The organism is Hominiventricola aquisgranensis, assembly GCF_040096225.1.
In the GTDB taxonomy this organism is placed as follows: domain Bacteria; phylum Bacillota; class Clostridia; order Lachnospirales; family Lachnospiraceae; genus Hominiventricola; species Hominiventricola aquisgranensis.
The window spans coordinates 1-54,388 of the sequence record NZ_JBBMFC010000006.1 but is presented as its reverse complement, the minus strand read 5'-3'; the positions used below and the strand labels follow the sequence as shown (position 1 = coordinate 54,388).

Below are 54,388 nucleotides of genomic sequence, written 5' to 3'. Positions count from 1 at the left end.
CAGCAGGAGTCTCTGTCTTCCGGACGGATGAACAAGGTACGATCACTGCCACCACTGACGGTACTACCATTACCTGGAATACAAGTCCATCGGAGACCTGGCAGACTGGTGAAGGCCGTTCTTCTGAATAAGTACCCATTAGAAATACTTATTTGTATTTTTCTGGAATCTATGTTATATTTCGCTTAGTTATCCGGCGGACACCTGATAACTACTCTGGAGAGTCTCGTAAAACGAGCGCCGAAGGTGTACAGCGGAATGACATAGTTTCCGCCTATCTCTCAGGCAAAAGGACAGGGCATACATATGCAAATGTTCTACTCTTTGGAGGGCTGATATGAATATCAGCTCTTATTTTATTGCCCAAAATGGGCATGTAAGGTAATTACAAGGAGGAAGAAAATGGAAAACTTATTAACTCTGGTCGATTCGGCCAACAGCGTACTCTGGAACGTGATACTGATCGTACTTCTTTGCGGAACCGGTATCTACTACACAATTCGTTTAAAATTCATTCAGATTCGCAAATTCCCGGAAGGATTAAAACATGTATTCGGTAATCTGAACCTCAACGGCGAAAAAGGCAATAACGGTGAGATGACTCCATTCCAGTCTGTTGCCACTGCTATCGCAGCCCAGGTCGGTACCGGTAATCTGGCTGGTGCTGCCACTGCTTTAGTAGGAGGCGGTCCTGGTGCCATCTTCTGGATGTGGCTCAGTGCTTTTTTCGGAATGGCAACTATCTATGCTGAGGCAACCCTGGCTCAGGAATACAAAACTGTAGAACATGGGGAAGTGACTGGAGGTCCGGTCTACTATATCCATGCTGCATTCAAAGGAACTTTTGGAAAAGTGCTTGGCGTACTCTTCTCTATCTTCATTATCCTCGCACTTGGATTCATGGGAAATATGGTACAGTCCAATTCCATCGGAGCTGCATTTGCAGAAGTATTTGCAGCAAGAAATATCAATATCCCGGCGATTGCCATCGGTCTTGTTCTGGCAGTGCTGACAGGCTTCATCTTCGTAGGCGGTACTACAAGACTGGCTGCTGTTGTTGAGAAGATCGTTCCGATCATGGCTGGTATCTATATTATTGGAAGCCTGGTCGTTATTTTGTTGAATATCAATTCTATTCCGACTGCATTTATGCAGATCATCGTTGGTGCATTTAAGCCAAATGCCGTACTCGGCGGTGCTGCTGGTATTACTGTAAGAGAAGCGATCCGTTACGGTGTTGCCAGAGGACTCTTCTCCAACGAAGCTGGTATGGGTTCTACCCCTCATGCACATGCAAGAGCAACAGCTGCTTCCCCACATGACCAGGGTCTGGCTGCCATGATCAGCGTATTCATTGATACTTTTATCATTCTGAACCTGACTGTATTCTCTATCCTGACCACCGGTGCCATGGCAAGCGGAAAGAGTGGAACAGCCCTGACTCAGTATGCATTTTCCTCTGTACTGGGAAGCTTTGGCGACATTTTCATCGCTGTCTGCCTGTTCTTCTTTGCCTTCTCTACTATCCTTGGCTGGCACTTCTTCGGAGCCATCAATGTGAAGCATCTGTTTGGTCAGAAGGGTACAAAGATCTACTCCATGCTGGTGGTTGTATTTATCATCATCGGTTCTACTCTGAAGGTTGACCTGGTATGGTCTTTAGCAGATTTCTTTAACGGATTGATGGTTATTCCTAATGCACTAGCACTTCTTGCATTAAGCGGAGTGGTTGTAGGAATCAGTAAAAAAGCAAAATAGCATTGATTTTACTGGCTTTTCTATCTATAATAGATGAATAGGGATTTTATATTTTATCGTTAAGGAGATTATAACCATGGAAGAAAAACTGACAATGGACGATTTCAAAGAGGAGCTGGAAGCATCCTACAAAGCTGCTGAAGAATCCGGTGCTCAGGATTCTGAGGAACTGGATCCTGTATGGGCAACCCTGCAGCAGTACATGGATGACAAAGAAGTTCTGAATGTAAAAATTGGCGGTGTTGTAAATGCCGGCGTGATCGCTTATGTAGATGGTGTTCGCGGATTCATTCCTGCATCCCGTCTGTCTCTGGATCATGTAGACGATCTGAACGAGTGGCTCAACAAAAAGATCCGTGTCCGCGTGATCACTGTTGATCCTGAGAAAAAACGTCTGGTTCTCTCTGCAAGAGAGATTCTTCGCGATGAAGCGCGTGCAGAAGCAAAGCAGAAAGAAAAGGAAGCATTCGACCAGATCAAAGTCGGCGATGTACTGGACGGAAAAGTAGAGAATCTGAAAGATTACGGTGCATTTATTCGTCTGGCAAATGGTCTGTCTGGTCTGGTACACGTATCTCAGATTTCTGATAAACGTGTCACATCACCGGAGAAAGTACTGAAAGTTGGACAGGATGTACAGGTCAAAGTCATTGCTATCAAAGATGGCAAGCTGTCTCTGAGCATGAAAGCTCTTCTTGTAAAAGAGGATGAACCGGCTGAAGACGAGCACTACACCATGCCGAAGTCCGAGAATATTTCTACGAATCTTGGATCTTTGCTGGCTAACTTAAAGCTGTAAGTATTTCAATTACTATTAAAAAGATTAAGAACCTGACAGGATTTCTGCCAGGTTCTTTTTATGTTAATTATGTAATTCTATTTTGTCTTGGACAGGTAGTCAGATCGAATGTATCCATGATATCTGGCTCCATTAATTGTAAAAGATACCTTTGTCCACTGTTTTCCATCGTCACCTGTTCTTGTTCCACGGTAATCTATTGCATCTCCCTGCAGAAGATTTGCCACAATCGTAGACTTATCAGATGCGGATTCTCTGACTCTGACTGCACTGGCACTCACATATCTGGTGTCTTCATTGACCGTACTTGCTGCTGCATCTCCGGCCTTCTGGTAGAATGCCAGATAATCTGAACGGATGTATCCATGATATCTTACATCATTAATAGTGACAGATACTTTCGTCCATTGCTTTCCATCTGAACCGATTCTTGTTTTCTTGAACTTTACTTTGTCTCCCTGTAACAGATTTGTGATAATCTTGGAACTGTCAGACGGATCTTCTCTGACTCTGACTGCTGTAGCTGTTACCGTCAGAATATCATCTGTCTGAATATTTCCTGAATTTGCCGAAGGTGTCGTATTGGTATTGGTAGTATTGGTCGTACCTGCTGGTTCTGCAGATGCATCCCCTTTCTTCACCAGTGTCAGAAGATCTGAACGAATATAACCATACGTTTTCTGTCCGCCTTTAGTAAAGGATACTCTGATCCATGTCTTTCCATCACTTCCAGTCACTGCTGTCTTCTGCTTTACCTGATCATCCTTATTCAGAGTCGTTACCATAGCTGCAGAAGTTGATGCCTGTTTCCGGACTCTTGCAGAATTTACCCGAATTGCCAGAATAGAATCATCTCCGAATCCACTGACCGATGCTGTTGATGTATTTGCAGCAGATGTACCCGTATTGGTACCTGTTGCATTCAACAGATCTGCACGGATACATCCTGTTTTATTAGATCCATTGTATTTAAAAGATACGTTATACCACTTTCTTCCATCAGAACCTGTCGTCTCAGATGTGATAGATACACTGGTTCCCTGTGTAAGCTTCGCAACGATCGAAGATGCAGTCGTTGCATTCGACCGTACATTTACTACTCTGTTCTTCACAGTTCCTGTTCCGGCCGCCTGTGCTCTTCCAGCCGGTGCAAATATGAGCAGGCTCAATACGAGCAGACTCATAAGCCCTATTCTCTTAATGCCTTTTCTATTCATGTTTAAGCCCTCTTCTCTCTTAAGATTTTATAATCATAATATAGTTTATCGTACCCTGTATTGAGAAAAAAAGCAAGAATCTGTAGGGATTCTTAAGAAAAGTTAAGGATTGCTATTGTTCCCATTTTCGTCAATGCCGATTTTTCCTTATATTATAGGAAAGTTCACTTTTAAAAATAGTGAAAAATCCCGTCAAAACATAAGATTTAGTAACAAATTAGTAACACGGTTTACGCAGATTCCAGACCAGCTTTCCAGCTCTTCGCTCCAACAATTCCATCAGCAGTCAGACCATGCGCTTTCTGCCAGGTCTTTGTATCTGCCTCAGTGCCGGATCCGAAGATTCCGTCAATCTTGCTACCGGTGTATCCGAGGATCACCTGCCAGATCTTCACTGCTTTTCCTTTGCTACCTTTTCTGATCGTATCCATCTTATATGCTCCTTTCTTTGTATCGCTGGTGGATGATGCTGTTGTAGATTGTCCTCCACCACGAGGATTGCCAGATACTACCACTACGATATGCCCCTTTGTCTTTGTCACCAAGATATCACCGTTATAGACCGGAGTCCTTGCCTGGGACAAATAGCTGATCTTGTTAATAAACAGCCCAGTAGCTCCTAGGATCGCTGCCGCATTGGCCGTAGTAAAGTTGCCCGGATCCTTTCCAGACGCTTCCTTGACAACCTGCCTAGTCAAGCTGCTGCAGTCACACTCCGTCTTTGTCTTGGTATCGATTCCATAGATGATAACTCCTAAGCGGTTGCCCTGGTCATAACCGATATTTTTGTTGTTGCAGGCGGCAGTCATCCGCTCAGCCATCTTTGCGGCCAGAGCTGCATTCTTCGGTCGCAGGATGTACCAGCCTTTACTATGTACATAAAATGGCTGCATGCTTACCTCGCCCTTTGTATCGTTGGTGTTGGATGTCTGCTTCTGATCACCAGCAACTCCTCCAGATAACTTTCCGCGCTCATCGATCCGCGCGGATCCGATCATGATTGTTGCCATTACACATTACCTCCCCTGATCTGTCCGATTGCCTGAATTACCTTGTCATAACCTACCATAGCGCTTAACCAGCTCAGCAATACCAGCGCGATTAAAATAACAACCATCTGTGCGCTGATCGCCGCCTGTACCATTACGGTATATGCCAACCACAAAAGAACTGACATTACAATTGCCACATAGCCTGCAAGCGCATTGCTGTAGTATTTCTTGTTACGTTCATCCAACCACCGCTTAATAGCTTCCGTAACCAATCCAGTCATGATACTGACCGCCATCAGAAGCATCAGAAAAACTTCAAGTGTCATCCTCATTATCCTCCTTCTTCTCTGCAGCCCGATCTTCCAGCTCATACAACCGATCCTGCTGCTTATCTTTTGTCGTTTTGATCCATCCCATGACTCCACATTCACCGCCACACACCGCAAAGACACAGTTGCAAAGCGTGTCCGGGATTCCGCCTGTCTTGTAGTACATCCATAGCATCAATACTATAAACACTAAGAGAAATACCGCAATCACAATCAGAATCACATCCATAGTCCGGATCTTTTTCTTTTCTTCCTCTTCCATGTCTCTCACCTTTTCCGTATGATTCCATACAGTTAGAATCCCGCTGTTTTAAACAGATAGCTGATTGCAAGCCCAAGAACAAACGTGATAATGTATCCCGTCACGTTTCGCCACTTCTCACCGTCTCTGCCTTCCAGCTTTTCCAGTCGCTCGCCCTGCTGTTCCTGCTCTTTGAGCATGGATTCCATGTTGTCAGCAAGTTTCTGTACTGCTGTTGTCAGATTGGTAAACTGCTCCACTGACTTCTCCAAAAGCTCGATCCGACGATTCTGGCGGTTGTCCTCAGCTTCAATACGCTTCCGGAACTCCTCATGCTCTTCTCTACTGATAGGATCACCCATGGTCTTTCCTCCTTCCTAATGGCGTATAGAAAAAGCCATTCATATGATTCCGATGGACTCGGATTCATGTGAATGACCTTTTGTAGGACAAAATAAAAATTCTCTGAGACAGATTTGGAAAAAGCTTGAAACTTCCAAACGTAGCATATCTATTCCAACAGATTTAGACTATTCTGAATTGGCGATATACATATCAACATCAGGCGTAATTGTCGGAGAAATTCATGTTGTAAAGGAGTATCTTTCTAATGTAGGAAAAATTTTTCGTTGCGGTAATGGTTTTATAACTGGAATAACAGAAAATATACTAATTCAGGCAAACGTATCATTATCTACAATAACTGGATCAATTTATGTAAAAGACTCAGTAGTCTCATCTGAAACTACAATATTTTATCGTTAATTCGTATTTCTGAGAATTTTTACTCAATAGCATATATGGTCCATCTAATTGATCCTGTTATTATGGATCCAGAATCATTGCAAATAGTCCAGCTACTCTTGCTTGTGGTGACAACTTTATCATTTTCGTTATACTTCCAAGAAGGAGAAGTTCCATAAAATGCACCGTCTAGTCTACAGTTTCCATATCCATTTGTGGAAACTTTTACCTCTGTTGGTATAGCAATAATAAAAGATTCTTTATTTTCATCAGGAATAGAAAACGAGCCATTTCCATCTATGACTCCAATAGTTTTAAGCTGATAAGGGTTCCTTGAGTTAATTGCATTATATATTTTCTCGATCATTTCTCCAATTGTCATATCACCATCTACTTTCAAATTTTTATTTTGCTCTGATCCGTCATAGCGATCAAATGTACCTACATATCAGCCTCACAGACACAACAAACACACCCGACTGAGCCGAGTGTTATACCCATCTATGAACTTGCAGATTTACGATGCTAAATACATCCTGTGCTCCGCCTTGACCTTATGCTGGTCCACTGTGCAATAAATCATTGTGGTATTCGGACTGCTGTGTCCGGCCAAGCACTGCACGTCCTGGAGTGGCATTCCCCGGTTGGCTGCATTGGTTAAGGCTGTGCGTCTGAATCTATGCGGATGTACAAGCTTAACCCCAGCCCGTTCCCCCAATGTCCGCAAGATCTCTTCTATCCCACTTCTGGTCAGCCTGTTATGCGGTGTTTTACATGATACAAACAATGCCGGATCCGTATCTGTACGCCCCAGCAAATATGTCTGCAGGTGATATGCGGCAGTAGCATTCAGATACACAGCTCTTTCTTTTCCTCCCTTCCCATGTACAATGCAGCCGTTTTCTACAAAATCAATATCAGATCTGTTCAGAGCTGTAACCTCTGATACCCTGGCCGCTGTGCTGTAAAGCACGTCTACCAGTGCCAGATCTCGTTCCCTTTTACAACTACACCGGATTTTTTCTCGTTCCTCATCTGTGTATGGCTTCTTTATAGTCACATCGTACTTAATCTGATCCAGCAGTTCTGCCGGGTTCTCGCTTATGTATTTGCGACGTCGCAACCATCCAAAGAATGTCCGGAACACAAGCCTCTTGTAATTCAGGTACCGGTTGCTAAGATTCCGACCGTACTTCTGTCTGGCCAGATGCAGCATCAGATCCTCATCTGTGATCTCCATAATTGGCTTCCGGATATCATCCAGCAATATCCTGATATGCATCCCATAAGTATCAATCGTCCCTTTCGCTTTTCCGGCCACAATGAGAGCCTGGAAAAATTTCTGAGCGTATGCCCAATTATCATGCACTTCTGTTGACAACTGGGTCTCTTCCCGAGTCACCTGATATCCTTCCAGGCTGATCACAAGCGCCGACTTTAGTTCCTGCAGTTGCTTCGGATCCAGCTTGTCCGCCATCCTGTTCAGCACTTTTTCCATCACTTCCGTCTTCAAAATACCGCCTCCTTCCTGATACTGAAATCGTACCAAGTTGGAGGCGGTTTCCTCAACAAAATAAAAATTTTGGCGGTGTATCATTTGGAATCGATGGAGATGGTAATTACGGTTACTATGGGGCTGATGGCAGCCTTGTCCCTTTTAAAAGCGGTAATCCTTATCTTCGTTATAACGAAGAAAGTAAATATATTCAATGTCTAGATACAAACGGAATATGGAAAAACATTATTAAAGTAAACGCAGTTCCTATGGATATGATTGCGGCATCTAGTATCAATTTGCTATCCCAACCATATTGGATTTGTAAAGTTGCAGGAACTTCTACAAGATCAGCTAAAAATTCAGCTGGGTCATACTGTTCATGCAGTGTAATTGCTGGAAATCACCTAGATAAGTTTACAATAAAGGCATCTAGAGATATTGCTATATATGTTGATAAAGTAAATAAGTATGTAAACCTAAAGGCAGGTGGAAGTTATTCAACCCCTGAATATGACGTTGGAGCAATAATAAACATCTATATTTTAGGTTCAAGCTATTCAGATGGTTGGGTTAAAATGTTCCAATAGATCCAGGAGCTGTTATTTACAATCAAGATTGATCAAGTACACATGTCATGCTGATAAGCCTACATGAAGTTTTATTAGTTCTGCTACGAAAGGCTATTTTGTCACCTGCTTTAATGTTTGTTAATGGTATGGAGATATCTTTGCTAACAGTCCAATATGTTCCAGAAGATAATCCGTTTCCATTGTAATTTGAGGCAATATTTTTCCAGTTGGAATTGAGTGCGTAATCAAGATAAGCTGTCCAATAACTTCCTGCGCCACATAGTTTTACGTGTAATTTTAAGGTTGCTTTGGAAATACTTTTTAAAAATACTATCGAATTACTTTCTACCTTAAACACCTTGTTTGTTAACAAACTCACTAGACCAACCATATAAGTATTTTCAGATTCATTTTGATTCCAGCAGAAACCGTGTACTGCATTTACATCACCAGTCTTAAAAGGGGTAACTGTATCTGCACCTGCCTTAATGTAGCCATAATTACCGTTTTTATCTATTCCAAAAGCGAAAGGTAAGTTCTCATCTAGTTCGGCAAAATTTTTATTTTGCGCTGCAATCTCAGCCAGAATATTCGTCTGCTCCACATGGCTTTCATCCCATGCACCGGCCGGATGGACGGTAGTAAATTTCCATGCCTTATTATCATAGATTACATAATCCCCAACCGCATAATCTTTCGTAGAATCAAACTTATCGGTAGTATCCGTCACGATCTCCCCAGCTGCAACCTTTGCATCCTCCGCTGCTGTTTTTGCTGCGTCTGCTGTAGTTTTTGCCGTAGATGCAGTATCGGCAACTGCATTGATCTGTGTCTGAAGATCTCCCTTGGTATTATAAGCCACATCACCTGTCAGAATCTTCACATTTCCCCAAACCTTGTTCCAAAATTTTCTTGCCCCGGTCTTACCTAAAACCTTTTCAAGATCAGTCATTTTTATGATTCTCCTTTCTTTGTTTCACACAGTACTATCCGGAGTGCCCGTCTCCGAATCAATATTTAATAGTTTGCTTTATTGCCAGTCGTTCTGTTATCTCTGCTTACAGTACGCAGATAGCGTCGATCTCTTCCTCAGTCAGAAACTGGATGTCAGACTTCATGACAAAGTCGCTGAAGTCGTATGTTCCTGCCATGACATCCCAGCCATCAGCGGTATAAACCACATTAGATCCTGCCTTGCACTGTTTACCAGCACCCTCAACAAATGCTGCGGTAGTGGTAAAGTCATCCGTGATGTTATAAACATCACCGGCAACCATACCCTGAGTCGGCAGTTTTGCAAATGCGATAGATCCTTTGATCTTGTATACACCTGCTACAGCTGTATCTACAGCTTTCTTGATAGCCGCATCCGCTGCTGTTTTGGTGTAAGCATCACTGATTCCATAACCCTCAAGGGTAGTTGCCGTATTGGCCTTTTTACCAAGCTCGGCATTCACCTCGATCTTGGTGTATGCATCCGTGATACCATAACCAGAAACGGTGGTTGCTTTATCGGCTTTTGCAGCGATTGCGGCATCCATACCGTTGACCTTTTTCTTGTCAGCAGCAGACATCAGACCTGCTTTCTCCTCAGTAGCCTCTTCATAGGTAGTGTTGGTCGGATCTGCCCAGGTTCCATCTGCTTTCAGGAATTTACCCTGGGAACCTGCTTCCGGTGCCGGTACATAACCTGCGGTACCTGCTGCAGATGCAGTTGCTCCTTTCATGTCAACCGGTTTGGTATCTGTAAATTCTGCATTTGCCGGTACATCACTGTTTACGGTATGTCCGTTTACAGTTTCAGCATTACCGCCATTCGCCGGAAGACTTTCCGGTTTATTTTTGATAAATGCATCTCCGGATGTAGCATTCCAGTCAGACTGTACGTTGACCTTAGCACCTGCCTCAATACCGGTTAACTTGTTTTTCTCATCAGTGGTGTAGTCGTTGGTGGACAGGCCTTTGCCTGCTTCTTTTGCTACAAACAGCTCTTTTACTTTTGCCCATAACTGGGATAATCCGGTTCCATCAAGATGTTTATTACTTAATGCCATAATTGTTTTCTCCTCTCATAGTCAAGACGGGCATTCCGGATAGTACTGTGTAATATGTTTTTATGTTGTTGCTTCTTCAATTTCTTCTTTGTTCATCGCCGTATCGCTTGAAGACGAACTTCCGTCCCATTTGGTATCAATGGATTCCTGCACTTCCATTGCTGACATCGCTGTCTTGCTGGAAGAAGATTCACCGTTCCATTCTGTGTTGATTGACTCCATGATCTCTGATCGACTCATAGATGTGTCTGCTCCACCGCTGCCACCTCCAAAGAGCTCATAGAAGCTGTCATCTAAGGTATCTTCAAACACATACGATTTGAACTCAGATCTTAATGCATCCAGATCTTCCTGAAGTGCGTAGGCTCCACTTCCGCTGACGATCGTTACTTCTGCAGCATTGCTTACCTCTGTATAGAATTCCATGAGGATCGTAGCTGCATGTAATCCGTTATATGCAGGCATATAATCCCACTGATCATTCACAGCTACAGCTATGGCATATAAGATTTCTCCCTCTTCCGGATCCTCTGCAAATACACCAACCTCTTTAACGTAATACCCATGATTCAAGCTCTGAGTCTCTGCAAAATTAGATATTACGAATTTCAGATAAACCGTACTGTCATTCACAACTGCCACTTCATTGATCGGCATCTCCTGCCTCTGACTTTTAAGATTCGTGAGACCTGTCAATACTTCTCCATCCGAATAGGAACCATCTCCCGCGGCAGCCTTGGTAAATTTAATTGCAGCCTGTCCTGCCTGTGCTTTTGCTATCAGATTTAATCCTTGTTGCGTAAGGATTGCTGCACCAAATGCGGCCATTTACTTCACCTCCCGTATAATTGTTTTTGCATATGGAACAACCGCAGCAATCGTGTGTGCGGATCCATTCACAATTATTTGTGTTTTATAACAGCTATCAATCACTGTTGCCGAGGTCGGTATCAAGGCAACTGCAGCATACTCAGATCCATGTACTTTCCTTTGGACTTCATAGCTGTTATCAATTACTGTTTTAGGAACTGACACAGCACCAGCGGTCACATACATTTTTGTATTGACATTCCGATGGACTTCTATCGTTTTCAGCCATGATCTGGTATTTTTCACCCGCCGAATCATTGAAGAAAACTTTTCTATCATTTCTGGTGTCAGCAACGCATCCGTGATAACTTTGAAATAATATGGTTTATCTCCGTATTCCCACCATTCCTGAACGGATCCGCTGCCAAATACAATAGATACCAGTTCTTCAACTGCGGCCGGTGTACCGGCACTCATATACCAGATCATGGTATATTTGACTAACTTGCGTTTTGCTTCTAACGACAGCTGTTCATCGTAATACTGCGTATTCAACTCTGCAGCCAGAAGATCCAACACCTGTTCAGATGCAAGATCAATGGCTGCATATACACTTATGTAGGAACAATGCTCCAACAATCTCTGCGTGGCTTTTTGAAGCGCATAACCCAATGCCTGTGTCTTTTCTTTCTCTGCCAAAGATGCCGGAAGGATGTTGACAATATTGCTGTCATAAAATTTAATCATCTTCTACCCCTCCATACATGACATTGATCGTACCTGCCACAGCAATTGTATCGTTCTGTAAAACTGTATGTACCGGACTTCGGATGTCCACTCGCTTAGCCCCAGCTTCCATGATCTTCTGAATTAAATAAGACGGGTTAATATCCCGTCCTATCTTCTCCATCTGCCATGTGTTATAGACTTCAATGGCAGTATTAACGGCAGCCTGAATTGTACCGGCTGCCGTCTTCTTGCTGTTCGCTATGTAATAAGTCAGATCAATATTATATTCCTGTTTTTCAGGTGCTCGGATCGTAACGTGATCCGTCAACGGTCTTATCTTTCGATCATTCAAATGATCAGATACCTTCTGCAGTAGTGCATCCTCTGGCAGCTTCCCACCATCGCAGATTACATACACTACAACTTCTCCGGGTGCTGGAGTCTGTACAACTACATCGCTGATAGAAGCGTCTGCTTCTTTCGCAAAATACTCATAAGCTCCATCTGGTCCCGCTGTGGAATAGGTATCCGGCACACTGTATACACGCTCCCGAAGGCTATCATCATCTTCAATATCGGCTCCACCGTAAGTAGTTACCATGTTTTCTACAGTCACTACATATGGCAACGTATTCACAATGATATTCAGCTCTCCTGGTGCAAAATCGTTACCCTGGATGCCTGTCTGTGTGCAAGTAGCCGCCACAGTTACCTGCTGTTCTCCAGCCTTAATCTCTGCATATTCATCCGTAGAGAAAAAAAGATCATTGCCATTCGTGACTCTACAGCCAAGTGGAATCGCAACAGCGAATGGATATACCGTTTCAATAGAAAACCGTAACACAGTAGATGCTGCCGATGCCTGAAGCCTGGTAATGCCTCTCAATGCTGCCAGGTTATCCAGATATTCCCCGGAAGCATATTTCAGGAAGCTCATCTTGCCTGCATAATCTGCATACTGCATAGCCTGATAGATCTGCATTGTACAGGCATACATGATCAATCTGTACGGATCTGCCTGCCCAAGCGAAACATCTTTTCCTGTAAGTTCCTTATATTTTTCCTGATAATCAGCGATCATCTGATTCATTGTCTCTTCGACAGTAGCATCATCTATGAAGCTGATATCCGGGAAGTTTTCTGTAACTACACTCATCAATGCCCCTCCGATTTTCTGAAATGTATGATCGGAATAAGTACCCCTTCCATGTTGCCTTCAAAATCAATTGATTCTACGGTCACTCTCGGTTCATAGGTTTCCACTTTCTCAATGATTTCCAGGGACAACATGTTCTTTGCGATCTCATATGGATAACCCACTATTTTGTCAATGTTGATTCCGATATCCCGATCAAGAGCCTGTGTCCCAGATACTATAGACAGAAGTGTTTCCAAACATAGCTTAACGTCCTGAAATTCTTCCATAGTGAATCCACTGGAATCCAAATCAATGTGATATTCCATGCCATCCTCCTAAACGTATTCTCGTAAAGTTAAACTTACTTTTGCCGACACAAGATCTCCATTTTTGATAATGTTATCCCAGGTCTCACTGACGCTGGTAATTCTCCATTTCTTTGATCCAACCTTTTTACCACCAATTACAAAGGTAAAATAATCTCCGCTCTCTGCAGCTTCCTGAATACGCTCCAAGGTTTTCCTTGGCCGAATCCCATGCATAGAAGACAAATAGATGCTCATCGACACTTCCTGCAAATCCGGTCCCAGAAACTCTGCTTCTGCTTTTCCACCTATTACCTGATGCTCAGCCCATCGTCCACTGACCTTCCGGTTCATCCCGGAAAAAGTTAGAACCTTGTTGCTGCTCACCTCAAATGTAATTAAACTTCCAAGATTTCCTACAAGTGCCATGTTCGTCTCCTAAATAGTATGCGGTAGTCCCAACTGATCCTCTATGCGTTCTATCCGTTTCATCAGATCCTCTATGGTGATTTCACCGTAGGAACATTTCAAAGTAATGTCATCCGCCTCAACAGATACACTCTGCGCTTTCAGCACACTCTCTACTCCAAGTGTCAGCTCCGCATTAGCTGACTTCAGTGTAATCAAAGAATTGGCATTCAATGTAAGCTGCTCCGTTTGCAGTTGATAATGCCCGCCTGTGCACACCAGATATGCTGCTCCATCATAGTCTTTCCGGTACCCGATATTGGCTTTTGGCTGGCTGCCGCCACCGTAATAATTTCCCATAACGAATCCTTTGCTGGATCCATTATCCATGTGCAGAGTCACCACTCTGTCTCCAATCTTCGGCATTGAATACTCCTGATTCAGTGCCATCATCGGAAGCGGCAAAGAAGAACTTCGGCTGTCCTCATAAGCAACCTTTACCCGCCCTTCTGAAGGATACACACTGGTAACTCTTCCGATTCTTATTGCCATCTCATTATCCTCCTGCAGGAATCCATAATTTTTCTCCTGGCCAGATCCAGTGACCATTGCTGGAACTGCTCTTTCCATGTTCCTTTGCAGTGGTCTCGATCGTATCCGTATTTGCATTGTAGATTACCGAATATTTGGAGCCAGATCCATAATATTTCTTGGCAAGAGCCCATAAGGTATCACCGGATACAACCGTATACCATTGACCGTCACCTGCTCCTGATGCTGCAAGTGCAGCAACTCTGATTGGCTTCTGGACTTTATGCAATGTAAGCTGCATCGTATATCCACTGGATCCAATACTGTGCTTTACTTTGTCTACATAGTATTTACCGTTTATCGCTTCAAGCCCTGTAATGTCCACACATAATGTGGCTATGATCCTGATATCTGCCCGAATCGTAAGCGTCAGTGTCTCCATCTTCCGGTTCGCTTCGTTCACCTTGGCAGCTGCCTGAAGCTCCGCGTCATACTGGCTGTTAGCCTGTACATTGATGCTGTACATCCGGCCTTCCTCACCCATGCTTACATTGATGCTGTCATCAATATCTGGATTGGTGTAATTCAGATCCACACCCGTGTAAGTTCCTTCGATGGTCTCGTTATATTCCCACTTGATCATCTCAGACTCATCAATCGTCAATACGGATCCTTTTTCTTCATACTTTACCAAATCAAAGATAACAATCTTATGGTTATAGACTTTCATACCAAGTCCATACTTTTCCGCAAGCCCGTATAGGAACGCGCTGTCAGTCTGTTTGCTCTGTTCTAGCTCTTCAACCTGAATATCATCAGCCTCATACACCAAAGTCACACAGGCGGCGTCTGCGATCCTCGCAGCGATATCTCTGACGGTCGTTTTTTCCCATGTATTTGTCCGTGGAAGCGCTTTGAAGTCATCCATAGCGGGCACACTCACTGCAGATAACACACAGCTTAAAGGTCTGCCTGAAAAGCTGATATCATCCATGATAAAGTTTCCACAGTTAAAAACCTCTTCGGATGATTTCTTTCTCCAGTTTTTCAGATTGATCTTTACCCCAAAGGCTGCTCCCCGCTGCGGCTTATATTTTCCGATCCAATGTTTGTCAATGTCATGCATGGATACGGATATGCTGTCCGATTCTCCATTTGACACATCTGTGTATGATAAGGATTCCGCCGTCTCTGCAATGATCTTTCCCAACTTTGGATTCGGTGTACCAATGATCTGCACACCTGTTTGACTTTCACTTCCTGATGCCCCTATGGAAGGAATTGCCAGCTGCTCCCCTGGCCAGATCCAGTGTCCATGATTCGATGATTTCTTTCCATGGCTTTTTGCTGTTGACTCAATGATTTCCTTGTTGGCATCATAGATAATCGTATACTTTGCTCCCGATCCATAATATTTCTTGGCAAGAGCCCATAGCGTGTCACCAGATCTGACTGTATAAGTACCGGATCCGGATGCCGCCGATCCGTTTCCGGCAGCCGTTCCACCGCCAAGCTGTCTTTTTATTGTTCCGTCATAATCAACGGTCAAGCTGACTTGTCTTGGAATTGCCATCATTGTCTCCAATCTGGAAGAAAGTCATCATCTTTATCTGGCTTATCCTTTATTTCCAAAAGCACACCTTCCGGAAACACAAAGTAACCAAGATGCTGCTGATTGTTCCCCATCAAAAAAGAGGTGTACAGTTCATCGCCGTATACCTCTTTTGCTATGATATCCCAGGTATCCCCGGATTTTGTCTTATAAACCTTTGCCATGCTGCCTCCTATCCAAAAGCCACACGACCATGATTCTTCAAATACCTATCCATCATGTCTTCAAATTCATCCTGTGAAATCCTGAGTGCATCCGTCAGATCATCCTTGTTCGGTGCCGATCCGTAGAATTGTAATACCGGACTGTACTCTATGGACGGTGACGATGCCCCATCCAGCGATGCTGAATCAAGCCTGTGCTCCATTCCCAGAAGCCTTCCAGTCTGCTCCCATAAAGAAATCGCATTCCTACTTCCATCAATTGGAATCGCCATTTCTGGATTGTTCTCCGCAAACCAGGTAAGTTCCGGTGATGTAGCAAGACCGCCATTTGCACGATGATTGATATACTCATCAAGCTGTTCACTACTACGAAATGCATTGACATTGATTTCCGATGAAGGAATACCTATGTTCTTACTTCTGATACCATTTGCAACCAGATCATAATATACCGGAATCGTGATATCCACACCTTCACCGAGTCCAGTTTTAATCGACTCCAGAATATAATCAACATTTTCTTGGATATCTTCCATCGCTCCATCATCCGTCATAGCATCCATGATCTCATAGGGGATCGTAGAACCGGCTTCCTGCGCCAAAGCAATCAGTGTGGCATATTCTTCATTATCACTCAGATCATGCCCGATCAGCTCCCACAGTGCGCCTTGATCGCCGGATACCGCTCCAATAGAGTAGATATTATTGATCGCATTAGTTATCTCATCCGGAATAGTCTCTCCAGCATCTTGGTATTCAGCTGCAACATCTTTTAACTGCTGCAGCTGAGTCTGCATGGAATCATACAGATCTCCTAATGCAAGACTGTCAGATCTGCTAATATTGAATCCGGATTGTATGTTCTGTAGGACTGTCTGGAGTCCTTGCTGCCAATCCTGTGGGCTACTATATCCCTTCTGCATCAACGATTCTATTTCAGTGCTGATGCTCTCGTTCATAGTAGCAATATTGTCTGTAAGAACGTCACTATAGGCACTCATGACCGTGTCTGCCTGGAAGGATGCACTGCGGACATTCAGATCTGCAATGTTCTTCAAATACTGTTCCTGCGCCAGTGCAATTCCTGATTGAAATTCATCATCAGACAAATCTCCAGAAGCATGCGACGCTGATAAAGCGGCATAACTCTTTTCATAGCTGTCTGTATATGCCTGCTTTGCCGTTTCAATCTCACTTGCAATTTTCTCCTGCAGATCCAAGAAAGAATCTGCTGTGAGTCCGGATCCGCTGCTATAATCCATCTGAAAAACGGATAACGCCGCATCAAACTCTCCTGTTGCAAGGTTCTTCTGAACTTCTGCCATCTTAGCCTGAAGATCTGCAATCTGAGTGATCTCCGATGCATCAAGTACATTGTCTGCAAATGCCTCGTTGACTGCTTCACTCAGGCTCTGTCCCAGGGAAGTCATCTCATCATAGGAGTTCTGGTAAAACTGGTTTACCTTCGATGCAATATCAGCTCCTTCATCACTCTCTCCAAGTGTAACAGCAAGATTTAGCGATACTGCATACTGTGACTGCTGCACGTATTCCTTGGCAGCCTGTACATAATCATCTACTGTCGTCTTATAAGATTCCTGTTCATCCGGTGTCAATTCCATTCCAATTGATACCATCCAGTTCATCTTATTAAGATCTGCAACGGCATTTTCAATGGTTCCTGAAATCTCATCCAGCTCGCCAAATTCATCCAGTGCTTTTTTCACACCAGAAAGGCTCTTGGAATCAACAATATACTCAGCAACTGCCTGAATATCTTTCATCGACAATGCAATATTTCCAAAGTGTTTTTCGAGACTGCTGTTAGCAAGCCCCTGTTCATAGCTCTTGTATGCATTAACTGCCCCAGTCAAAGCACCAATAGCAACTACCATTCCCAATACAATTTGGGTCGGTGCGCTCAAAGCTGTAAGCCCAACAAGAGCATTTGTAAGATGTACGATTGAAGATGATATTTTGTAAGTGATCAATGCAGATCCTACTCCAGTAATCATTCCAATTACTACATCTTTGTTATCGACACACCATTTACCAACCGATTTAAGCACACCAAAGAATGATGTTATGGGCTTACTATATTTTTTCACATTCCGCTGCAATGTCGGAATCTCTGTACTGATATTCCTGATCCACTTAGCCGCTCCATTGGAGCTTCCCATAAAGTCTGTAAGACCGGATACTTTTTTAGTGATCATATCAATAGCATCAACATATGGTTCTCTCAGCTCATCATAAGCAACAATGCCAAGTTCCTGCATTGTATTTTTCAAGATCTGAACCTTGCTCTCTGCAGTCTCATACCGTTTTCCCGCCTCTGTTGCAAGTGCGGTATTCTCTTCCCAAGCATTATTACCTACCTCGATTGCTCTGTCTAATACATCATGTGCGTTAGCCAACGCAAGTACCGTATTGGACAATCGTACTTCATTGATCCCCATATCATTCAACACAGCAACCGCTGATTTGCCATTGCGTTCCGTGTCGTTCAGACCACCAACAAAGGCCGACAGTGCTTTTGTCGCATCTTCGTTAAACAACTCTTTGAACTGCTCGCCTGTCATATTAGCCACAGATGCATAGTTTTCAAGACCATCGCCAAGCTCTGTCGCAAGCTGCATCTTCTTCAACAGCTTGGACATTGTGGATCCACCAGATTCTGCATAGATACCAACCGCACTCATAGCCGTGGACAAGGACACTACCTGTGCCTCTGTCAGACCTACCTGTTTTGCTGATGATGCCAGCCGCAGCGACATCTCTGTAATATCATCTTCAGTCGTGGCAAACTTGTTACCAAGGTCAACGATTGTAGATCCCAAGCGTTCCCAGTTACTGATTCCAGATTTATCAATATCTGCCATACCCATGATATTTGCGAATTTTGCAAGTCTGGTCGCAGCATCTTCCGCACTCAGATTGGTGGATACATCCATGTTAATCATAGTCTCCGTGAAGTCAGTTAAGCTATCTGTAGCAATACCAAGCTGTCCGGCAATCTCCATGACCTTTGCAATATCTGAGGCACTGGATGGAATCACTCTTGTCATATCAAGAATATCCTGCCGCAGCTTCGCGTACTGAGCATCTGTTGCATCAACAGTCTTTTTGACTCCTGCAAAAGCACTTTCAAATTCAGATCCATACTTAATAGATGCAGCTGTTGCTGCTCCAATTGCCACAGTTGCAACTCCTGCTGCAGTTGCAACTACGTTGAAACATTTTTTTCCGACACCTACAATTTTGTTGAATCCTTTATCTAGCTTCGTAAAATCGCGGTCCATGGTCTTCATAGTGGCACTGAATGCCGCTAGGCTTCCCTTTGTAGATGCCAGAGCCATATTAAACGATTTATCAATAATTCCGGCGATTCTTATAGCCAGCTTGTATTCTTTTCCGTTCGTCGACAACCTCCGACACCTCCTGTATCAGATCCAATAATTCTGAAACAGGCAGGGAATATAGATATTCTATCCCTGCCTGTATCGTCATTGATAATTGAATTATAATTTTCCGCAACTTTGGAAGATCTTCCGGGCTTATTCCGATCCGAATAAAAAACCCATGACTCTGTTTTTCACCTTCATCATTTCTCTCGGTGGCATTCCTGTAAAGAACTCTACAGGCTGCTTTGCCGCTCTGGATGCAAAATAGGCTGCATATTCCACGGACACTTCCGGCATTACATCAATACCAGGTGATACCCTTTTCATGATCTTATTTACTGCGATCATATCTGCACCCGTCAGATCATCCATACCTGAAAGGTCAATCTCCGTATAGGATTTGCCTTCAAAAATGTACGGTTTCTTAAACTTGATCACAAGACTCTCTTCTTCCGGATCCTCGATCTGATCGGCCATTAAAACTTCCATATCTTTTTCCATCAGCTATATGCCCTCACTTTCTCCAACAAATCTTTTTCATTTACGATAAACACAGAGTTCAATTTGTCATATTCCAGCTTTTTCGTACCATCAACCTCAATGAGAATATACAAAAGTTCCAGTGTGACGCTGGATCCCATCTGTTTTCCCTGTTCATAGTTTCCTGGTGTAAAGCCTTTCAGACGACCTCTCTCTACGATACGCATGCCTTTATAATCCAGTGCACCGGTTGCTTTTACCGTACTCTGGGCAGATGCTCTGAATGTCAGATCAACCATAGAAGACGGATCCATCAAAGAGAAGATATCTTCATCCAAAATACGGAACGGAACCTCCTGTGTCATGGAGGAATAGGATCCTGGAACAGAAGTTTCATAGGATCCAAGGATTCCGGCTCCTGACACCTCCTCTGTGATTGCATCAAACGTAGGAAGTGTTACAGCTCCTGATACACCGATAAGAGCGTTTCCATTGTTGTATACATTGTAATTATTGATAATTTCCGGTACATTCGTAATGCTACTCATACTTACTCACCTCCACCTAATGCCGTCTCAATCATAGACGGATCAAATTCCAGAATATTCAAGATATCTTCAGCCGGAGTATATGGAGCCAAGTACTGCCGGAATACGATCCTTCCATCCAGAACCTGATTCAGTGGATTGTCAGCCTGATCGTATACCATCTTTATTCCGGCACATTTTCCCATGGATGTGAGGCTGTTTCCGCGTACATTCTCTGTATCCACAATGCTCTCGATCAACCGGTAATTTGCCGGGTTGTCCACCTTTTCCATGTATCTTGTAATGAAACTGTTTCCCCACCAGGAGAAGAATCTTCTGCAGCAGATCCAACGGTCCTTTGGATCTGTCACATCCGGATATGCTGCTGTGTTATTTCCCCATGCCTTGTATCCATTCAGATTCAGGGCAGTAACAACTCCGATTGCGTTCAGCTCATTTCCTTGCGGATTGTCCAGAAGTATTTCTGTTCCATCTGCCAACACCGTAGCACTGATCGGTAGCGAATGATTAGACGGGGACAGATTCGGCACATTGTCATTCTGATAGTCCGTATAGGCTACCAGTGCTGCATACATGGCGGAATATGCCATATCTTTTCCTGCATATTTAACTTTCGGCCAGAGCAGGATTGCATGTTCTGATGTAATACCAGAATCTGCTTTCGCCTGCTCTACATCGGTGTACTTAGTCACAGTCTCCGTGTCCAAATCGATAAGGCATTCACAGCGAAATAAGCCGTTGATATCCATACACTTATTGACAAGTGCGATACCAACAGAAGGATCCTGTGTCCATCCCGGTGCCAGAAGCAGCCCCGGAGTCAGGCCAAATGCCGGATATACCTTGCGCACAAGCTCAAAACCGGTCTCAATTCCAGTATCAACGTCATAGGATCCAATCACATCAGATGCTTTTACCTTCTTCGGATCCAATTTTTTACCAGTGACCCGAAGCGGATCTGTGTTACCTGTAAGCATAGTGAATACATTGCAGCCATCATCGTTGTAATCAACGGTATAATCTGTATCCAGTTCCTTTCCAGCAACCGTAAGTCCTTCCTGAAGCACACCCTTTACTTCCGATACTGCCTGTCCGTCAACCACCGACAGTTCCTCTGTATACTCAGCTGTATGTTTCTCCGGATCCAATACATTACATAACACTACCGGTCCAACTCCAAATGCCTTGAAAAAAGCATCCATAGCCTGACAAAGTGTATATGATTCATAATCATCTGAATAACCAAGATTCTGTACTGCTTCTGCAAAAGTCTTGCAAAGAAACAGCTGATTGGTTGCTGCTTTCGGATTAGCTGCCAAATTGACAGGTGCTGTTCCAAAGATCACCGGCACACCATTTTCAAGCATTACCGGAGCAGCAACGTTTGTCGGATTCTCCTGAATCCGAATGCCATGTTTATATGCCATCTTTTTTCCCTCCTGAGAATTTCTTTAATACCTGTGAACAAATTGTGCCAAGCACACTCTGTTCTTTTCCAAGCTCCTTCACTGCAGCAGGCACGCCACTCAAAGGAACAAATAGCCGTTTCATCGGTGGATAATCATCGCAGCATTTCTGTACCTTATCCGGTAAAATACCGTTATGAAATACAGTAGAATGTTTAATGATTCCCATAAGAGAAGGACCAAGATACATTAAGTTCCCTGGTCCTTCTGGTTCTTTAACAGTTGACTTCTCATCAGTTAATTCAACTGCATTTTTTTCAATTGATTTTTCTTCATTCAAGTCAGTGGATCCTCCCTTCTGACTGCTGCTATATGAAACTTCATATGACAGGCTCCAAAATGATACGGATAATAATTATCCTCCTGTAATGCCCATTGGAAATCCCCCACATATGAGGCAAGGTAATTCAAACAAGGATTTTCACTGAATCGTTCGTATACTTTTTGTATAACGTTCGATACATCTCTGTACCCTTGAGCATCTTGGTTATTATCATAAATGCCAATAACCAACACAACACTCACTGTATTGAAGCTATCCTTCCCCAATGGATTCTCGCCACTTGATAGCCTGACAATCACATACGGAATCGGATCCTCTTCCTCATCCGTTTCCTGAATCGGAATGGACTGTGCAAATACATTCATAGGGACTCGTTCGCCTGCCGGAGTCTTATACTCATATAGCTTCAAAATACGCTTGATTTCTGTTACCAGAGCATCCTGCAATTCTAACGGTGTCATCGCTTTACCTCATATATCTATAGATTTGTGTTTCAATGCTCTTTTCAAGCAGATCCATCACACCTTCATGGATTTCATCCATATACACAACTTCTTCCATCTTTGGAGTAGCCAACGAATAAAGAGTCTCTATCGCTTCCTTCTTGGGATCTGATCTCATTTTTTTCCCTGGTACACGCTCTGCAAATGCAAGATGTCCACTATGATATTTCACTACAAATCCTTTGTACTGATCACCGCCTGAACCCATCCGGGCAGCTATCCGTTGAAGCTTTCCAGATTTTTTGCCGCGGGCCTTGATCCAACTAGGTGCACCCTTGCTTCCAGGATAATAAGTCTGCGGACGAACCTGAAAATCATATAACTCATTAGCTGTACCACGAACTGTAATAATTGCCTGCATATTCCGTGTTGTTGCTTTCTTAATGCTGTTGGCAGATTTAATGTCTCTTTTGAAAACATACCGACCTTTGGTCTCTTTCACCATGTTCTTTTCAATCTGCTTGGCAGCATTATTGATAGCACTTCGGAGAACGATCTTCGATTTATCCCTTGTCATTCCAAGAGCCGCTTCGATCTTTGTTAGATCCTGCATCTCTACCTGAAAATGGATCATGTCTTATTCGCCTCCAAACTGATGGAATAGATTCCACCCTCATCAATAGCATCTGATATGATATAACTCTTCTTATCGAGAGTCAGTGCACGTCCAACAGCTGGCAAAGGGCCAAAGTCTTCTGCCTTAACATACAAAAGGACTTCTTTCAGATATACACCATCGGCATACAAGCTTCGTTTGTATTGGTACCGCTTTTCACGATCAATCATCTCATTATTGTCAATGATGCATGGAATCTCTTTTCCATTGATCACATGTGTATCTGCAAATTCATCCAGATTCATAAACACAGTCCGGTTATCCTGATCAACCAGCTCCTTGAACGACATCATAACTTATGCTTCCTTTCGCTGTTCTGTGTCCGGAACTCTGCCAACCAGATCACCTTCTGATCCGGTTTCCGGTCCTACCGCCTCACCAGCAAGACCACCAACTGCTGTAGCCGGTCTTGCTTTTACCGGATCCGATGCTGTTCCCATCCATGCAGCAGTTCCAGCATCAATCCATGCTTTCACCATATCCAGATTATTTGTCGGAAGTTCCTGTCCAGGTGTATACTGGCGTGACTGGTACAAAATATGAGAAACCGCTCTCAGTACAAGCGGTTCCTCTACTTTTCCTTCCGTCACCGGCACAGTCTCTTCAACAATCTCCGGCACAGTCTCTTCAACAATCTCCGGCACAGTCTCTTCAACAATTTCCGGCACAGTCTCTACTTCTTTTTTTGCTGCCATATCAGTTCCTCCTAACCAAGCAGTTTAACGAGAATCTGGCTTTCTCCTGCAGCGGAAGTTTCTGCTGCATATCCTGCCGGTGTATTGGATCCTGCTGTTGCAGTGATACCAGTACCATCAAAATATACATCTGCTCCAAACTGAATCTCTCCACTGTCGGTCTTCGGAATCTTATAAACACCCGTCACATGGATGGATCCTTTCTCATTCGGATTGATCGATGTACCAGCCACTGCGATCCTGTGTTTATTCAGATCAATGATCGAGTTTGCTTCGATCACTGTTACACCTGTATTTACATAATCAAGGCTCTCGCCTCTCTGCCAGTAAATAGCTTTACTCATGCTCGCTCTCTCCTTTCTATGCCAGTTCAATCGGGTTCTTAACTTCAATGCCAGGATTCATGATTGCTCCGCGATAATCCATTACACTGATACCCCAATCAAGATAAATATCCCATACAAAGCCAAGCTGACCAGGAGTCTCCATTCTTCTGATGTTCGGAATCTCCTGACCATTTAAGTAATCAACCTCAACAAAATCAGTATCGTCTTTCGCACCAAGCAGCCACCACGGCATCTTGTTTCCAAAACCACCGCAAAGCGCATTGATGGTCGGATCCTCTATTACGGTGATGCTATCCTTGTATCTGTACAGTGGGTTCACTGCCTGAGTATTATCAGATGTATTGATAGTCGGGCTGAAGAACAGCGTGTACATATCGAACATATAACCACTCGGAACAATGATAATTGCTGGTCTGATTATAATAGCTTCACCAAACTGATCATACTGATTCTGAAGCGCAAGAATCATGCCCTGTACAGCTTCTTTTGTGATACCAGTCCCCTTTGCAAGCAGATTACAGTGTTTGGTACTGAACAATTGTGTTCCATCATATACCGCCGGATTGTTCACAAGAATCTGATAGCACTGCTTGTTGATGGTCTTTCTTGCGCTTGCGGCATACTTGGCCGGGATTCTGGTAACAAGATCGATATCATCATTGATGAATGCCTGTCTTGTCAGTGTGAACTGACGGCCATAGGTTCTCAGCCTTCTGGTCGGAAGCTTCTCATCTCTGAAAATATCATGTTTCAGTTCTCCGCCTTCTGGAACCTCCAAGAACTCTCCTGCCGGTCCTGCCAAATAATTATTGTCATGTGTCTTAAAGTCTTTCAGACTTCCTTTTTTCGTCCACTGATCAAAGGTTACTGCAACTGTCTTGTGTCCCTCCACGTATGCCTTATTGATGGCATTGTCAAGGATAGCCGGGAATGCAGCAGTCGGATTGTAGAACTGTCTACTCATCAGCATTCCATACAGTTCATCAGCAGATCTTCTGGTAAGACCGGTCTGTCCTTCTTTTCCCATACATTCGATGGCGAGATCACGCAAGGACATTCCCATCAGCTGACGGGCACCTTCTGCCGGGTTCTGAAGGGCAATACCGCTTCTCATTACAAGTGCATCACCTGCAGCAGCTCTGAACTTGTCCTGTTCATCAGTAGTCAACTCCGCTCTTCCTCTGGAAGCAATCGGCGCACCTGTCGCTCTCATGTTATCCAGGATTGCTGCTCTCACCGCATCCACAGAAGTTCCATTTGTAATGTACTTACTTGTGTCCTCCGCTGACACATTGAAATCCCGGCACAGATTAGTGATTTCCAGGCAACGCTCCTGCTCTGCTACACGCACACTCTCCGGTGATTCTCCCTGCGGTGCTGCCGGTGCCGGATCTGCCGGAGCATCCAGTGCATCAATAGATCTCTGCAGGCTGTCAAACTCCGCCTGCTCTTCTGCAGTAAGCTCTCTCTGTGCAGCTCTTGCTGTATTAAGGAGCTCCTGCTGTCTCTGAATCATCTGTTCACGATTCATAAATCTTTACCTCCTGTCAAATGATTTTTATTTATCTGGAGCTGCTTCTCATAGTAGTAAAAGCTGCTTACTCCCTTTTTCCCTTCGCCCTGCTCCTGCGATCTGCCAACACCAACTGTCGGATCTGCCGGTACACTGACGATGGATATCTCATACGGGGTCCATCGTGTAGCAATATCACACGGTCCCGTAAATCGCCCATCACTGGACTTCTTATTAGCAGACACTTCTTCCCACACATCTACCACATATCCTACAGACACACCTTTTAAGGTACCGCCGGATACTTTCTGATAGATAACCTCTGCTTCAGTATCGGTATCAAATTCGATCTCTGCATAGCCTCGATTGCCATCGACCCAGGCACGCAGAATCTTTCCGATAACTTTATCCCGGTTGTGGTTATAAAGCACCACGCCAATAGAGTTCAATCTATCCAAATCTACCGCATTATCTGTATGTGACAGTATCTCTGTTCCCCACCACCGGTTATACGGCTCTTCGGATGAAAAAGAGAGGGTAAATTTTCTTTCATTCCCCTCTCCTTCCATCCTGGTAAGGCAACATTCTGTCAGATAACGCTGCAGACTCCCGCCCATCTCGTTATTCTTTCTTTCGCTTGGTTTCATCTCCGCCGCCCTCGTCAGGCACTGGATCTTCTGTCTGTCCAAATACCACACCTCCCATGTCTACGCCTTTCTCTTTTCCATAAGCAAGGACCTCTGCCATATCATCAATCTGTGATCTCCAGTCGCGGCCATTCTCCGCAGCTATCTGCTTAAAGGTTTTCTGACCTGTCTGCATGGCTGTCTTGGTTGCATTCGATTCTTTCTGAGGATCAATCCATGACTTCGGTTCCTGAATCCATTCATGATCCAGATACCGGTCTTTATCCACCCAGAATCTGGGAATGTCAATTTTCCCACTTAATACAGCTGATATCACAAATGTTTCATAGATCTCATCAAGTATCTCCATCAGGAGTTCTTTTTCTTCCTTGTAGGTCATCTCATCTTCGATCAGCCCCTGCCTAGTCGATGAATATGTGCTTTCTGCCATATCCCTGCTGACTGCCTCATAACTGATCCCCTGTCCTGCTCCAACCAGCCTCTGCTGCAGCTTTGCAAAGTTAGTAGCATCGGACCCTTGCCCGGAAGGGTTCACCACCTGTACCTCATCCCCGGCATTCATCTCTTTAATCATGCCAGGGCTGATGGTTTTTCCTTCATAGGAAATACGTGGATCTCCTGCGGGTGCATTTCCGCGGCCATAAGGGTTTATTCCAGACGTTGGCAATGCCTTTTTGATAAATACAGCAAGGCATGCTTCAATACGTTCCTTTACCGATACAGCCATCATAAATTCATTGATATCACGAATCCGCGGAATGGTCGGAGCCATATCAGATATTTCCCTAAGCTGTGATGGGCGATTTTTCGTGAAATAAAAAATGACATCTTTGGCTTCCACATATACCGGCTCTCGCTGGCTGAAACCATCAATGTCATACTGTCTGATAAAATATCCTACAGGCCTATTGTATGCATTATACTCAATGCCTCCAATAATCTTATTTCCTGCGTTTTTCGGCTGCATCGCTGTAAGATCCAGCTCATCCACCTCTATCATCTGAAGCTTAAATGGTACATATCCATCTGAGGTGTATCTCTTCACAAAAAGAATGCCTCCGTCTACCCGTTTCCGCTTTACTGCCATCCGAATCATCTGATTCAGACTCTGGGTCCCGGTTACATCACAGTTCTGCTTTTTGCACCATTTTTTCCATGCTTTTTCAATCTGTTTGTTAAGATCCGGATCATCAGTCTTTACCTGTATCTGATAACCGCCGCCTACTACATTTCTTTTATAAGCGCCGATCACTGCATTCATGATATCACTGTTACGTTCCAGGTCTCTGGCCCTTGCCCGGACATTATCCCGGCTGTAACGATCCGTGTTCTCAGCCGAAGCATTCATGACACGCCAATTAGCATTGGCCCGACTATAATCACCGGCATCATAATACTGCCTCAACGCTTCATATGCCTGACGGTAGGATTCCCGCTTATATGCTGCTTCAGGCGATATCGCCGCTATGATATGATCAATAAAATTCATGATTACCTCCCGTCAAATACTCCAACATAGCAATCCCCAAGAAGTCCATTATCGCCTGCCTCTTCTCTGGCAATCTGGGCTTCCATATCATTCTTCATAGCATACAACTGTTTCAGATCAGCTCTTGTCAGACTTCTGGATCCAATCTTATAGGACTGTCCACCAACAGTAATTGCATATATAGCCTTATTCAGCCCATCCAGCATTTCCTGTTTTGATATTGTATCTGCCATAATCTATCCTCCCAGCCAGTTCTCATTGATTCTGATCCACTGTTCTTCAGGTGTTTCAGGTTCCTCGTTTTTTTGAGTCAAAAGTTCTTCAGGATCTTCATTCCGAAGATGAAGTGTTCTTACTTCCCTGATATCCGCAGCTGCCAACGCATATACCTCTGCATCCAGATAATGGTTATCCACATGACTCCTTTTCGGTACCCATACTTGCCGCACAACACCATTCTTTTTTACATTGATTTTGTGCTCTGCCGTTACCTGCTGCGCATATTCCATATCGCATCCGGCATATACCATCCAGCTTCCACGTCCATTGGGACGCTTCATTCTGCCTGCAATCATGTCTTTATATGCATTACCATCAGCAATTACTAAGGTCATGCCATATGCTTTACTGTCTACTTTACTGATTTTACTCAATTTATAAGGACTTAGCTGTGCATGATTGGATCCTTTTACCGGCAGCGCGTAATCTGCATGAGTTACGCAAAAATCATATACCATATCGGTCTGATCACCGGAGTCTACCAGACACAGATTTACAACTACCGGATCGCCGTCTTCTGTCTGGTATTGCAGATTCATAATCTGATCGATTTCCTGGAAAGATAATGCCTGTCCATGTGCAATATTTTGACTGGTCAGGTAATCGCCCCAGGCTCTGATAGTCCAGTATAAGCATGTCTCTTGTACATCGACTCCTGCTGTCAGAAGTTTTGTCCAGGATGGCACTACATAAGCTGGAAGATCTGTCTGCCGTTCCATAACCAAATCTGCATTTGTTTTCAGCTTTGTATCTTCCCACGGCTCTGCCAGCCAGGAATTGACAAAGTTCTGAAAATCTTCCGGATTATCCTTTGTCTGAAGAAATTCTTTCGCAATATCAGACCACCGTACAAACGGGCTGTACAATGTATTGATCCAAAACGCTACATTTCTTACATACTTTGTGCTATGCCGGACAGTTCTCCATTCACCAAGCTTTAACATATTGTGCTTGTCATTGTCCGTAATCACACATCCGCATTTCTGACACACATAAGTGGCGAACTCTGCCCGATCAGCATAGCTCATCCCTTCATCATCCGGAAAACGGATATTTGGAAACAACAGTTCAATGTATTCGCCACAGTGCGGACATGGCACAAAGAAATGCTTCTCAATATCCGCATCCTCTTTTTCCTTCCAGATATGCCCTGTTTTCAATGTAGGCGTGCTTGTAATATAAATTTTTTTGTTATGGAACGTTTTTGTTCGCTCCGTAGCAAGTTTTATAGGGTCAGCCTCTTTGTTGCTGGCTCCCGGATATTTATCAACCTCATCCATCATCAGGAACCGTATAGGTTTACTTGCAAGACCTGATGGAGAATTGGATCCTGCCAATGTCAGATACATTCCATCAAACTGCAGCTCTAACAACGGGGATGTGTCATCAAACTTTTTCGCAATCTCTGGTGTAGCCTTCAACATTGGCTGCAATCGGTTTTCAGAAATGGACTTCGCCAACGTATCAGTCGGATATACAATCATCGTGGGAGCAGGATCCTGCATTACAATGTATCCGATCATATTCTGAAGAGCTTCTGTACCTCCAACCTGAGTCGGCTTTACAAATACGATTTTTTCAGTCTCATAGTTGTTGAACTCATCCATTACTCCTTTCAGATATGGAGTGATGTCATTGCTCCATGGTCCTGGCATTGCAGATGATTTTGCATCCAGGATACGATATTTTTCTGCCCACTCCGAAACAGTTAATTGCTCTGGCGGACTTAAATACTGCAGGGCTTCATACTGGTATTGTGTTACCGGTATTTTTTTACGCCTTGCCATCTTCTTCAACCACAGCGTTTACAACAAAACTATTAAGTAACCGCTGCACATCTTTCTGAAGTTCGTTTTCAATAGTCCTTACCTCCACCGGATCAACAAAACCGGTCAACCGCCCTGCCAGTTTACTTGGTAAAGACATCGCAAATTTTTTGAAGGAAATAAAAAATCGGCTGTAGTCCATTTTTACCTCTTCAACCGAAACATACTTTCCCGCTGCAATTTCTGTCCTTAAACGATGTAATTCGCTCTGCGATTCCTTCAAAGCGATTTCAGCCCGGAGCTTCTGCTCCTTCAGCTTTCCTTCCGCTTCAGACTTTGACTTGCCATATGCCTTATCCTGAAGATATTTCACATACTTCTGGATCGTAGGCACAAGATCATACCGCCTGCCTTCTTTTGTGGCAACTGTAGATATGACTCCTTCCTGTGTAAGCTGCTGGATACGCCGCACACTTACGCCAAAAAGATCCGCTATAATGTCAACTTTGTAATAACCATTCGTCTTTTCCTCTGCCATTCCATCACTCTATCCTTACTGCTTCCTGACCCGTAAACTCTTCCCAACGCCGAATGATCACACTGGCATAGTGCTCATCAAATTCCATCACATAGGCATTGCGACCAAGCTGCTCAGCTGCTATCAGGGTTGACCCGCTGCCGCCAAACAGATCACCAACATTCCAACCTTTTTTACTGCTATTCCTCATAAATTTTCCTATAAGTTCCAGCGGTTTCATCGTTGGATGCAGATCATTGCTGACCGGTCTTTTTTCAAATATAACCGAACTCTGATCCGCATACTGACGTATTTTATCTTTGATATAGGCAATAAGTTCTGGTTTTTTCATATTTTCAAGATCGACATCATCTTCCAGAATAACGGTATCCTGTGTCCGATCCTGAATAAAGTAATGTCCAGCCCCTTCTTTCCAGCCGTAGAGAATCGGCTCATGCCGCCAATGATAATCATTTCTGCCTATTACAAAATTATTCTTTTCCCATATCAGAACTTCTGCCAATTTTAGCCCAGCATCCTGATATGCTTTCCTGAATGTAAGTCCTTCTATGTCTGCATGGAATACATAAATAGCTGCACCTTCTCTCATGCAGGCTTCTATATTTCCAAATGCTTTCAAAAGAAACATATAGAACTCATCCTGTTTCATGGAATCATTCTTAATTTTCATGGCTCCATTGTTGTTGGTACGCCATTCATTCAATTTTTCCTGCTTATTTTCATAAGCCACATTGTATGGTGGATCCGTGATGATAAGATCCATTTTTTCATCACCCATCAGCTTTTTTACATCATCCTCTGATGCGCTGTCTCCACACATTAACCGATGTCGGCCAAGCTGCCACACCTCTCCGATATTTACAAATGATAGATCTGTAGCTTCTTCCGGATCAAATTCATCTTCTGTGATTTCAGGTTCAAATCCTGAAAGATCTATTAAATCACCCAATTCTTTACTGTCAAATCCGGTAAGGCTCAGATCATAATCTCCAAGGTCAAGTTCTACCAATAAATCTTTCAATTTAACGGTATCCCATTCGCCAGAAATTTTGTTCATAGCAATATTAAGTGCTTTTTCATCTTCCTTATTCAGATCCAATACTACACACTCTGCTTCTGAATAACCTAAATCCGTAAGCACAGTATGCCGCTGATGTCCACCGATAATAGTTCCATCTGCATTGATAATCATTGGATCTACATAACCAAATGTTTCTATGCTGCGTTTAATTTTCTGATATTCCGGATCCGCCGGAGTCAAAGTTTTTCGTGGATTATACTCTGCCGGTTTCAGTTCGGATAACTTTCTTTTTTCAATTTTCATAGCAGTTTTCTCCACTAAAAAAGCGAATGCATCACCGCATCCGCCTCATTTCTGAATTTCATATTAACATATTATCACATTCGAGAGTGCTATTGCGTGCTATTTTGCGTAACGAAATGCAAAAATTTTTTTACTTTTTTTCGGCAAAAACACTGCGCTCGATTCGCCCCGCATTCCAGATAGACACAGGTAGTACCTAAAGGGCACAGAAGGGGTTTTGGGGGTTCGTTTTCCTTCTATGGACAGTGTACACCCTCCGCTTGGTTCTACTTCATGGACACAGCCCTCTGGTTGCTCCGATCCGATAGGCTCAGCCCTGTCTCCTTTTGGTCCTGGCTGACCTGATCCGATAGGCTCAGCCCTCTGCTATCTGCTCCGCCTGATCCGATCCAATGGACACACCCGTCTGTCTTTCTATTGCTCCGCCTGATCCGATCCAATGGACACACCCGTCTCCCTTCTGCCCTGCCTGATCCGATCCGATAGGCTCAGCCTTATCTTCCTTCTGATCTGCTTGATCTGATCCAATGCCCACAGAGCTTTTCCTGTTTCTTCCATCAGGAGCGAACTGATCCGTCCAACGTTGCCATCTCTGATCAGGTGACTGCTTCTCTTAATCGATCTTTTTTGTGTCTGTTTTTCGTTGATTTTTCAACGTTTTTCAAACTTCAAGAATTTTTTTGAAAATTCGACTTGACAAAATAGGCACACCAGAGCGATGATACAGCCATGCAAAACAACGCTTGAAAGCGTTTTATAAAATTCATAATAGGAGGAACTAAAATGGCAAGCAAAAACGAAAGAGCCGAAATGAAAACAATGATCCACCAGATGACCTACGGTGTCGAGGTGGAAATGACGGCAATCACAAGGGAATCTGCAGCTCATGTTACCGCCAGCGTTCTTGGTGCTGGATCATCTGTGCACTATCTTGGTGGAGCATATCATAAATACCAGGTGATCGATCCCCAGGGACGGGAGTGGTTGTTTGTTTCTGACTGTTCCATTAACGCAATAGATAGCAACGGCAGACAGGCTGATAGTCGCGGGGCTTATTCCTGTGAACTGAACACACCGCCCCTGTATCTGGCAGATATGGATACCCTGCAGAACGTAATCCGGGCACTACGGAATGCCGGAGCAAAAACCGGAGCCCGTTACGGTTGCGGAATCCACGTACATGTGGGAAGCAAGGAACACACTGCCAGATCCCTGAAAAACTTTATCAACTTGGTGTTTTCGCAGGAAGAGATGCTTTATAAAGCACTTGGCGTTGATGAGTCCAGAATTAGAAATTGGTGCGTTCCGATGAATAACCGCCGTGGTGGCTATTCTGAACACGGCACACCGACTAACTTCATGGAAGATCTGAAGGGTTGTAAAACGATCGAACAGATCGAGACGGCATGGTATAAAAACTTTTCCGGTAGTGCTCCGGAATACTGTAGGACAAGCCACTACGATGAAAGCCGGTATCATCTGCTGAACTTGCACCGCTACTTCTCAACCCGTGGCAAGGATTGCAACACAATTGAGATCCGGGCTTTTAATGCCACACTTCATGCTGGAGTGATTAGATCTTTTGTCCTGCTGGTGCTTTCCATGAATGCCAAGGCATTGACCAGCACCCGGATCAAGGCAGAAAAAAATCCGATCATGACCGCTGGAAATGAAAAATTTGCCATGAGAACATGGTTGGTGAGTATGGGTTGGACTGGTGATATGTTCAAAAATCCACGTCAACATTTACTTAAAAACCTTGCTAGTAATTCTGCATGGAGATTCGGAAAATCTGGTGACCTGTATCGATAGGTCACCAGGACACAGCCCTCTGGATGGATCCAACAAAACCCGGTTCGATCCCGGGGAGGGCTTTTCCGGTTTTACCGGTTGAAAAAAATTTTTTCAAAAATTGACTTGACTTTCCTGTCACGCAGAGTTAGAGTCACGGCAAACAAAAGAAACGCTTTCAAGCGTATATAAACATTTATAGGAGGTTCGCTTATGTGTACAATGGCAATCAATCAGGAACTGAACGGCATCGAATTATCATTCGAGGGTAAACCGGCGGAAGAGATCCGGGAAGCAATGAAGGCTGCAGGCTTCCGGTGGCATCGCATGAAAAAATTGTGGTATGCAAAGAACACCACCGAGCGGCTGGCATTGGCTGAAGAATTATCCGGTGGAGCTGCTGCTCCGGCACAGGCTCCGGTAGCAAAAAAATCTGATCCGGTTTCAAAATTCGGGATCAAAGTTGGTGATATCCTGGAGGATTCCTGGGGCTACGAACAAACAAACGTTGAGTTCTATCTAGTGACCAAGATCATCAGTGCCTGCAAAATCGAGATTGTAGAACTTGGTCATATCGAAACGGAGACCAACAGCTCCATGAGCGGTTATGTGATCCCTGATCCGGACCGCCGGATCGGTGATCCGATCCAAAAAACCGTGTCCCAGGATTCCTACGAAAAGGCACACGGTGGCTGGCATGTAAAAATAAGCAGTTGCATCTCATTATCCCCATGGGACGGTCAGCCTTGTTTCCAGTCTTCCTGGTACTAATTTCCCGGTACGGTTTCGCTGAGGGTTCGATTCCCTCAGCCGGGATTCCCGGAGTCATCCGGAACAAAAAAATATGCGGAGGTATCGAATATGAAAAAATTTAACCCAATGGATTATGACCCAAAATTCCGTTACATGCTGCTGGATCGGCTGCGGAGCGATTGCGAATACTTCTTAGGCAATGGCCACAAAAACGAAAAGGATCTGTGGGGCTTAAATGTTCCTGATCATATTTCAGCCATGAAAGTATTGTGGCACAGCTTTCCTGATGATGAAAAACCGGAATGGCTGACCATAGAACAGATTCAAAAATATGAGCAACTGATGGCTGCATAGTTGGGAGGTCTACTCATGAAAGCAAAAGAAAATAACATCCTTGGCGATCTGATTACCAGCGCCATCAAAGACGCATATGAATGTGGATCCGGATTCATTGAAGATGAAGAAGACACAATATTGGCGGTTTCTGCTGAATGGGAAAACAGCCCAGAAGATTCCGGGATCTCTGTGATCCGGATCACAATTTTTCAAAACAATATTGCTTTACTGTCTTACATCGAACCTGGCACACAGGCTGCTTACTAATCCCCGGCACACACCGGTCAATAAATTTCTGGAGGTCAAACTTATGATGAACAAAAAATTTTTCTTAACAATGGCTGCTATCGCCGGATCCTTCCTGCTTGGCTATGCTATCAAAAATCCGGAGGTGATTCTTCCTGAAGAACGCACATACCAAACAGCCGGAGTAATCGTTGATCTGGACGAAAAAAATGATCTTGTAACATTCTCAACAGGCTCAGGTCTTCTGTATAGCTTTTATGGCATTGAAGACTACGACAATGGCGATATTGTTTCTGTGATCATGAGTGATAACGCTACACCGGACTCCGCTCTTGATGACAAAATTGTAGATGTCAGATATGCCGGTTGGCCAGATCTCTTTGCAAAGATTTGTAATAATTAGCCTGAACGGTTCCCGCCGGGTTCGATTCCCGGCACAGGCTTTACCGGGCAACCGGTCAAAAAATATTTCGGAGGTACATATCATGAAAAGATCAAAAAAATTCTACGTTGCTTACGGATCAAATTTACACCGGGGACAGATGCGTTACCGCTGCCCTGACGCTACTGTTTACGGCACAGGTGTAGTCAAAAATTATTCCCTCACTTTCTGGGGAAACTCACGCGGCTGCGGTGTTGCCACAATCTTGCCTGGTGCCAAGACGGATGTACCCGTTGCTGTCTGGGAAATCTCCGCAGCAGATGAAAAAAGCCTGGATCACTATGAGGGATACCCGCATCTTTACCGCAAAGAAAATATTGATGTAATAATGGATGATGGGGCAACCGTGACCGGTATCGTCTACATCATGAACTATGGAACTGCTGCGGATCCGTCCCCATTCTATTACGAAACTATCGCACACGGGTATTGTGATTTTGGATTTGACCTGGCATTCTTGCAGCAGGCCCGTCAAAAAATTTATTTGGAAGATTCCGGTGAGACCTGGATTATGTTCAAGCTGAACGGCCGGCATCTGAGCTCCATCAATAAAGCAGATCTGTATCCGGGAAAAATTGAATTTATGAAGGAGCAGTTATCTGAAAAATACAACTGCCAACCTGAAGATATCCATGTAACAAAATTCACACCTGGATCTCGAACACACCGTTTCAAAAAATTAGTATGACAAAGTACGACTGTAGGAGTATAATAAAAGCGCCGGAACGATCACCGGCGCTAAAAAAATATTGAGGTACAGTTTTATGGCTTATGTTAAAAAAAATAATCTGACCAAATTAACAAAAATTCGGCAGGATCTTGGTATGACTCGCGCCCAGCTGGCTGAAAAATCTGGCGTTAATGCCCGCGCTATCGAAAGATATGAACAGGGTCGATCAAATATCAATGATGCATCTGTTGGCCGGGTCCGGGATCTTGCCCGTGCGCTGGGAGTTCCCATCGAAAGCATTCTTGATGACTAAAAAAAGCACCTTAACCGGTGCTTTTTTCATGCCTTACTTTGATTCAAAAAATTTCTTAAAAATATGAAATGCCTCTTCTGCCGTTTTTACTTCCCGCGGACCACGCCCGCCAAGAGCTACCGTCAGCTCATCCCCATTAAAATATGCTGCCACAGGTGCTTCAAGTCCATCAATCAGCTCTCCGGTCTGTGTCTCGATGAAAAGCGGACAATTCTCCCAGAAGATCCTTCTACGCTGTTCTTCGGTGCATCCTTCCAGCTCTTCTTCGTTAAGCTCTCCACTGTCACCATAGTCATCAAAACTGAAATAGATAGAATACTCTGCTGCATTTAACTTATCTGCCAGGTCAAAAATAATCTGAGCCTCAGGATGTTTCTTCAAAAAAATATTTTTTTCCATGGTCGCGCCCTCCTTCGCTTAATCAAAATTATAGCTATGTATGCAGCACTCCGTCAATCTCTTTTTCGTATTCCCGAACAAGCTCCTGAACCTTTGCAAATTCCAGAAGCAGGTATAAACCCTTCCGCCAGTATTGCGTTGCCGGTGTTTTCGACAAATGTTCCTGATCACAAATACCTTTCCAGGATAATCCATCAATGTACTTGTATTCCAGGATGGCCCGTTCTGTTGATCCATCGTTCAAAAATTCCAGAATGTCTGTAATCTTTACATATTCTTTCCTCAATTCCTGGATCTTTTCATCTATCCTGGTGTTGATCTCATCCAACTCATAACTTAGTCCGGCACACCCTACATTCTGGCCACCGCTGCCTTTCGGCATTCCGTCAATAACAGGCGAGTGCAGTGGGCTGTAAAATTCCTGCTCCAGATTATATTTTCTCCGTTCCAACGCTCGCTTCCGGTTCTTGCATCGATTATACGAATTGAGATATTTATCCAGAACAACTGCCTCCGGTAATAATCTTTCCTTATGCCTCTCCATTGGGATCATCTCCTTTTGTCAAAAAATATACCGTGTTATTGATCAACTGCACCTGCTCTACATGCTTTTCTTTATGGTCAAAATCTTTTACCGCTAATCCACGTTGCTTCAGTTCATCGAGCATCATCTGGATACTTGAACACAGAATGGCTGTCGGCACATCTGTAAACAATTTTCCGTTTTCTGCCTTCTGAATCAACTTTCTCGCTGATCGCTTCATCACAATTTCCTCCCTTCCTGAATCAGTCGCTCTGCATCTTCCGGAAAGATACACGCACCGGCGATGCCACCTGCAGCCCGGATCCGCTTAATTGTCTGCTCCTGAATCTTGCTGAGCTTTCCAAAATATGGCCGCTTTACCTCGAATCCATGATATCTGCCATCAATGACTGCCGACACATCCGGGATACCCCGGCGGCTGTATTCACCAGCCGCCTCCTTCCACACAAATGATTCCGGGTATGTAGCCTTCACATATTCCATGATTTTTTTCTGGTAATAGCTTTCTTTTGGTATATGATTCCGAAGATAATTTTCTGCTGCAGTGGCACTGACACCAAACTGATGCTGAACAAATTCTATGGCTTCTGCTTTCGTCAGCCGGTCAAGTCCTTTTACCATCGTTCCTGGATCCGCCTTTCATAAATGTAAAGAACAACTAAGAAAATAATTGATACAATATTATCGACTGTCCTAACCTGAATCTGTCCATAAAACATGATTTCAAGATATCGCCACACCCAACCAATTCCCCAAGTAATCGCCGCCGCAGTCAAAAAAGCATCAAATCTTTTCATGTCCTGCCTCCAATATCGCGCTGATTTCTTCCAGCTTTTTGGGTCCAATACCTTTTACCTGAGCTGCCGCTTGCAGAACCTCATTTATCGTATCTATCCGGATATTTGATACAATGTTTTTGCTTATCGTCTCCGCAGCGGCTTTGCAGCCTGTTTCATAACCGGTCCGGTAACCAGACTCATAGATGCTGGTACAAAAATCTTCCATCTGTTGATGATCATATTTCTTGATCGCCTTATACTTTTCTCGGTTCAACACATAGGCTTTATCTCTTATCTTTGCCATATACTTTGTCCTCCAACTCCGGATTTTCATACAGATTTCCAATGACCTTAATCGATCGGTTCTCTGATTCGAGCCAATAACAAATATCCTTTCGCAAGAACGATGATTCAGCCCAATCAATGTAAAATCCCATGTGCGAATCATCATACTTGCCATATTTAACAATACCAGGATATTTGATACCGCTGCAGGTAATCACATCTCCTTCATAAATTTCTATCCCGTTCAAAGTGTATCCAGAAAATGCACCGACCGATTCCGGCTCAACATCAGCAATCATTGTTCTATACGGGAAACTCCAATCAACTATTTGCTCAAAAATAATTCTTGCCTGATGATATTCCGGCTTATCCTCACCTGCAAAACACACCGCGCAGGAACAATGCTCATAATACGAGCCATAAACCCAACGCTTCAGATCCGTGGACCATCCTCTATATTTACATTCTTTCATTGCTATACCTTCTTCTCATTTGCTATACCCATCTTTTGCAATCTCGATTGCTGCCCGCACACCGTCCTCGTATCCATCGTAGTATTGCTGCAATTCGCCAGCTTCCAAAATTTTGTCATTGGATTTATCTGCCAATTCTTCTAACTGCTCTACAACCATATTCAAATTGTAAGCTGTCGGCTGATTTTTCAACATATCAATTATGGCGCATGCCACAAATCCATAATCTACTCCCATGTTCCTCACAATTACTTTAGCTGTTATTTTGTCTGCATCAATCAGTCTCACCGTTTGTCCTCCATTTCCATTTTTTTCAGGTAATTAAACACACTAGCTTCACTAATACCTAATTCTTCCGCAATTTTTTTCATTGTCCATCCAGCATTACGCAAAGCTAGCATTTTACCTGTATCCACTGCTACTCTCTTTTTCTTTTCTGCACCGGAACCTTCTGCACCGGAAGCCTCACTGTTGGTGGCTGGTTTTGGGGTGCTTCCGGAAGGTTTCTTAACGTCTCTATTACTTTTGCATCGGGGGGGGGTATTATCTTCCTCAAGAATCTGATTCTCTAATGCTGGTTCTTTCCTGAAAAACATGAGTCCGGCTAACAGGTTCTGTAAAGTATCCGGAACCATATCGTTCCAGCTGCCATCTCCTTCACCAGGAACCATAATCAGAATATCCTGTCCTTTTGATGCAAGTTGTAATGCTTCATCTTTGCTAATCTGCTTTATAAACATTTCTATTAACCTCCCTGTTATTATTGCTACTGTCTTGTCATGAAACGGTGCCGGATGAAATCCACCACTCCATCTGGCATCTTATTGCTATGTTTTTCTTCCTGTCCCTCTAATTCCCTGTACGGCAACCGTAGAAGCCTTCCCTGTTCTTCCAGATCTTCGAGTTCTGCCAACTTATTGCAACATTTACCATGTCCGTTTGATCTTATTTCCGGATCTGGAATAGCCCATCTGTTCTCACCATCATCAATCCATTTCGTTAATCTCTCCATCCTACACTACACCTCCAGAAGTTCCGGCAGCTCTCCATCCCAATTCCACAGTCCCTGCTTTCCTGCTGCCGGAATCGGTTCTTTGAAAAGCACCGGCTTTTCCATCCTCCAGGCATACCTTCCAACTGTGAAATCTCCGAACGCATAATCTGACCTGCAGAAGTCTCTGACAAAATCGTGGTATTCCTGGTCGATCTTCCTGCAGTCAACTAATTCCGCCATGCCAATGATTGCTCCATGTGGCAAAGCAAGAATATTCTCATAGGCTCCGTATCCCATTACTTTGAAATACTTGTAAAATGGGCTTCTGTGCAAACCTATAAATTCTGTAGAATAGTTCATCTTACGCTTTGCTGCATGAATCAGGATTGGTCCGCGATAGCTGGTTCCCCAGGATCTGGTTTCATCATGCTTTACTCCGACAGCCAGAAGCTGCGCCCATGGCTGCCAAATACTCAATGCCTTCATACTATCTCTCCACTTCCAGAATCTTGCTGGCTTCCATATCTGCTTCATGCAATGCCAGTACTAACGGATACAGCTCCATAGCCTTTCCAACCTGTGGATACAATCCAGCCGGTTCTGAATATCCCATATGCCAGCGGATCGCAAATTTCTCTTCATCCATCAACTTCATGAATTTTTCAATCATCATTACAGATTTTTCCCCGTGGCCATATGGCAACTGGTCATCAATGGCATATACTGGATACTGTTCCCAACGATTATTGCTATCTTTTCTCCATCTGAGCTCTGTGGCATAGAAGTTGGTTTTACAAATGTCATGGAGCAGGGAAACAATCGTCAGGCTATCTTTTCCTACCTCATCTAAAATTGGTCCCCATACAACATTATCTCTCTTTGCCATCAGGCACTCATATACATTCAGGCTATGCTGCAGCAGCCCTCCTTCGGTGCTCAGATGAAATCTGGTACTGGCCGGAGCCGTATAAAAATCACTGTTTCTGATGTATACCATCAGTTCATCTTTTCCTTTTCTTTCTACTAAGTCCATGATGCTTTCAAAATAGTTAATATTCTCGCTACGATTATTCATTCTTAGTCTCCTCTCTGAATAACAATGCCTTCTCGGCTGTTGTGTGATTCTGAAAATATGCCACCCATATCCTCCGAACCTGTTGTTTATGTTTCTCTGTGATCTGCTGGATCCGCTGCAGGTCATATTCTCGAAACGCTGCCACACTGATCTCTTTTTCAATTCCAGATCTCTTAATCTCATCCCGGATCTGCTGCAGGAGATGCTGCCCGTCTGACTGAAAGAACTTCAAGCCTCCGTAGCAATAACCTATCACATATTCTTTAAGCTCCATCTTTAACTGCTGTTGCAGATTCTGAAATGGGATTCTGTATCGTCCCTTCAAATCTTCCGGGGCTACCAGAGTCTTATTTTTCCGGTATCGATCCAGTGTTTTCCTTAATTTTTCAAGGGATTCTTCTGTTTTTTCCATCAGCGTCTCTCCTTACGCCTAAAATTCATTACGCCTACTGAAAATCGCTAGGCGTAATGAAAAAATGTTGAAATATCAACTTTTTCTGCCATTCCTTCCGCCTTACGCCTAATTTTTTGAAATATACCAAAACTTTTTACATGTGCAGTGAAAAGTGATGCACACAACGCTCCATATAAAGCCTATATAATAGGCGTAATGTCGTAATGTAATATATAATAGGCTTAAAAAGCCTTGATTTTTAAGAATTTTTTCCATTACGCCTAACCTTACACCTAGCATTACGCCTAATTATTAGGCGTAATGGAAACAGCATACTAATACGGCAACTGCTGTTCCGTTGATTCAAACGGATTTTCCTGCTCCAGCTCCATCTGAGTGAACCCGTCTGCGTCCTTTTCCGATCTGTCTCTTTCCTCTGCTGCTTCCTCTTCATCTAATGGATCCACCGGTTTTGAGAATCGTTTCAGGTCAAATTCCACGAACCTGCATGTACGATTATCAAACCATTTCCGCACACAGTACTCTTTTCCGCCATTCTTTTTTTGTGAACTCGCAATTATTCCGTTATCTGCCAGATATTTCAGAGTCTTCCTTGGGCTGTACCCGGCTCTTGTCAAAGCATTGTTCAGAAGGGACGGATATATGTATGCTTTCTCCTGATCGGTGCTCATGGTGCCCAGGCAGGTGCCGATCACTTTATCTCCAAAATACTGCCGGTTTGACAGAATCCAGTCCACGATGAACTGAGTTGCATTCTCATTTACATCCGCCACACCTGCTGCCATCTGTTCCTGAAGGATGCTCCGTGCCATACGCACAGCCCGCTCCCACGATTCTGGATCAATTTCAAGTGGTGCCTTTTCTCCGGGTATACTGCTGCGCTCCGCAGCAGCCTTGAAGATCCAGGTATCGATCATGGCATCTGCCAGTGCTACCGCGCTGATTCCGGCGATATGGCTACCGCTGGTACCATCTGCAAGCTGATAGACCTGCTCCACCATCCTGTCATAATGATCCTTGATGCTCAGTTCATCCGTGCTCAACACCCGCCGGATGAACTCCGGACCAGCCCAGCCACAGTTCAGCGGTGCTTGCTGATGCATCATACTTGCTTCCTGCTCAACATCAAATGGTCCGCCGTAGATTTCAAGCACACGGGTGCTCACTCCTGTCTGGGATGTCTCTGTGGATAACGGTTCTTCACCGGTTGCCAGTGCCACGGTCCTCCAGGTGTTCAATGCCTGCAGTCCGCCGCCCTTGCTGCCTCGCGCCCGGCCGGTACCGGATGCGATCATATATACGATTTTCTCCAGGCTTTCCTGTTTCTGCCCGGCCAGCTGTCGCTCATCAATGCCCATAGGAAGATCATTGTAGAATCCTGCCATACGTTCCAATGCAACCTGTGTCGCATTGAAATTGACCATCAAACGTTCCGGATCGCCCCATGCTGATAACGCTGCTTTCAAGGCTGCCGTCTTTCCGCCTTTTGATCCGCCCCAGTTATATACGAAAAAGATTCTCTGAGACAGGATCCTCAGTAGTGGTGCTGCAAAGCTGGCCGCCAGGATGAACCGGAACTTGTCCCGCTCCCGGTGCGGCCGCATGGTGTCTTTCCAACCTTCAAATGTCCCATTGGCATGATACGCTGCAGCCCACCCCCGCAGGGATGGTTCAATATCCAACACAATATCGTCTCCATGCCCCGGAAGGAACCGTCCGCCTGTCTGCCAGCCAAAAGTGGATGCGGAGTCCGCCTTGGTGATAATATCAATATTCTCGGCTTCCAGGGCTTCCAGGAAACGCACCACCAGCTTGGCATTCTCTGATGTGATCGTACATCCAAGATCTGCCAGTGCCGTGATGCTGCGGCTTGTGAAGATCGTGCTTCGTGGATAGATTACTTTGTGCCACTCTCCGTCCCTCTTGAATGCGATCTCGATCTTCTCTTCTCCAGTCTCCATGCTTTTAAGCCTCTGTGTCAGAATGATCGGTGTCCGGCACACAAGTGTCGGTGTCGCTTTGCGTTCTTCGATGTGGCTGATGCCCTTTTCCGAATAGATCCACCCTTCTGGCTGCCGCAGGTTTACCGGTGCGCCCTTTACCGCTTCCGGAATAATGTCATGAACCTGATCCAGATCTATTTTCTTTGCACTCTGAATAGCTGCCTGAATCTCCTGTGACGCCTTTTCTTTTCCGTCTCTCAGATACAGCTCTGATGGATCCTTAGCGCCAAACTGTCTGCAGCTCCAGGTGTACACTTCTCCGGAAAATTCCTCTTCATGAAGGATCCGGCATACTTTTTCCAGGAACGTCTCTCCGCCCTTATCCGGTTCCACATGAATATAGATCTTCAATCCTTCCAACTGCGGTACCATACGAGCTTTGAAATTACTTGCGCCCGGAACACCAAGCGCTGCAATATTCAAGTACCACAATGTCTGTGTATCTGATTCCCCTTCCGGAAGCACTACGTATCCGTTTTTCTGAATCTCCGGCAGTCTCCATTCTCCATACAGGCACAATTTGCCACTGCTTCCATAGCTCCAGCGGAACTCTTTTCCGCCATATCGCTTCCGGAATACTTCCGTCACACCATCTGCCCGCTTGTAAGGTAGTTTCAACCAACGCACACCATCTCGGTCTTTTCCGGTGGAAGCAAGGCAAACATCCTTCAAGAACTCTTCCGGCAGTCGCTTACTGAAGGAGTACTCTGATAAGGTGTAATCCTTCATCTTCGGCTTTTGGGGTTTTTGTTCCTGTGGATCCGTAAGCTTTCCGTATTTATCCAGGATCTGCTTATATGCTGTTTTGGTATCTGTATTGTAGAATTTGCTCCAAAAACTGATGAAATTGCCATCTATGCATCCGGTAAAACAGTGACACATGCCAGTCTTGGCATCTGCAGTAAAGGAATCCTGACGGTCATCATGGAACGGACAGCGCCCCATGATCCGGTCACCGGTCATGCTGAAGTTCTTCAACATGCTTCGGTACTCGGCTGCATAATCAACAAAATCATCTATGTTGAGCTGATCTGCATTCATCTAACCACCTTCATTAACCGTCTGATTTCTTCGTGTGTCATAGAAATAATGTGTCCCCGCATATTCAGGCGTGCTGCCTCTGCAAGCTCTCTCTTCATACCTGCGCTGATCACTCCATCGATCACAATCAGCAGATACTCGTTAGATCTGCTCAGGTCGTCCAACCCGAATGTTATTCCACGTTCCCGGTCATCCTCATAGCTGTCATCCAAGAACTGGGTATAGAAAAGATGTGGGGCAACCGGCACACCTCCGGCTGCTGCCACCTGTCGGCATATGTACTGAGCTACCTGGCAGTTAAACCTCTGTCCGCTTCCTGTCCTGGCACGATATCTGGATATAATATAAATCCGTTCCATAGTGTCCTCCATCTACAAGGGGGACGCCTGTTTTTTGCGTCCCCCTCCGTCCTTAGTTAAATGGCAGATTTTCCTGTGTGCCTTCTGGGATATCCATGAATCCCTCATTAGTCACAGCTTCACCTGCTGTCTCATAATCACTGTTTTCAATATCAATATTCTTGTCCTGCTGCTTGATCGTGTCTGCCATGGCTTTTGCCTCTGCAGCCTGCTCTGGCTTCAGCTTTCCTGCGAAAGTGAACACAGCCCGGCTGTATGCAATGCCTCCGGCATTTTTCTCTTTTTTCAGTGTGATCTTTGTGATCGCATCATAGCAGCGCATACCCTTTAACAGGATTCTCTTACCAATGTAATCTCTCATGTATTTCAGAGAAGTCGGTGGCAGGGAGATAATCAGAGGAACCGGGTTATCCTCTCTCAACAGATAGATTCTATGTAAATTCTTACAAGCTTTTCCCCTGCCGTCTTCATCAGATCCGAACTGATTGAACGGACAATCCACACAGTTTCTGACCTCTCCTGTTTCACTGACCATGCCTGTCTTTCCATCAAAACTGGAGCAGTCCGGCTTCTCATTGCCTCCGCTGAATTTCTCCTTCCAGTATCCATTGATCGCATGATGGAAAAGGATCACACCTACCAACTCAGTACTGCTTTCCGGGTTATCTTCATCATCTCCGGGAATTTCAAAAGCGAGTCCACCGCCAGAAGGAATCTTTACTTTGTCGTACGGCAAATTTCCAAGACCATCCAATTCCTCTGCGATTGCTTCTGCCAGATCGCTGTTCATAAGTGTCACCAGATTAAAACTGTCCATAGTCGCAACTTCATTCTTTGCCATCGCTTATGCCTCCCTCTTTGCTTCAACAACCGGCCATTCTCTGATTCCAGAGATTCTTCTACAACTTTCAATGCTTCCTGTACGGTACTTGTTTTCATTCGTACTATCCAATGTTTCTGTTACAAAGTATCCATTCTTCATACCCATATAACGACACACAATATCCTGATCCTGGCATCTGATCAGAATGGGATCCCCTTTTGTGAGTGGTGTTCCGTTATCATCTGTAACGGTAATAATCTCTTTTTTCTCAACCTGAATCGCCATTACGCTTCTCCTTCTTCTGTGCTCTCACAAGCCCCACATTCGCCATTTTCCTCGTTGGTGGTGACTTCCTCGTCCTGCATCTCTGAAGCCTCAGCATCTGCCTCACCGGCTTCCTCGAACCCATCTCCTGATTCTTCCTCTGCTGCATCAAAAGCTTCTTCCAGCGGAGTCTTCTTTGAACCGGTACCATAATAGAGATCATTCAGGATCCGGGTCATATCTGCAGCCATAATGATAGCGTTCATGGCCACATTTAATGCTGCATCATATAAGCGGCTGCATTCTTTGATAGCCTCATCACCTTCTACCTGAAGTTTTGCAAGGTAATCACCCATACCATTTTTCAGATCTTTCTCACAGTTCTGGATGCGGCTGTGTGCTTCCGCTGCAATGCCATATCCTTCATGCTTATTACGCACAGTTCCAAGATCATCACCGGTTAATTTTCTTTCCCGCTCCTGATTGTTATAGGTGAACTGGATAACCTTCACCAGGTTGTCCTTCAGATTCCGCTCACTATCCAGGCGGATATCCATTTCCATCTGTTCGTAGTCTCCCATACTTACTCTTCCTCCGTTTTCTTTGTGATCTTATCAAACAGATCCGAATATTCGCTCTGCTTAAAAAACTTATCCGCAATCTCTTTATCTCCATTGCAGAGTTCTAAGTACTTGGTGTATACATTACAAGCAACTTTAAGTCTGTATTCTCTGCTTCTGGCTTCTGAAACTGCTTTGCTAATTTCTTCCGCAATCTCATTTCTTTCATAGCAGCGGGCTGCATATTCTTTCTTCGCTTTTTTATTGGAATCCCTAATCTCTGTAATATTGGTAAGGATTCCTGAAAGATATGAAAAAGTATCTTTAGAATATACATTTTTAGCGACAACCTTAACTGAAGTGTCTTCTTCTGTTTCAATGTATCTGTACTCATATCCAACTTTGTAGTCATAATCAAGTCTTACCCTGCTAGTTGATGAATTGATAATCTGTGCTACTTTTTCAGCTTCTTTTGGGTCTGTAAAATTGTAACCAGCGACTTCATATACGTCGATTTCTCCAACTGGCACAGTTGGCTCAACCTGATATGTAGGTTTATCAACCGAGATGATTTTTCCGTTGTACATACATTCAATATCCACCAACATAGCAAACTGTTCATCTGTAATATTGGCCAATGTTACATCTGACATGTTCATATATCTTTCCACTTTGCATTCCTCCTACTTTTTAGATTTCTTTGCCCGATCCAGAGCCTTTGTATTAGCTTTCCGCTTTGTAATGGTCAGCTTTTCATAGATGCTCAAGCACTGTGTCAGATCTTCCGGAAGATCCTGATCCTCACCAAGATCTTCTTTCATGGCTGCCACGGTACTCTGCAGTGTTTTCGGATTTACGGTCTCTTTGATGATGTCCCCCAGACCCTGATCCCGGAGTACATCGAAAAATGAGAGACCCGTTTCTTTTTCAAGTGCCGCCAGATCTTCCTCTGATTTTTTGGAATACATAACCTTCTGCGACAGGCTGTAATTAAATCCATCAACAATGGTGCTCGGCTTCTCTTCATCGATCATCATCTTGCAGATGTCCTGTTCCAGCTTTTCCTTCGCCGCATTATTTTCTTTTGTCAGATTTTCAAGCTCTTCTTTGCGATCCAAGAGCTCCTTGTATTCTCTGATTTTCTGATCCAACTGTGATTCCATGTTTACCTCCTAAAAGAATTGTTTCCAGTCATCAACGACTGTTTTTGCAAGATCTTCTTTCTTTGCCAGTGCCTTCAGAACTGTCTCATCAATGGTCTTTTCAACCACCAGATGAATGTATGTGCAGCGGTTCCGCTGTCCGATCCTGTGGATCCGGGCAAGGCTCTGACTGTATGCTGCATAATTAAAATTGACCGAATAATATACACAGGTGTCTGCTGCAGTCAGTGTGATTCCAAGCCCTGCAGTATCGATCTGTGCTAGGAACACCTTCACATCCGGGTTATTCTGAAATTCCTTTACGATGGCTCCCCGATCATCGATCTTGATATCTCCATAAATGCTGCAGTATTTGATTTTCTTCTTTTCCAGCAGCTTCTGGATCAGATCGATCTCCGGCCGGAATCTGCAAAATACTACCAGCTTCTTTCCTGCATCGATCACATAATCATCCAGGATATCTTCCAGCGCATTTAACTTCCCTCTGAATACCAGCTCCGGCTTATTTCCATCATCTGTCTGAATGAATCCGCCGGTGAACTGCTGCAGACGCAGCAGCTTGGTAAGCACAGTCGGTGCCGTGATCTGTCCACCGGATTCAAGTTCTGCAAAGCTGTTCTTCCGGATCTGGTCATACAGGTTCTTGTCCTTCGTATCCATCCGGATATTTCTTGTGATAAATGTCTGCTCTGGAAGATCCAGTGCCTCTTCCTTCGTCACTCGGTACGCTATGGAATGTTCCTTTCGGATCAGCTCATCCAAATCCTTGTACCCTACGATCTGCCGGTTGCTGAATCCACCCATAATGGCATATCGACCACGGAATGCATAATAATTCATTCCAAATACAGTCGGATCCAGGAACCGGTACTGGCTGAATATATCAATCGCATTGTTCTGAACCGGTGTACCGGAAAGTATGAGCTTATACTTTGCAATATCTCCCAGCCGGTGCATAGCCTTGCTTTGCTGCGCATCGTGAGTCTTGATTCGCTGGCTTTCATCTGCGATCACCATATCCGGCTTCCAATCCATCAGGGTTTCAATGATGCCTTCTCTCCAGGTACTTTCATAGTTGATCACCGCAACCTTCAAAGCCTTAAACGGGAATGCTTTTAAGGCTTCCAGTTCCCGGATCCGCTGCCTCTTGTCTCCAAGCAACACATTTACTTTGAACTTGAACGTTGCTGCATCCTCAAATTCTTTCGGCCATACGGCACACACCGAGGTCGGTGCTACAATGAGAACCTTTTCAATAGCTCCCATCTGGTAGGCTGCACCTGCAACGGCGATAGCTGTTAAGGTCTTTCCACCTTAGCAACCCATTTCAAATAAGAATCCAAAGCCTTTCCCGGGCTGATAATTATTGTTCATGGGCATTAAATCACTTCCCTTCCTCTTCTGAATCCTGTATATCATTTGTGTTTCATGATAAAATTAATAACCTCTTTAGGAATCAGTTTTTCCGGATCACTTGTTTCAACGACCTTGTTAATCAACTCATCGCTCTCATGTCTAAGCATTTCTGACAGATTGAATAACTGAAATGCCGTATCCAGATCTTTATCGTCACACTGTTTCCTGATGATACTGGCGATATTTTTACACCAGGAATCTCCGATCAGCTTATCCGGGATCGCTCTACCACAGAATCCGTTATTTCCCTCAAAAGAAATAAGTTTTTCATCTTCTTTGAGTTTCTTTGTCAGGATGAAATACAATGTTTCACCTTCCAGTGTTGCCTCGTTTACAGTTTTTCCATTATCATTGATGGTCTGAATATTAACCTTTATCATTAGTCAAAGTCTCCTTCTTCTATCATTTTCATAAAATAATCAATGTCCTCATCTGCAGTATGCCCTCTTCATGGGGCTTTTTCCTTTTGAGTGATTTCTGGTGGCTCAATCAAGCCAAACGTGATCAGTGCCATGTTGGCACCTCTGACCTGATGCTTGAAAAGCGGGAACTTTACCGGATATTTATAAAGTGGTTCCGGGTCTTCTTTCATCCGTTCCTGATCAACTGCTCCCGCGATCCGGTTCATGTGCTGCCGTTGTTCTTCTATGGTTGGCGGCAACTTTACAAGTCCTGCCAATCGGTTCAGAAGTTCTCCGGTACATGGTCCTTCCAGCCACTGGCGGCTCCGGTTCCATTTCATCTTGTTCCAGCTCTTGATAATATTAAGCTGCATTCCGTCACAGTCTGCGATGATCAGAATCCCTCTATCGAGCTTCATCTTCATTCATCATCGCCTCTTTCCATGTAGAATGTATGATTGCCATAGATAAAGAGCTTGTCCAGGTTCCGGCTATGCCAGGTAGGATTCTTACTGGTTCGTTCAAAGTACAATGCCCCATCGCTGCCATCCCAGCCATCCTTTACCATATCAAGTGCTGCATAGCAGTCTTCATTCGGCTCTACCTTCTCATATCGTCCATTTGCAACGGGAGTAAATGCTCCGTCATCATGGACTACATCATAGATCGTGTCTGGAAACTGGATGCTTTCGACGCGGTTCAGAACCACACACATTACCAGTGCTTTTCCGGCGGTATCCTCTCCCTCTGCCTCGGCCATGGCGATCTTCGCCAGCAGATAACTGTCTTCATCGCTCCATCCTTCCGGCTTATAGCTGTCCATAGGTTCATCCGGGATAAGCTGTACAACCGGTGCTGCGACAACCGACATTCCGGGATCCATGGTAACGGCCAGGATCGCCATTCCTGCTGTTGCCAGGAATAATTTATGTAGATGCATTGGTTGTTTCTCCTTTCCTTTCAAGGTCAATTCCTTCGATTTCTGCAAATCTCCGGGCGTTGATGAAATATACCCAGCTACGCTCTGTATGGATTCCGTAGCCCCATGGGAACACACCCTGCTGCAGTCCCAGGCTGACCGATCTGACGGATATACCAAGCAATCGTGCTGCATCCTTCGGGAGCAGCTTTTCAACTGTTCCAGCTTTCTTCACCAGATGGATCACTGAATCCTCTTTCCAGAAATAATCTTCCGGAAGTCCCATAGCCTGCGCGATCCGTGTCTGTCCGTCTTCGGTTGGAGTCTGCTTCCCGGATAGCCACTGGCTGACTGTTGCCTTACATTTACCGGTCAGCCCGGCAAGCTGAACCTGGTTGATATTCCGTTCTTTCATCGTTACTCGGAGCTTTTCACTAAATTCCATGTGTCACCTCGGTTCTTTTCCTGCCCGCCAAAGCAGGAAATATAGTATCGTACTCTTTCTCCATGATCTGGAAAACCAATCCGCCGCTTCTGCGACTGATCATTTAACAGTGCCTGCCGCAACAACGGCTGCTCCTGCAGCCATGCCATCCATGTAGGCATTGGCAATTGCCAGGAAGATGTTCTTCTTTCCATCAGAAGTAGTGTTCAGGATCCCGCAAAGCTGTCTTGCGTCCTTCATCTGTTCTTCTGTGAAATTCTCTTTCATTGTCTTCATCAGGTTTCCTCCTCTCTTTTCTTAGTGGCAGGGCTGGAAGCTCCATACCCCTATGAAACCAGCCCTGCGACTGCTGTAGGGAATAATCCATGGAATGACCGATTATTCTTTTGGGCATCTACAGCTATACCCTAGTGGGTCTGCCAGGAATCGAACCTGGAACCTTGCTCTCCCTGTTTTATGTGACGTCACGCTGCTCTGCCATTGAGCTACAGACCCTTGATTTCAATACTCCAGCATTACAATTGCCCACCGCAAAGCTGCTATGGCATCCCGATCATGCTCTTTTTCTGCCCTTGCCAAGAGCTCATACAATTTTTCTATTTTCGGATCTTGCATTTTCTCACTTCCTTCCGTTTTGCGTTCTTGCTTTTCTTTTCATAGCCTCCTTGCTATAATCAAATTGCCACATCATCAAATACCAAGGAGGTTGCCTATGCGATCTGTAATCAGAAAACCAAGTCCAAGAAAATCTATTTCTGCCAGAACAACTGGAAGAGTCACCCATGCTGTCAAGAAATCGGTAAATCCTTTATATGGGAAAAAGGGAACCGGTCTTATCAAAGATCCTAAGCGTTCTGTCTACAACCATGTGTACAACGAAACATCTATAGGATTAGATGACCTTGTACCGTCAAGCAAACATTCCTCAAATAGCTACTCTTCTCATGCGGAAAGTCCTACTGTTTCCCATATACCAACTACCAAGGTTGTTGTTACAAACTCAAACATTGCTGAGATGGTTAAACAACATCCACAAATCATTGATGCATTGGAAGGCTACTATAAAAGAAGGATCACTTTAGCAGTTATTTTGCTATTCATTGGAATCGTAGCTATCTCATATAAACCTTTGGCTACTGTTATCTTGGTTCTGCTTTCTGTTTTTTTCTTCTACCGCGCAAATAAATTTCATATTGCATATGAAGATGCGCGAGAAACATTTTATAATAGCAAATAGTTTTTTTGTTGTTTCTGTGGCTATTGTATGCTATTAAAACAGCATTGTCAAGATATTTTTGTTGTTTTAATAGCTTTTTGTTGTTTTAGTAGCAAAATATTGTTGACGTCGAGTGTGTTTCAGATTATAATCTGTGCACAGAAGGAGGTGATATCATTTGAAAGAGCGAATAAAAAAGATAAGAAAAGAGCTTGATTTAACACAACAAAAGTTCGCTGATAAACTTGGTGTTAAAAGAAATACTGTTGGTCAATGGGAATGTGGAATCAACGCTATCACAGATCAGGTTATTACTTCTATCTGCCGTGAATTTAATGTGAATGAATCCTGGCTCCGAACCGGAACCGGTGAGATGTTCAATCCGAGTCCCAGCTCTGCCATGGATGTTCTGGCAGCAGAATACCATCTGGATCAGAATGCATATGTCGTTGTGGAGAAGTTTCTGAATCTGAAACCGGAATATCAGAAAGGTGTCATTGAATATTTCAAGGCTATCGCTGCAGCATTGAATAGTGAAAACATGGATGATCTGTCAGATCTGGTTCCCGGATCTCCGGAAGAATTGGAAGCAAATTATCCACCTATGGATCCAGATTCAACTGATCGTAACATTGGATAGTGCCCAGCCCTGTGGTTGGGTTAAAGAAGATAGTAGATTTTTGTCGGTCCAGTAAATGCTAAGTTGTAATAAAGAGTGTCATTGGAACGGTAATATAACGCGAAAACGGTATTGTCTTTGTATCTTATGTATTTAATAGACATGGCAAGTCCCACCTTTCTGTTGTACCGGAAGGCTGGGCACAGATATCTATTATACTTTTTACTTATCAATCTTTTATTGGAAATATATGGAAAATTTAGAACATAAAGAATCCGCCACACCATTGGCGTGATGCGGCGGATTAGCTTTCCACATTATAGGGAGCCACATACAGCATTTAGCGATGCAGTGCTATAACATAGATGTACGATACATTTTGTATTATACACTGCGTGGCTCCTATACACAAGTGAAATTTTGATAAGGATCTCAAAGAATCTCAAATAACAACTGAAATTTCAGAAAGGAAGTCAAACAGTGGGAAAAAGAAACCCAAATGGCTACGGATCCGTGACCAAGCTTAAAGGAAACCGATCCAAGCCGTGGATCATAAAAGTAACACAGTATGATGCCGATGGTAACGGTCGGCAGGTGCCTCTTGATTACGCTGCCACCGAAGAAGAAGCCAATATTATTCTGGCCAAATACAACCACAATCCCTGGAACATTGACCGCAAGAATATCACCCTTGCCGATCTCTATAATCAATGGTCCAAAATCAAAAAGCCAAAACTCGGAACATCCCTGCAGTATTCGCTTCAGGCGGCTTATAAACACTGTTCCAAGCTCTACGGGATGAAATACATCAATATCAAATCTTTCGATATGCAGGATGCCATAGACGGCGTCTTCAGTTATTCTTCTCAAACGCATATGAAGAATCTGTGGGGACATTTAGATGATTTCGCCTTTGAACGGGATATCATAGATAAAAAGTATTCATCCATCATTTCGGTATCAGCCGTTCCTCCAGATAAACAAGCCAGGACGCCCTTCACCGATAAGCAGATAGAAGATCTGTGGAAACACCGCGGTGAAACTGGAGCAGACTTCATGCTCCTCTATCTGTACACAGGTTTCCGCTTGGTTGAATTGCTTGGAATGAAAAAGGATCAGGTAAACCTGAATGAGCTGTATTTTCAAAGCGGTGTAAAAACCGCTGCCGGAAAAGGACGAATAGTACCCATCCATTCACGGATCCAGCCTATTGTCATAGAGCTGATGGACCAGCCAGGAAACTATCTGATCGCAGAAGATGGAAAACGAATACCTAAGACTCGGTTTTACAAAATCTGGAAAGAAACCCTGGCACTAATCGGCATTGATCCAGAGGATGATACAAAGACTCCTCATGCAACCAGACATACTGTCGAGACCCGCCTTGATAATGCCCACGCCAATAAGAAATGTATTGATCTAATCATCGGCCATAAATCAAAAGATATCGGAAACAGGGTGTATAATCACAAGACATTGGAACAACTTCGGGCTACGATTGAACTGCTGAAATAATAAGATTTTCACTGAACTATTAACAAATTAGTAACACAAAAATCCACTTTTCCAAGGAAATCAAGGAAAAGTGGATTTTTCAAACTTAAGAAAAGTTAAGGATTAGAAAGGTATGCATCGAGTAGGAGGGAAAATTAAATAAATTTTCCCGACCTCTCACACCACCGTACGTACGGTTCCGTATACGGCGGTTCAATCAACTTAACAAGTAACACACCTTTCGGTGTAGTAATCTATCATTGAGACTAATCCAAATTGTACCGACCCCCAAAAGTTAGACCTAAAAATCTAACGATTGGAGGTCGGTATTTTTATGGCTAAATATTCTTTTGA

The 54,388-nt window shown here is 44.1% G+C and carries 75 protein-coding genes, 1 tRNA gene, 1 pseudogene and 1 riboswitch (1 of these 78 cut by a window edge); of the genes and pseudogenes, 14 read left to right on the top strand and 63 right to left on the bottom strand.

What is annotated here, in order from left to right; all coding sequences use genetic code 11:
* From WMO62_RS04705 to WMO62_RS04695, 3 genes are all read left to right on the top strand, one after another.
* Positions 1-131, top strand: the 3' end of a protein-coding gene (locus WMO62_RS04705) for a ComEC/Rec2 family competence protein (RefSeq protein ID WP_349143981.1). 850 nt of this gene lie to the left of the window's left edge; 131 of the gene's 981 nt are visible here — the last part of the coding sequence; its start codon lies off the left edge, out of view; the stop codon is at positions 129-131.
* Between the two features lie 75 nt (positions 132-206).
* Positions 207-307: riboswitch (glycine riboswitch) on the top strand.
* A 95-nt stretch (positions 308-402) separates the two neighbouring features.
* Positions 403-1,758 carry an alanine/glycine:cation symporter family protein gene (locus tag WMO62_RS04700; RefSeq protein ID WP_118596365.1) on the top strand — a complete coding sequence of 452 codons (1,356 nt, stop codon included), beginning with the start codon at positions 403-405 and terminating at the stop codon, positions 1,756-1,758.
* Between the two features lie 76 nt (positions 1,759-1,834).
* Positions 1,835-2,557, top strand: a complete 723-nt coding sequence (locus tag WMO62_RS04695) for a S1 RNA-binding domain-containing protein (protein WP_118511886.1) — start codon at positions 1,835-1,837, stop codon at positions 2,555-2,557.
* A gap of 77 nt (positions 2,558-2,634) precedes the next feature.
* Here WMO62_RS04695 and WMO62_RS04690 read toward each other — a convergent pair whose 3' ends face one another.
* From WMO62_RS04690 to WMO62_RS04660, 7 genes are all read right to left on the bottom strand, one after another.
* Positions 2,635-3,774, bottom strand: a complete 1,140-nt coding sequence (locus tag WMO62_RS04690; protein WP_349143980.1) for an SH3 domain-containing protein — start codon at positions 3,772-3,774, stop codon at positions 2,635-2,637.
* A gap of 230 nt (positions 3,775-4,004) precedes the next feature.
* On the bottom strand, positions 4,005-4,784 hold the full coding sequence (locus tag WMO62_RS04685) for a peptidoglycan-binding domain-containing protein (RefSeq protein ID WP_349143979.1): 780 nt from the start codon (positions 4,782-4,784) through the stop codon (positions 4,005-4,007).
* Positions 4,784-5,092, bottom strand: coding sequence for an aminopeptidase (locus WMO62_RS04680; protein WP_147600555.1), 309 nt, complete (start codon positions 5,090-5,092; stop codon positions 4,784-4,786). The genes WMO62_RS04685 and WMO62_RS04680 overlap by 1 nt, the downstream gene beginning before the upstream one ends.
* Positions 5,082-5,357 carry a hypothetical protein gene (locus WMO62_RS04675; RefSeq protein WP_147600554.1) on the bottom strand — a complete coding sequence of 92 codons (276 nt, stop codon included), beginning with the start codon at positions 5,355-5,357 and terminating at the stop codon, positions 5,082-5,084. Before WMO62_RS04675 ends, WMO62_RS04680 begins: the two co-directional genes overlap by 11 nt.
* Positions 5,358-5,389: 32 nt before the next feature.
* On the bottom strand, positions 5,390-5,698 hold the full coding sequence (locus tag WMO62_RS04670; protein WP_147600553.1) for a DNA recombination protein RmuC: 309 nt from the start codon (positions 5,696-5,698) through the stop codon (positions 5,390-5,392).
* A 422-nt stretch (positions 5,699-6,120) separates the two neighbouring features.
* Positions 6,121-6,462: a hypothetical protein gene (locus WMO62_RS04665; RefSeq protein WP_349143978.1), complete on the bottom strand. Its 342-nt coding sequence runs from the start codon at positions 6,460-6,462 to the stop codon at positions 6,121-6,123.
* Positions 6,463-6,597: 135 nt separating this feature from the next.
* Positions 6,598-7,593, bottom strand: coding sequence for a tyrosine-type recombinase/integrase (locus WMO62_RS04660; RefSeq protein WP_349143977.1), 996 nt, complete (start codon positions 7,591-7,593; stop codon positions 6,598-6,600).
* Positions 7,594-7,844: 251 nt separating this feature from the next.
* Here WMO62_RS04660 and WMO62_RS04655 point away from each other — a divergent pair, with 251 nt between their 5' ends.
* On the top strand, positions 7,845-8,165 hold the full coding sequence (locus tag WMO62_RS04655) for a hypothetical protein (protein ID WP_349143976.1): 321 nt from the start codon (positions 7,845-7,847) through the stop codon (positions 8,163-8,165).
* Positions 8,166-8,187: 22 nt separating this feature from the next.
* Here WMO62_RS04655 and WMO62_RS04650 read toward each other — a convergent pair whose 3' ends face one another.
* From WMO62_RS04650 to WMO62_RS04515, 28 genes are all read right to left on the bottom strand, one after another.
* A complete protein-coding gene (locus WMO62_RS04650; RefSeq protein WP_349143975.1) occupies positions 8,188-9,099 on the bottom strand; it encodes a hypothetical protein in 912 nt (303 codons plus the stop codon).
* Between the two features lie 106 nt (positions 9,100-9,205).
* A complete protein-coding gene (locus WMO62_RS04645; RefSeq protein ID WP_349143974.1) occupies positions 9,206-10,201 on the bottom strand; it encodes a hypothetical protein in 996 nt (331 codons plus the stop codon).
* A gap of 60 nt (positions 10,202-10,261) precedes the next feature.
* Positions 10,262-11,029, bottom strand: a complete 768-nt coding sequence (locus tag WMO62_RS04640) for a phage tail-collar fiber domain-containing protein (RefSeq protein ID WP_349143973.1) — start codon at positions 11,027-11,029, stop codon at positions 10,262-10,264.
* Positions 11,030-11,758, bottom strand: coding sequence for a phage tail protein (locus tag WMO62_RS04635; protein WP_349143972.1), 729 nt, complete (start codon positions 11,756-11,758; stop codon positions 11,030-11,032).
* Positions 11,751-12,896 carry a baseplate assembly protein gene (locus WMO62_RS04630; RefSeq protein ID WP_349143971.1) on the bottom strand — a complete coding sequence of 382 codons (1,146 nt, stop codon included), beginning with the start codon at positions 12,894-12,896 and terminating at the stop codon, positions 11,751-11,753. The genes WMO62_RS04635 and WMO62_RS04630 overlap by 8 nt, the downstream gene beginning before the upstream one ends.
* Positions 12,896-13,204 carry a hypothetical protein gene (locus WMO62_RS04625; RefSeq protein ID WP_118438394.1) on the bottom strand — a complete coding sequence of 103 codons (309 nt, stop codon included), beginning with the start codon at positions 13,202-13,204 and terminating at the stop codon, positions 12,896-12,898. Before WMO62_RS04625 ends, WMO62_RS04630 begins: the two co-directional genes overlap by 1 nt.
* A 9-nt stretch (positions 13,205-13,213) precedes the next feature.
* Positions 13,214-13,612, bottom strand: coding sequence for a phage tail protein (locus WMO62_RS04620; protein ID WP_118438395.1), 399 nt, complete (start codon positions 13,610-13,612; stop codon positions 13,214-13,216).
* Positions 13,613-13,621: 9 nt separating this feature from the next.
* Positions 13,622-14,143: a hypothetical protein gene (locus WMO62_RS04615; RefSeq protein WP_349143970.1), complete on the bottom strand. Its 522-nt coding sequence runs from the start codon at positions 14,141-14,143 to the stop codon at positions 13,622-13,624.
* Positions 14,144-14,147: 4 nt separating this feature from the next.
* Positions 14,148-15,695 (bottom strand): LysM peptidoglycan-binding domain-containing protein, encoded by a 1,548-nt coding sequence (locus WMO62_RS04610; RefSeq protein WP_349143969.1) that lies wholly within the window; start codon positions 15,693-15,695, stop codon positions 14,148-14,150.
* Entirely contained in the window at positions 15,695-15,898 is a 204-nt protein-coding gene (locus WMO62_RS04605) for a tail protein X (protein ID WP_349143968.1), read from the bottom strand. The genes WMO62_RS04610 and WMO62_RS04605 overlap by 1 nt, the downstream gene beginning before the upstream one ends.
* Positions 15,899-15,906: 8 nt before the next feature.
* Positions 15,907-19,326, bottom strand: coding sequence for a phage tail tape measure protein (locus WMO62_RS04600; RefSeq protein WP_349143967.1), 3,420 nt, complete (start codon positions 19,324-19,326; stop codon positions 15,907-15,909).
* Between the two features lie 129 nt (positions 19,327-19,455).
* Complete coding sequence (locus WMO62_RS04595) at positions 19,456-19,791, bottom strand: phage tail assembly protein (RefSeq protein WP_349143966.1); 336 nt, start codon at positions 19,789-19,791, stop codon at positions 19,456-19,458.
* A gap of 11 nt (positions 19,792-19,802) precedes the next feature.
* A complete protein-coding gene (locus tag WMO62_RS04590; protein ID WP_349143965.1) occupies positions 19,803-20,330 on the bottom strand; it encodes a phage major tail tube protein in 528 nt (175 codons plus the stop codon).
* Positions 20,331-20,332: 2 nt separating this feature from the next.
* A complete protein-coding gene (locus tag WMO62_RS04585) occupies positions 20,333-21,757 on the bottom strand; it encodes a phage tail sheath family protein (RefSeq protein ID WP_349143964.1) in 1,425 nt (474 codons plus the stop codon).
* Positions 21,747-22,076 carry a hypothetical protein gene (locus tag WMO62_RS04580; protein WP_118438400.1) on the bottom strand — a complete coding sequence of 110 codons (330 nt, stop codon included), beginning with the start codon at positions 22,074-22,076 and terminating at the stop codon, positions 21,747-21,749. The genes WMO62_RS04585 and WMO62_RS04580 overlap by 11 nt, the downstream gene beginning before the upstream one ends.
* Positions 22,073-22,540, bottom strand: a complete 468-nt coding sequence (locus tag WMO62_RS04575; RefSeq protein ID WP_349143963.1) for a hypothetical protein — start codon at positions 22,538-22,540, stop codon at positions 22,073-22,075. The genes WMO62_RS04580 and WMO62_RS04575 overlap by 4 nt, the downstream gene beginning before the upstream one ends.
* 4 nt (positions 22,541-22,544) lie before the next feature.
* On the bottom strand, positions 22,545-23,156 hold the full coding sequence (locus WMO62_RS04570; protein ID WP_349143962.1) for a hypothetical protein: 612 nt from the start codon (positions 23,154-23,156) through the stop codon (positions 22,545-22,547).
* The gene (locus tag WMO62_RS04565; RefSeq protein ID WP_349143961.1) at positions 23,153-23,491 is read right to left on the bottom strand and encodes a hypothetical protein; all 339 of its coding nucleotides are present in this window, start codon (positions 23,489-23,491) and stop codon (positions 23,153-23,155) included. Before WMO62_RS04565 ends, WMO62_RS04570 begins: the two co-directional genes overlap by 4 nt.
* Before the next feature lie 3 nt (positions 23,492-23,494).
* Positions 23,495-23,893, bottom strand: coding sequence for a hypothetical protein (locus WMO62_RS04560; protein WP_349143960.1), 399 nt, complete (start codon positions 23,891-23,893; stop codon positions 23,495-23,497).
* Between the two features lie 11 nt (positions 23,894-23,904).
* Complete coding sequence (locus WMO62_RS04555; RefSeq protein WP_349143959.1) at positions 23,905-24,237, bottom strand: DUF2190 family protein; 333 nt, start codon at positions 24,235-24,237, stop codon at positions 23,905-23,907.
* Positions 24,238-24,253: 16 nt separating this feature from the next.
* On the bottom strand, positions 24,254-25,771 hold the full coding sequence (locus WMO62_RS04550; RefSeq protein ID WP_349143958.1) for a phage major capsid protein: 1,518 nt from the start codon (positions 25,769-25,771) through the stop codon (positions 24,254-24,256).
* Positions 25,768-26,442: an HK97 family phage prohead protease gene (locus tag WMO62_RS04545; RefSeq protein ID WP_349143957.1), complete on the bottom strand. Its 675-nt coding sequence runs from the start codon at positions 26,440-26,442 to the stop codon at positions 25,768-25,770. The genes WMO62_RS04550 and WMO62_RS04545 overlap by 4 nt, the downstream gene beginning before the upstream one ends.
* On the bottom strand, positions 26,375-27,889 hold the full coding sequence (locus WMO62_RS04540; protein WP_349143956.1) for a phage portal protein: 1,515 nt from the start codon (positions 27,887-27,889) through the stop codon (positions 26,375-26,377). The genes WMO62_RS04545 and WMO62_RS04540 overlap by 68 nt, the downstream gene beginning before the upstream one ends.
* Positions 27,890-27,891: 2 nt before the next feature.
* Positions 27,892-28,122, bottom strand: coding sequence for a DUF6148 family protein (locus tag WMO62_RS04535; RefSeq protein WP_118438406.1), 231 nt, complete (start codon positions 28,120-28,122; stop codon positions 27,892-27,894).
* Between the two features lie 3 nt (positions 28,123-28,125).
* Positions 28,126-29,955, bottom strand: a complete 1,830-nt coding sequence (locus WMO62_RS04530; RefSeq protein WP_118438407.1) for a phage terminase large subunit family protein — start codon at positions 29,953-29,955, stop codon at positions 28,126-28,128.
* Positions 29,942-30,472, bottom strand: a complete 531-nt coding sequence (locus WMO62_RS04525; RefSeq protein ID WP_118438408.1) for a hypothetical protein — start codon at positions 30,470-30,472, stop codon at positions 29,942-29,944. Before WMO62_RS04525 ends, WMO62_RS04530 begins: the two co-directional genes overlap by 14 nt.
* Before the next feature lie 4 nt (positions 30,473-30,476).
* Positions 30,477-31,796 (bottom strand): site-specific DNA-methyltransferase, encoded by a 1,320-nt coding sequence (locus WMO62_RS04520; protein WP_349143955.1) that lies wholly within the window; start codon positions 31,794-31,796, stop codon positions 30,477-30,479.
* A 355-nt stretch (positions 31,797-32,151) separates the two neighbouring features.
* Positions 32,152-32,331, bottom strand: a complete 180-nt coding sequence (locus tag WMO62_RS04515) for a hypothetical protein (RefSeq protein ID WP_349143954.1) — start codon at positions 32,329-32,331, stop codon at positions 32,152-32,154.
* Between the two features lie 248 nt (positions 32,332-32,579).
* Between WMO62_RS04515 and WMO62_RS04510 the strand changes: the two genes are divergently transcribed.
* From WMO62_RS04510 to WMO62_RS04480, 7 genes are all read left to right on the top strand, one after another.
* The gene (locus WMO62_RS04510) at positions 32,580-33,608 is read left to right on the top strand and encodes an amidoligase family protein (RefSeq protein WP_349143953.1); all 1,029 of its coding nucleotides are present in this window, start codon (positions 32,580-32,582) and stop codon (positions 33,606-33,608) included.
* Between the two features lie 192 nt (positions 33,609-33,800).
* Positions 33,801-34,358, top strand: coding sequence for a hypothetical protein (locus WMO62_RS04505; RefSeq protein WP_349143952.1), 558 nt, complete (start codon positions 33,801-33,803; stop codon positions 34,356-34,358).
* 90 nt (positions 34,359-34,448) lie between these two features.
* Positions 34,449-34,694 (top strand): LPD11 domain-containing protein, encoded by a 246-nt coding sequence (locus WMO62_RS04500; protein ID WP_349143951.1) that lies wholly within the window; start codon positions 34,449-34,451, stop codon positions 34,692-34,694.
* Between the two features lie 15 nt (positions 34,695-34,709).
* Entirely contained in the window at positions 34,710-34,943 is a 234-nt protein-coding gene (locus tag WMO62_RS04495; RefSeq protein WP_349143950.1) for a hypothetical protein, read from the top strand.
* Between the two features lie 43 nt (positions 34,944-34,986).
* The gene (locus tag WMO62_RS04490) at positions 34,987-35,325 is read left to right on the top strand and encodes a hypothetical protein (protein WP_349143949.1); all 339 of its coding nucleotides are present in this window, start codon (positions 34,987-34,989) and stop codon (positions 35,323-35,325) included.
* Between the two features lie 82 nt (positions 35,326-35,407).
* Entirely contained in the window at positions 35,408-36,052 is a 645-nt protein-coding gene (locus WMO62_RS04485; protein ID WP_349143948.1) for a gamma-glutamylcyclotransferase family protein, read from the top strand.
* Between the two features lie 76 nt (positions 36,053-36,128).
* The gene (locus tag WMO62_RS04480) at positions 36,129-36,347 is read left to right on the top strand and encodes a helix-turn-helix domain-containing protein (protein WP_118438415.1); all 219 of its coding nucleotides are present in this window, start codon (positions 36,129-36,131) and stop codon (positions 36,345-36,347) included.
* Between the two features lie 33 nt (positions 36,348-36,380).
* Here WMO62_RS04480 and WMO62_RS04475 read toward each other — a convergent pair whose 3' ends face one another.
* The 28 genes and pseudogenes from WMO62_RS04475 to WMO62_RS04340 all read right to left on the bottom strand — a co-directional run bounded on the left by WMO62_RS04475 (position 36,381) and on the right by WMO62_RS04340 (position 51,200).
* On the bottom strand, positions 36,381-36,746 hold the full coding sequence (locus WMO62_RS04475; protein ID WP_349143947.1) for a hypothetical protein: 366 nt from the start codon (positions 36,744-36,746) through the stop codon (positions 36,381-36,383).
* 34 nt (positions 36,747-36,780) lie between these two features.
* Positions 36,781-37,290, bottom strand: coding sequence for a hypothetical protein (locus WMO62_RS04470; RefSeq protein ID WP_349143946.1), 510 nt, complete (start codon positions 37,288-37,290; stop codon positions 36,781-36,783).
* Positions 37,277-37,510, bottom strand: a complete 234-nt coding sequence (locus WMO62_RS04465) for a hypothetical protein (protein WP_118438418.1) — start codon at positions 37,508-37,510, stop codon at positions 37,277-37,279. The genes WMO62_RS04470 and WMO62_RS04465 overlap by 14 nt, the downstream gene beginning before the upstream one ends.
* Complete coding sequence (locus tag WMO62_RS04460; RefSeq protein ID WP_349143945.1) at positions 37,510-37,911, bottom strand: VRR-NUC domain-containing protein; 402 nt, start codon at positions 37,909-37,911, stop codon at positions 37,510-37,512. Before WMO62_RS04460 ends, WMO62_RS04465 begins: the two co-directional genes overlap by 1 nt.
* Positions 37,905-38,087 (bottom strand): hypothetical protein, encoded by a 183-nt coding sequence (locus tag WMO62_RS04455; RefSeq protein WP_118438419.1) that lies wholly within the window; start codon positions 38,085-38,087, stop codon positions 37,905-37,907. Before WMO62_RS04455 ends, WMO62_RS04460 begins: the two co-directional genes overlap by 7 nt.
* Entirely contained in the window at positions 38,074-38,373 is a 300-nt protein-coding gene (locus tag WMO62_RS04450; protein ID WP_349143944.1) for a hypothetical protein, read from the bottom strand. The genes WMO62_RS04455 and WMO62_RS04450 overlap by 14 nt, the downstream gene beginning before the upstream one ends.
* Positions 38,354-38,827: a YopX family protein gene (locus WMO62_RS04445; protein ID WP_349143943.1), complete on the bottom strand. Its 474-nt coding sequence runs from the start codon at positions 38,825-38,827 to the stop codon at positions 38,354-38,356. The genes WMO62_RS04450 and WMO62_RS04445 overlap by 20 nt, the downstream gene beginning before the upstream one ends.
* Positions 38,828-38,842: 15 nt before the next feature.
* Entirely contained in the window at positions 38,843-39,115 is a 273-nt protein-coding gene (locus WMO62_RS04440; RefSeq protein WP_349143942.1) for a hypothetical protein, read from the bottom strand.
* Complete coding sequence (locus tag WMO62_RS04435) at positions 39,112-39,567, bottom strand: terminase gpP N-terminus-related DNA-binding protein (RefSeq protein ID WP_349143941.1); 456 nt, start codon at positions 39,565-39,567, stop codon at positions 39,112-39,114. The genes WMO62_RS04440 and WMO62_RS04435 overlap by 4 nt, the downstream gene beginning before the upstream one ends.
* 26 nt (positions 39,568-39,593) lie before the next feature.
* Complete coding sequence (locus WMO62_RS04430; RefSeq protein WP_349143940.1) at positions 39,594-39,839, bottom strand: hypothetical protein; 246 nt, start codon at positions 39,837-39,839, stop codon at positions 39,594-39,596.
* Positions 39,840-39,845: 6 nt separating this feature from the next.
* Positions 39,846-40,307 carry an ASCH domain-containing protein gene (locus WMO62_RS04425; protein ID WP_349143939.1) on the bottom strand — a complete coding sequence of 154 codons (462 nt, stop codon included), beginning with the start codon at positions 40,305-40,307 and terminating at the stop codon, positions 39,846-39,848.
* A gap of 1 nt (position 40,308) precedes the next feature.
* Positions 40,309-40,896 carry a hydrolase gene (locus WMO62_RS04420; RefSeq protein WP_349143938.1) on the bottom strand — a complete coding sequence of 196 codons (588 nt, stop codon included), beginning with the start codon at positions 40,894-40,896 and terminating at the stop codon, positions 40,309-40,311.
* Positions 40,889-41,308: a hypothetical protein gene (locus tag WMO62_RS04415; protein ID WP_349143937.1), complete on the bottom strand. Its 420-nt coding sequence runs from the start codon at positions 41,306-41,308 to the stop codon at positions 40,889-40,891. The genes WMO62_RS04420 and WMO62_RS04415 overlap by 8 nt, the downstream gene beginning before the upstream one ends.
* A 317-nt stretch (positions 41,309-41,625) precedes the next feature.
* On the bottom strand, positions 41,626-44,355 hold the full coding sequence (locus WMO62_RS04410; RefSeq protein WP_349143935.1) for a DUF927 domain-containing protein: 2,730 nt from the start codon (positions 44,353-44,355) through the stop codon (positions 41,626-41,628).
* Positions 44,352-44,714, bottom strand: a complete 363-nt coding sequence (locus tag WMO62_RS04405; RefSeq protein WP_349143934.1) for a DUF7768 domain-containing protein — start codon at positions 44,712-44,714, stop codon at positions 44,352-44,354. The genes WMO62_RS04410 and WMO62_RS04405 overlap by 4 nt, the downstream gene beginning before the upstream one ends.
* Before the next feature lie 52 nt (positions 44,715-44,766).
* Positions 44,767-45,555: a hypothetical protein gene (locus WMO62_RS04400; RefSeq protein ID WP_349143933.1), complete on the bottom strand. Its 789-nt coding sequence runs from the start codon at positions 45,553-45,555 to the stop codon at positions 44,767-44,769.
* Between the two features lie 3 nt (positions 45,556-45,558).
* On the bottom strand, positions 45,559-45,822 hold the full coding sequence (locus WMO62_RS04395; RefSeq protein ID WP_349143932.1) for a hypothetical protein: 264 nt from the start codon (positions 45,820-45,822) through the stop codon (positions 45,559-45,561).
* On the bottom strand, positions 45,822-46,382 hold the full coding sequence (locus WMO62_RS04390) for a hypothetical protein (protein ID WP_349143931.1): 561 nt from the start codon (positions 46,380-46,382) through the stop codon (positions 45,822-45,824). The genes WMO62_RS04395 and WMO62_RS04390 overlap by 1 nt, the downstream gene beginning before the upstream one ends.
* A gap of 2 nt (positions 46,383-46,384) precedes the next feature.
* Positions 46,385-47,032 (bottom strand): hypothetical protein, encoded by a 648-nt coding sequence (locus WMO62_RS04385; RefSeq protein ID WP_349143930.1) that lies wholly within the window; start codon positions 47,030-47,032, stop codon positions 46,385-46,387.
* Positions 47,033-47,044: 12 nt separating this feature from the next.
* The gene (locus WMO62_RS04380; RefSeq protein ID WP_349143929.1) at positions 47,045-47,524 is read right to left on the bottom strand and encodes a gp33 family protein; all 480 of its coding nucleotides are present in this window, start codon (positions 47,522-47,524) and stop codon (positions 47,045-47,047) included.
* 9 nt (positions 47,525-47,533) lie between these two features.
* Positions 47,534-48,094, bottom strand: coding sequence for a helicase-related protein (locus WMO62_RS04375; RefSeq protein ID WP_349144030.1), 561 nt, complete (start codon positions 48,092-48,094; stop codon positions 47,534-47,536).
* Positions 48,077-48,823, bottom strand: a pseudogene (locus WMO62_RS04370) (SNF2-related protein); the annotation flags it as partial. The gene WMO62_RS04375 and the pseudogene WMO62_RS04370, both read right to left, overlap by 18 nt.
* A gap of 116 nt (positions 48,824-48,939) precedes the next feature.
* Positions 48,940-49,320: a hypothetical protein gene (locus tag WMO62_RS04365; RefSeq protein WP_349143928.1), complete on the bottom strand. Its 381-nt coding sequence runs from the start codon at positions 49,318-49,320 to the stop codon at positions 48,940-48,942.
* 68 nt (positions 49,321-49,388) lie between these two features.
* Positions 49,389-49,766, bottom strand: a complete 378-nt coding sequence (locus WMO62_RS04360; protein ID WP_349143927.1) for a hypothetical protein — start codon at positions 49,764-49,766, stop codon at positions 49,389-49,391.
* Positions 49,763-50,281 (bottom strand): cell wall hydrolase, encoded by a 519-nt coding sequence (locus WMO62_RS04355; protein WP_349143926.1) that lies wholly within the window; start codon positions 50,279-50,281, stop codon positions 49,763-49,765. Before WMO62_RS04355 ends, WMO62_RS04360 begins: the two co-directional genes overlap by 4 nt.
* A complete protein-coding gene (locus WMO62_RS04350; protein ID WP_349143925.1) occupies positions 50,268-50,705 on the bottom strand; it encodes a helix-turn-helix domain-containing protein in 438 nt (145 codons plus the stop codon). Before WMO62_RS04350 ends, WMO62_RS04355 begins: the two co-directional genes overlap by 14 nt.
* 99 nt (positions 50,706-50,804) lie before the next feature.
* The gene (locus WMO62_RS04345; protein ID WP_349143924.1) at positions 50,805-50,981 is read right to left on the bottom strand and encodes a hypothetical protein; all 177 of its coding nucleotides are present in this window, start codon (positions 50,979-50,981) and stop codon (positions 50,805-50,807) included.
* A gap of 135 nt (positions 50,982-51,116) precedes the next feature.
* Positions 51,117-51,200, bottom strand: a tRNA-OTHER gene (locus tag WMO62_RS04340).
* 217 nt (positions 51,201-51,417) lie between these two features.
* Here WMO62_RS04340 and WMO62_RS04335 point away from each other — a divergent pair.
* The 3 genes from WMO62_RS04335 to WMO62_RS04325 all read left to right on the top strand — a co-directional run bounded on the left by WMO62_RS04335 (position 51,418) and on the right by WMO62_RS04325 (position 54,055).
* On the top strand, positions 51,418-51,942 hold the full coding sequence (locus WMO62_RS04335) for a hypothetical protein (protein WP_349143923.1): 525 nt from the start codon (positions 51,418-51,420) through the stop codon (positions 51,940-51,942).
* Between the two features lie 157 nt (positions 51,943-52,099).
* Positions 52,100-52,561, top strand: a complete 462-nt coding sequence (locus WMO62_RS04330) for a helix-turn-helix domain-containing protein (RefSeq protein ID WP_349143922.1) — start codon at positions 52,100-52,102, stop codon at positions 52,559-52,561.
* A gap of 459 nt (positions 52,562-53,020) precedes the next feature.
* A complete protein-coding gene (locus WMO62_RS04325; protein ID WP_349143921.1) occupies positions 53,021-54,055 on the top strand; it encodes a tyrosine-type recombinase/integrase in 1,035 nt (344 codons plus the stop codon).
* Positions 54,056-54,388: the final 333 nt, after the last annotated feature.

What these genes read in the sequence shown, in the direction of transcription:
- WMO62_RS04700 (WP_118596365.1), top strand. Translation starts at nt 403, where the DNA reads ATGGAAAACTTATTAACTCTGGTCGATTCGGCCAACAGCGTACTCTGG.
- WMO62_RS04695 (WP_118511886.1), top strand. Translation starts at nt 1,835, where the DNA reads ATGGAAGAAAAACTGACAATGGACGATTTCAAAGAGGAGCTGGAAGCA.
- WMO62_RS04690 (WP_349143980.1), bottom strand. Translation starts at nt 3,774, where the DNA reads ATGAATAGAAAAGGCATTAAGAGAATAGGGCTTATGAGTCTGCTCGTA.
- WMO62_RS04685 (WP_349143979.1), bottom strand. Translation starts at nt 4,784, where the DNA reads ATGGCAACAATCATGATCGGATCCGCGCGGATCGATGAGCGCGGAAAG.
- WMO62_RS04680 (WP_147600555.1), bottom strand. Translation starts at nt 5,092, where the DNA reads ATGACACTTGAAGTTTTTCTGATGCTTCTGATGGCGGTCAGTATCATG.
- WMO62_RS04675 (WP_147600554.1), bottom strand. Translation starts at nt 5,357, where the DNA reads ATGGAAGAGGAAGAAAAGAAAAAGATCCGGACTATGGATGTGATTCTG.
- WMO62_RS04670 (WP_147600553.1), bottom strand. Translation starts at nt 5,698, where the DNA reads ATGGGTGATCCTATCAGTAGAGAAGAGCATGAGGAGTTCCGGAAGCGT.
- WMO62_RS04665 (WP_349143978.1), bottom strand. Translation starts at nt 6,462, where the DNA reads ATGACAATTGGAGAAATGATCGAGAAAATATATAATGCAATTAACTCA.
- WMO62_RS04655 (WP_349143976.1), top strand. Translation starts at nt 7,845, where the DNA reads ATGGATATGATTGCGGCATCTAGTATCAATTTGCTATCCCAACCATAT.
- WMO62_RS04650 (WP_349143975.1), bottom strand. Translation starts at nt 9,099, where the DNA reads ATGACTGATCTTGAAAAGGTTTTAGGTAAGACCGGGGCAAGAAAATTT.
- WMO62_RS04645 (WP_349143974.1), bottom strand. Translation starts at nt 10,201, where the DNA reads ATGGCATTAAGTAATAAACATCTTGATGGAACCGGATTATCCCAGTTA.
- WMO62_RS04640 (WP_349143973.1), bottom strand. Translation starts at nt 11,029, where the DNA reads ATGGCCGCATTTGGTGCAGCAATCCTTACGCAACAAGGATTAAATCTG.
- WMO62_RS04635 (WP_349143972.1), bottom strand. Translation starts at nt 11,758, where the DNA reads ATGATTAAATTTTATGACAGCAATATTGTCAACATCCTTCCGGCATCT.
- WMO62_RS04630 (WP_349143971.1), bottom strand. Translation starts at nt 12,896, where the DNA reads ATGAGTGTAGTTACAGAAAACTTCCCGGATATCAGCTTCATAGATGAT.
- WMO62_RS04625 (WP_118438394.1), bottom strand. Translation starts at nt 13,204, where the DNA reads ATGGAATATCACATTGATTTGGATTCCAGTGGATTCACTATGGAAGAA.
- WMO62_RS04620 (WP_118438395.1), bottom strand. Translation starts at nt 13,612, where the DNA reads ATGGCACTTGTAGGAAATCTTGGAAGTTTAATTACATTTGAGGTGAGC.
- WMO62_RS04615 (WP_349143970.1), bottom strand. Translation starts at nt 14,143, where the DNA reads ATGGCAATAAGAATCGGAAGAGTTACCAGTGTGTATCCTTCAGAAGGG.
- WMO62_RS04610 (WP_349143969.1), bottom strand. Translation starts at nt 15,695, where the DNA reads ATGGCAATTCCAAGACAAGTCAGCTTGACCGTTGATTATGACGGAACA.
- WMO62_RS04605 (WP_349143968.1), bottom strand. Translation starts at nt 15,898, where the DNA reads ATGGCAAAGGTTTATAAGACAAAATCCGGGGATACCTGGGATATCATA.
- WMO62_RS04595 (WP_349143966.1), bottom strand. Translation starts at nt 19,791, where the DNA reads ATGGAAGTTTTAATGGCCGATCAGATCGAGGATCCGGAAGAAGAGAGT.
- WMO62_RS04590 (WP_349143965.1), bottom strand. Translation starts at nt 20,330, where the DNA reads ATGAGTAGCATTACGAATGTACCGGAAATTATCAATAATTACAATGTA.
- WMO62_RS04585 (WP_349143964.1), bottom strand. Translation starts at nt 21,757, where the DNA reads ATGGCATATAAACATGGCATTCGGATTCAGGAGAATCCGACAAACGTT.
- WMO62_RS04575 (WP_349143963.1), bottom strand. Translation starts at nt 22,540, where the DNA reads ATGACACCGTTAGAATTGCAGGATGCTCTGGTAACAGAAATCAAGCGT.
- WMO62_RS04570 (WP_349143962.1), bottom strand. Translation starts at nt 23,156, where the DNA reads ATGATCCATTTTCAGGTAGAGATGCAGGATCTAACAAAGATCGAAGCG.
- WMO62_RS04565 (WP_349143961.1), bottom strand. Translation starts at nt 23,491, where the DNA reads ATGATGTCGTTCAAGGAGCTGGTTGATCAGGATAACCGGACTGTGTTT.
- WMO62_RS04560 (WP_349143960.1), bottom strand. Translation starts at nt 23,893, where the DNA reads ATGGCAGCAAAAAAAGAAGTAGAGACTGTGCCGGAAATTGTTGAAGAG.
- WMO62_RS04555 (WP_349143959.1), bottom strand. Translation starts at nt 24,237, where the DNA reads ATGAGTAAAGCTATTTACTGGCAGAGAGGCGAGAGCCTTGATTATGTA.
- WMO62_RS04550 (WP_349143958.1), bottom strand. Translation starts at nt 25,771, where the DNA reads ATGAATCGTGAACAGATGATTCAGAGACAGCAGGAGCTCCTTAATACA.
- WMO62_RS04540 (WP_349143956.1), bottom strand. Translation starts at nt 27,889, where the DNA reads ATGAATTTTATTGATCATATCATAGCGGCGATATCGCCTGAAGCAGCA.
- WMO62_RS04535 (WP_118438406.1), bottom strand. Translation starts at nt 28,122, where the DNA reads ATGGCAGATACAATATCAAAACAGGAAATGCTGGATGGGCTGAATAAG.
- WMO62_RS04530 (WP_118438407.1), bottom strand. Translation starts at nt 29,955, where the DNA reads ATGGCAAGGCGTAAAAAAATACCGGTAACACAATACCAGTATGAAGCC.
- WMO62_RS04525 (WP_118438408.1), bottom strand. Translation starts at nt 30,472, where the DNA reads ATGGCAGAGGAAAAGACGAATGGTTATTACAAAGTTGACATTATAGCG.
- WMO62_RS04520 (WP_349143955.1), bottom strand. Translation starts at nt 31,796, where the DNA reads ATGAAAATTGAAAAAAGAAAGTTATCCGAACTGAAACCGGCAGAGTAT.
- WMO62_RS04510 (WP_349143953.1), top strand. Translation starts at nt 32,580, where the DNA reads ATGGCAAGCAAAAACGAAAGAGCCGAAATGAAAACAATGATCCACCAG.
- WMO62_RS04505 (WP_349143952.1), top strand. Translation starts at nt 33,801, where the DNA reads ATGTGTACAATGGCAATCAATCAGGAACTGAACGGCATCGAATTATCA.
- WMO62_RS04500 (WP_349143951.1), top strand. Translation starts at nt 34,449, where the DNA reads ATGAAAAAATTTAACCCAATGGATTATGACCCAAAATTCCGTTACATG.
- WMO62_RS04495 (WP_349143950.1), top strand. Translation starts at nt 34,710, where the DNA reads ATGAAAGCAAAAGAAAATAACATCCTTGGCGATCTGATTACCAGCGCC.
- WMO62_RS04490 (WP_349143949.1), top strand. Translation starts at nt 34,987, where the DNA reads ATGATGAACAAAAAATTTTTCTTAACAATGGCTGCTATCGCCGGATCC.
- WMO62_RS04485 (WP_349143948.1), top strand. Translation starts at nt 35,408, where the DNA reads ATGAAAAGATCAAAAAAATTCTACGTTGCTTACGGATCAAATTTACAC.
- WMO62_RS04480 (WP_118438415.1), top strand. Translation starts at nt 36,129, where the DNA reads ATGGCTTATGTTAAAAAAAATAATCTGACCAAATTAACAAAAATTCGG.
- WMO62_RS04475 (WP_349143947.1), bottom strand. Translation starts at nt 36,746, where the DNA reads ATGGAAAAAAATATTTTTTTGAAGAAACATCCTGAGGCTCAGATTATT.
- WMO62_RS04470 (WP_349143946.1), bottom strand. Translation starts at nt 37,290, where the DNA reads ATGGAGAGGCATAAGGAAAGATTATTACCGGAGGCAGTTGTTCTGGAT.
- WMO62_RS04465 (WP_118438418.1), bottom strand. Translation starts at nt 37,510, where the DNA reads ATGAAGCGATCAGCGAGAAAGTTGATTCAGAAGGCAGAAAACGGAAAA.
- WMO62_RS04460 (WP_349143945.1), bottom strand. Translation starts at nt 37,911, where the DNA reads ATGGTAAAAGGACTTGACCGGCTGACGAAAGCAGAAGCCATAGAATTT.
- WMO62_RS04455 (WP_118438419.1), bottom strand. Translation starts at nt 38,087, where the DNA reads ATGAAAAGATTTGATGCTTTTTTGACTGCGGCGGCGATTACTTGGGGA.
- WMO62_RS04450 (WP_349143944.1), bottom strand. Translation starts at nt 38,373, where the DNA reads ATGGCAAAGATAAGAGATAAAGCCTATGTGTTGAACCGAGAAAAGTAT.
- WMO62_RS04445 (WP_349143943.1), bottom strand. Translation starts at nt 38,827, where the DNA reads ATGAAAGAATGTAAATATAGAGGATGGTCCACGGATCTGAAGCGTTGG.
- WMO62_RS04435 (WP_349143941.1), bottom strand. Translation starts at nt 39,567, where the DNA reads ATGTTTATAAAGCAGATTAGCAAAGATGAAGCATTACAACTTGCATCA.
- WMO62_RS04430 (WP_349143940.1), bottom strand. Translation starts at nt 39,839, where the DNA reads ATGGAGAGATTAACGAAATGGATTGATGATGGTGAGAACAGATGGGCT.
- WMO62_RS04425 (WP_349143939.1), bottom strand. Translation starts at nt 40,307, where the DNA reads ATGAAGGCATTGAGTATTTGGCAGCCATGGGCGCAGCTTCTGGCTGTC.
- WMO62_RS04420 (WP_349143938.1), bottom strand. Translation starts at nt 40,896, where the DNA reads ATGAATAATCGTAGCGAGAATATTAACTATTTTGAAAGCATCATGGAC.
- WMO62_RS04415 (WP_349143937.1), bottom strand. Translation starts at nt 41,308, where the DNA reads ATGGAAAAAACAGAAGAATCCCTTGAAAAATTAAGGAAAACACTGGAT.
- WMO62_RS04410 (WP_349143935.1), bottom strand. Translation starts at nt 44,355, where the DNA reads ATGAATGCAGATCAGCTCAACATAGATGATTTTGTTGATTATGCAGCC.
- WMO62_RS04405 (WP_349143934.1), bottom strand. Translation starts at nt 44,714, where the DNA reads ATGGAACGGATTTATATTATATCCAGATATCGTGCCAGGACAGGAAGC.
- WMO62_RS04400 (WP_349143933.1), bottom strand. Translation starts at nt 45,555, where the DNA reads ATGGCAAAGAATGAAGTTGCGACTATGGACAGTTTTAATCTGGTGACA.
- WMO62_RS04395 (WP_349143932.1), bottom strand. Translation starts at nt 45,822, where the DNA reads ATGGCGATTCAGGTTGAGAAAAAAGAGATTATTACCGTTACAGATGAT.
- WMO62_RS04390 (WP_349143931.1), bottom strand. Translation starts at nt 46,382, where the DNA reads ATGGGAGACTACGAACAGATGGAAATGGATATCCGCCTGGATAGTGAG.
- WMO62_RS04380 (WP_349143929.1), bottom strand. Translation starts at nt 47,524, where the DNA reads ATGGAATCACAGTTGGATCAGAAAATCAGAGAATACAAGGAGCTCTTG.
- WMO62_RS04365 (WP_349143928.1), bottom strand. Translation starts at nt 49,320, where the DNA reads ATGATAAAGGTTAATATTCAGACCATCAATGATAATGGAAAAACTGTA.
- WMO62_RS04360 (WP_349143927.1), bottom strand. Translation starts at nt 49,766, where the DNA reads ATGAAGATGAAGCTCGATAGAGGGATTCTGATCATCGCAGACTGTGAC.
- WMO62_RS04355 (WP_349143926.1), bottom strand. Translation starts at nt 50,281, where the DNA reads ATGCATCTACATAAATTATTCCTGGCAACAGCAGGAATGGCGATCCTG.
- WMO62_RS04350 (WP_349143925.1), bottom strand. Translation starts at nt 50,705, where the DNA reads ATGGAATTTAGTGAAAAGCTCCGAGTAACGATGAAAGAACGGAATATC.
- WMO62_RS04345 (WP_349143924.1), bottom strand. Translation starts at nt 50,981, where the DNA reads ATGAAGACAATGAAAGAGAATTTCACAGAAGAACAGATGAAGGACGCA.
- WMO62_RS04335 (WP_349143923.1), top strand. Translation starts at nt 51,418, where the DNA reads ATGCGATCTGTAATCAGAAAACCAAGTCCAAGAAAATCTATTTCTGCC.